Genomic DNA, 50,981 nt, shown 5'->3' with positions numbered 1-50,981 from the left:
ACACATGGAGCTGACTGTTACTAATCGGGTGAGGGCTTGACCAAGAATCGCAGGAAGAATGAATCTCAAGGAAATGTTAGCATGTATGTAGTTTTGAAGATACAATGAGAAACCAGCTAACTACTAGCTGGTTTTTTTGTATGTAAAAATATAAAAAATATTCCGAGTTTATAGATCCCCTTGTTGTTACGTTAATCGAAAAATTATTTAAGATTAATTTAGCGGTTAAAATAACAACAAGGGGATATTGTAATCGAAATTATTTATAAAATAATTCGATAATCTTTAATCCTACATCTACAGCAATATCCATTCCTTCAACAGTAATGTGTTCATAAGGTCCATGATAAGCATGCCCTCCTGTTCCGAGATTCGGGCATGGGAGTCCCATAAAGCTCAACTGGGCACCGTCTGTGCCTCCGCGGATCGGGGTGATAAGCGGCGGGATATTGCATTCTTTGCATGCTGCAGTTGCATGCTCGATCAGTTCCATGCAGGTGTCGATGATTTCTTTCATATTTCGGTACTGTTCTGTGATGGTAAGTGAGACAGTTCCTTTTCCCCATTTTTCATTTAAAATTTTAGTGATGTGTTTCATAGTTTTCTTACGGACATCAAAAGTAGTTGCATTGTGGTCACGAATGATATATTCGAGAGCAGTGTGTGAGACATCTCCCTTTATGGAATAGAGATGGAAAAATCCTTCATAGCCTTCCGTATCTCTTGGTGTGTCAGCGGAAGGGAGCATGGAATTGAACTCCATGGCAACAAGTGCTGCGTTGACCATTGTATTTTTAGAAGAACCCGGGTGTACGTTTACACCGGTAAATTCTACTACTGCTCTGGCAGCATTAAAGTTTTCATACTGGATTTCACCTTCTGTATCACCATCAAGTGTATAAGCAAAATCCGCTCCGAATTTTTTTACATTAAAATGGGCTGGTCCCATTCCTATTTCTTCGTCAGGGGTAAATGCAATGCAGAGAGGACCATGCGGAATAGTATTGTCATTGAGGTGTTCAATTATTGTCATGATCTCGGCAATTCCGGCTTTGTCATCTGCACCGAGGATGGTGGTTCCATCGGAAGTAATGAGAGTTCTGTCTTTTAATGTGGAGAGATGAGGGAACATTTTCGGGGAGAGAACTCTGCCGCTGGTTCCAAGTGCAAGGTCTTTGCCGTCATAATTCGGAGTGATAACCGGAGTAACCAGATGATCGCAGAAATCAGATACTGTATCCATGTGAGCAATAAAGCCCAGCTTTTGGCGGGATTCATAGCCCCTGGTTGCCGGAATATGTCCATAGACATAGCAATGTTCATCTACATCGGCATCTTTCACACCCAGTTCCTTTAATTCCTGAACCAGCAGTCTGGCAAGGTCAAACTGATACTGTGTGGATGGGGAAGTACCGGTTTCTTCACTGCTTGGAGTGAATACTTTTACATAAGATAATAGGCGTTCGTATGCTTTCATGAAAAACCTCCTGAGACCGAATTATTTGAAAAAGTTTCGGCTTTAATATAATAAGTATGTTACTGTTCACTCCATTCTCAGTAACGTAGCCCAAATTTATTCCAGATTGCCTGTGGCAATGGAATTTTGGTTTGTATGTCTCGGGATAGTGGTGTGTGAACAGTAACATAAGTATAACATGTGACTGAGATTACGTAAAAATATTTCTTGCATTTTGTAAATAGTTATGATATGATGCTGCTCAAAGAAAAGGGAGTAGCGGCCATCGTTATGAAGAACTGGACTTGTTTTTCCTATAAATGGTACATAAATGCGTCAGAACGGCAGATTAAGAATGCCCGCATTATGATATAATCGGCAAGACTTTTGTTTTAGACATTAAGAGAAGAGCTCATGTTATGTCTGAAATGAAAGTCTTTTTCTTTTCTTCAGAAATTTTTAGAAGCAAAAAATTTAATTATGTCAAATGGTGAAACGGAGGAGAAAAGTGAACGAAAAAGTAAATCCATTTAAAAAATTACAGAAATCGGGAAAACATGTGAAACGTATTGTAATAGGAGCTGCAGGGTTGGTGATTATTGCAGGGCTTGCAGGAGATGCTACCTATCAGATCCAGGAGCAGGAACAGGCAGTATTGACAACTTTCGGAGTGCCGAAGGCAGTGGCAGAAACAGGACTGCATTTTAAGATTCCTTTTATACAGAAAGTACAGAAAGTAAATACAACAATCCAGGGATTTCCTATTGGATATAGTATGGGAGATAATTCGGTGGTTGAGAATGAGGGCATTATGATTACCTCGGATTATAACTTTATTGATGTAGATTTCTTTGTTGAGTACAGAATTTTAGAACCGGTAAAATATCTTTATAATTCAGAGGAACCGGAAGATATTCTAAAAAATATTTCTCAAAGCTGTATCCGTACAGTAATCGCAAGTTATGATGTGGATGAAGTGCTTACCACCGGAAAAGGTGAGATCCAGAGTAAGATTAAAGAAATGATCCTGAAGCAGATGGAGGAACAGGATCTGGGGATTCAGCTTGTGAATATCACAATCCAGGATTCAGAACCGCCCACACAGGAGGTTATGAAAGCATTTAAAGCAGTAGAAACTGCCAAGCAGGGAAAAGAAACTGCTTTGAATAATGCCAATAAATACAGAAACGAAAAGCTTCCGGAGGCTGAGGCAGAAGCAGACCAGATCATTCAGGATGCTGAGGCGCAGAAACAGGTAAGGATTAATGAAGCAGAAGCTGAGGTTGCACGTTTTAATGCCATGTATGAGGAGTATGTTAAGAATCCGGAGATCACAAAGAAGCGTATGTTCTATGAGACAATGGAAGATGTGCTGCCGGGAATGAAGATTGTGATTGATAATGGAGATGGAGTGCAGAAGGTTCTGCCGCTAGATTCTTTTACAGGGAACAGTTCAGAGAATCCGGCAGAGACACTGAACACGGATCCTGCTCAGGACACACAAGATTTAAATGATTCTGAGAACGAATAAAGAAATGACAGAAAATATTTCATATAAAAAGTGTTTTGGTAAATGAAATACGAATGATAGAGATATAATTTTGGAGAGGACTAATTTATGAAAGGTAAGAAAATTGGAATATTAATTGGTGTGTCTGCAGTGGTTATAGCTGTTGGAGCGTCGGTAACAGTAACTCAGCAAAATGAATATAAGCTGATCCGTCAGTTTGGTAAGGTTGACAGGGTGATCAGCTCATCGGGAATCAGTTTTAAGATTCCGTTTATAGAGAGTACACAGTCATTGCCAAAGGAAACACTGCTGTATGATCTGGCAGCATCTGATGTAATTACAAAAGATAAGAAAACGATGATCAGCGACAGCTATGTTCTCTGGAAAATCAGCGACCCGCTTAAATTTGCACAGACATTAAACTCTTCTGTGGAAAGTGGTGAAAGCCGAATTAATACTGCTGTGTATAACGCCACTAAAAATGCGATCAGCAGTATGTCACAGGATCAGGTGATCACAAGCCGTGACGGAGAACTGTCTGATATGGTTATGGAGGCAATAGGAACAAACATGGATCAGTATGGAATTGAGCTTCTTAAATTCGAAACCAAGCAGCTGGATCTGCCGGATGATAATAAGGAAGCTGTGTATGAACGAATGATATCTGAACGAGATAATATTGCAGCGACTTACAAGGCAGAGGGAAACTCCGAAGCAAAGGTGATCCGAAATAAAACAGACAAAGAAGTAGCAATCCAGATTTCTGATGCAAAAAAACAGGCAGAGATCCTGGAGGCGGAGGGTGAACAGGAATATATGAAAATCCTTGCTCAGGCTTATGGAGAAGAGGACAGGAGTGAGTTTTATTCTTTTGTGAGAAGTCTGGATGCACTGAAGACATCTATGAAAGGTGAGGACAAAACAGTGATACTGTCTGCGGATTCGCCGATTGCACAGATCTTTGAAGGAAAATAAAAGAAAGTAACAATAATACACTCTAATTTTTCACCAGATAAATGGAAGATAGACATAGAAGATAAGGAATGTTATAATTTTTTTACAAAGAAATCCTGAAGCAGAAAATGTAAGCATAATCTGGAAATAATATACAGAGAAAACGGAGGAATAGAAAATGCTGACATGTATCAGATCAAAACGGCAGAGAGATGCAGCGGAGTATGCTTTACGAACTATTCAGTCATCATGCATAAGGCCTTATATTAAGACAATATATCTGTATGGCAGTTGTGCACGGGGAGAAGAGAAATATAGCAGTGATGTTGATTTGTTTCTGGAACTGTCAGAGTCATTCCGCTCCCGGCCGGAACTTAAAAAATATCTTTATCTTCTAAAATCAGAAGTATCCTCTGAGGAATTGGATGATGCAGAAACGGATCTGAAAATTGTAGTTGGCGATGACTGGAAAAGGAACAAAATGCTGTATTATACAAATGTGCGAAAGGAAGGAATTCAGATATGGCCTTGAACAGTTATTTTGATTTTGCAGAAAATGATTTTCAATATTTTAAAGCCTCTTATGATGCGGGGATAGTTGCAAATATGATGGGTGCCATGGCGCAGGGAATATGCGAAAAATATATGAAGCATCTGATCTCAGAATACTATAAACCGGATGATGCTATACAACAGAAAGATTTTGAAAATATTTTGCGTACACATAGTCTGAACAGATTGATGAAATTTCTAAAAGGAAATATGGGAGCAGAGTTTTCAAAAAATACGCAGACACATATGAGAATGATAGATGGTTTTTATTTTTCAACCAGATATCCTGGTGACGATAGCATAGAGATAGATGGTGATGATGTGGAAACCTGTAATGATGCGATAGAATTGTGCAGAAAAGAAGTTTTAGAGTTAGAACGAAAGTTAAAAAAGGATGAGGTATAAACAGAAATCACGTTACGTAATACAGAAAATCTACTATGAATATCGTTGATACTGTATTTGAAATGAAAGACGGCAAGATCTCATGAGCCTGATCTCAGAGAATAGAAAAGAGGCTGTTGCACTAATTGCTTATGCAGTGTGACAGCCTTGTGTATTGTGAACTGAAAATTTGTTACTGAAATGTAAGAAATAAATTTTTAACAACCGTAGCAAGAATTCCCTCACCTCTATAGGTGATGGGATGAATTGCACATTCGAGCATATCTGACTTAAGTTTCGAGCATATCTGCTCAAATTCATAAAAAATTTTAGAGATAAAATGAAACTTGACGAACGATATGAATGTGGATATAATAGGTTCAGAAATAAAAAAATTGGAATTTTTAACCGGATTTGACCGGCCCTGATATTGCTAAGGAGGAACATGTTATCATGAAAATCGGAAATGATATTTATTATGTAGGTGTAAATGATCATCAGATAGATCTGTTTGAAGGTCAGTATGTAGTGCCAAACGGTATGTCCTATAACTCATATGTGATCATGGATGAAAAGATCGCAGTTATGGATACTGTAGATGCTAATTTCAAAGATGAATGGCTTGAAAATGTAGCCAGAGTCCTGGACGGTGCGAAACCGGATTATCTGGTAGTACAGCATATGGAGCCGGATCATGCCGCAAATATCGAGAACTTCATGAAAGCATATCCTGACACAATCGTAGTTGCAAATACCAAGACCTTCACTATGATGGGAAATTTCTTCAGAAACCTGAATCTGGACGGAAAGAAACTGGTGGTTGCAAACGGTGACAGCCTGACACTTGGAAAACATGTGCTGACTTTCGTATTTGCACCAATGGTTCACTGGCCGGAGGTTATGGTTACATATGACAGTACTGATAAGGTTCTGTTCTCAGCAGACGGTTTCGGTAAATTCGGAGCACTTGACGTAGAAGAAGACTGGGACTGCGAAGCTCGCCGTTACTATATCGGAATCGTTGGAAAATACGGTGCACAGGTTCAGAAGCTTCTGAAAGCTGCCGCAACTCTGGATATCCAGACAATCTGTCCGCTTCATGGTCCAATCCTCACAGAGAACTTGGGACATTACCTTGAGAAATATGATATCTGGTCCTCCTACAAAGTAGAGAGCGAAGGTGTTGTGATCGCCTATACATCTGTTTACGGAAACACAAAGAAAGCAGTAGAACTTCTGGCACAGAAACTGGAAGAAAAAGGTTGCCCGAAAGTAACTGTATTTGACCTTGCAAGAGATGACATGGCAAAAGCAGTGGAAGATGCTTTCCGTTACGGCAAACTGGTACTTGCCACAATTACATACAACGGAGATATTTTCCCGTTTATGCGTACCTACATAGAGAACCTTACAGAACGCAGCTACCAGAACCGTACCATCGGTCTCATCGAAAACGGAAGCTGGGCACCTGCAGCAGCAAGAATCATGCAGGGAATGTTTGAAAAGAGTAAAAATATCACATGGCTTGAAAATAATGTAAAGATCACTTCTTCCTTAAGCGAAGCAAACGAAGCAGAGATTGAGGCCATGGCAGAGGAACTCTGCAAATAATTGATAATTGTAAACAGCAGGATCGAAAGATTCTGCTGTTTTTCAGAATAAGATAAACCCGGTTACTGAGAACGGAGTGCACAAGTAAATAAACCCGTAAGAGAAAGGCAGGAACAAAGCATGACAGTAGCAGAAGTTGTAAGGAAAATGGTAGAGTATTCCAAGGGAGATCTTCATGACATCAACCATTTCATGAAAGTATACGCATATGCAAAAACAATCGCAGAGGGCGAAAATCTGTCACCGGAGCAGCAGAAGCTGGTGGAGGTTACTGCGGTTGTCCATGATATTGCCTGCCCTCTCTGCAGAGTAAAATACGGAAATGCCAACGGTAAACATCAGGAGGAAGAAAGTGCGGCACTGATAGAGGAATTTTTTGTAGATTCAGATCTGCCGAAAGAATTTGTAGATCGTGTTTCTTATATTGTAAGTCATCATCATACAATAACCGGAATCGACGGTATTGATTATCAGATCATGATAGAGGCAGATTATCTGGTAAATGCAGATGAGAGTAATTTTTCCGGAAACAATGTGAGAAACATGCTGGAAAAAGTATTCAAAACAGAGACAGGAAAATTCCTGCTCCAGTCTATGTATCAGAAGAGATTGAATGCTGAAGAATAAAAGGAAAACATTAAGAAAGATTATGAGTGATAAAAACCGGTGCAGAAATGTGCCGGTTTTTTTTGTGGGAAAATCCAGGGATTATAATTTGTTTGTATTACAATTATATGCGGACGAGAAGTTATAATAACTATAAAAATTCGGTACCTGAAAATTTATTTAAAAGATATGAAACTTTTCTCTATAATTCCCCATCTAATAAGTGTAAAACAAAACAACAAAGCTTCATTCGAATGAAACATATTTGTAAAAACATAAGAGCTACTGGACATGAAGTAAACAGTAACATATAAAACTCTAAGCAAGGAGGATCAGCATTTGATACAGTTGGTAAAACGTTCCATTTCAGGAGATGCGGATGCATTTCTGGAACTGATGGAAAAGAATTCTCTGGCAATGTACAAGGTGGCGCGGGGAATCCTGGATAATGATGAGGATGCCGCAGATGCCATGCAGGATACCATACTTACCTGCTTTGAAAAAATACATACACTGAAGAATCCGGAATATTTTAAAACCTGGATGATTCGTATTCTGATCAATGAATGCAATAAAATCCACAGACATTATAAAAACTTCAGCAGAGCCGAAGAACTTCCGGAAGTTCCCGGACAGGATATGTCCATTGAGGAATTTGAGTTCAAGGAAATGCTTGGAATGCTGGACGAATCCTACAGGATCATACTGGTTCTGTATTATGTAGAGGGATTTCGGATCGCAGACATTGCTTCTATATTAAATATGAATGAAAACACCGTAAAAACCAGACTGGTCAGAGCCCGTATGCAGCTAAAGCAGGAATATACTTCAGCAGAAGATAATATTCAGAAGAAGAGACTGCAGCAGAAAAAAAAGAAAAACAGAGAATTCACAGGTATAGCAGAAGGTTTGCAGAATATCAGAATGAAAATCTGAGAACAGGATCAGTAACAGCAGGAAACATAACAGTAAGTTCAAGAAAGGAATGAAGTGATCATGGCGAAGAAGTTGGATTTTGATAAAGAAAAGAATAACAGAAATGACAATGCGATAGAGGAAATCATGCAGGCAGAGTTTCCATTGCCAAAGCAGGCAGAAGATGCAAAAAACGAAGCATTTTCCAGAATCAGAGAAATGGCAGCAGCTTCTGGACATACGGAAAATACAGAGAATATGGTGCAAAGATTACAGGAGAAATCAACAGAAAAATCAACAGGAAGTTCCGGAAAGAAATCCACAGGAACAGCAAAATCGCACAAGAAATTCAAAACAGTATACAAAACAGCTTTGGGACTGACTGCAGCTGCAGCTGTATTTTCAACAGTATGTATCACAAATCCGGCATTTGCAGAGAACATCCCTCTGGTTGGAAATGTATTTAAGCAGCTCGGTAATTCCATGGGATTTTATGGCGATTATTCGAAATATGCAAAGCAGTTGACAGATTCTGCAGAAGATGCAGAGTTGGCAGATACTGATGAAAGTCAGGAGGACGGAGGTAATCCTCAAAGTGCTCAGGCTGAGGATCAGAATACAACAGAAAATAACAATGCAGATAAAACGAAAGACAATGAATCATACAGTAAAACAGTAGATGGAACAACTGTCACGCTTTCAGAAGTATACTGTAATGAAATGGCTCTGTACCTGTCCATGACAATCCATACAGAGGATAAATTTCCGGATACATTCATTACACCTGATGGAAAACCCAATATTAAGCTCAGCGAGAATTCTACAGTGAAATATGATTACATGGATGAAAAAAGTAATCTGTTCAATGCTTATCTGGATGGAAAAATGCTGGATGATAACACCTATGCAGGAGTTTTGCGTATTCCTGTAGAAGATATGACAGTGGATGATGCAGGATGGACAAAATTTTATGAGGTGCGTAACGCATTTTTCAAAGAAAAAGGGATTGATGTAGATTCTGAGGACTTTAGTTTTGATAAGCTAGCCCAGGCACTGGGAATGGATGAATACAGTGATGAGAAGCTTCCTCAGGTGGGAGGTCCGGCAATCAGCGATTATGTCAAAGACATCAAAGTACCTGACAGGTTTACCATGGAGCTGGATCTGAAAGATATTGTGGGCGCTCTTCCGGAGAATCAGGATACCACCCCGGATATCCCTCAGGATCTGCGGGATGAATATAATCAGAAAATGGAAGAGCATGGAATCAGCACAGACGATGCAGATTATGAGAGCCTGACAGAAGAGCAGAAGAATCTGGAGCATCAGTTTTTCACTGAGATGTGGAATGAGTATTATGAACGATATCCTGAGGCAAACGAAGGTGATAACAGATATAACTCATGGACACTAAAAGGTGACTGGAAGTTCAACGTAGATGTAGAGAAAAATACTTCCGATACGGTTGAAAAGGATGTAAATGTGGTAGATGAAAATGGAGATGGTGTTCTCTCCATTACGAAAACACCATTTGAGATCACTATGAAAATGCAGGATCCGGAAACAAAATATGTTGCTGTTATGCTGGATGCCAATGGAGATATACTGCCAGATGGCGGAGTGGCAAACGGTAATGCGGACACCTATGCAATACAGGACAGGGATGTTTCCACAGTATATATCTATCTTTGCGACTACTATGAGTATATGGACGAGCTGAAAGGCTACTACTGGTCCGATGACTACGAAGAAAAAGCAAAGACCAAGACCTTCAAACAGCTCCTGGATGAGCGGGCAGTTGCCGGTACAGAAGTACATTTTGATACAGATAAATAATGATAATAAGTTTCTTTTGGAACCTGATATCAAATGATAAAGTACAATAACTGAAACTGCATCTTCCTAATTTTCTACAGGAAGATGCTGTTTTAGTTATTTTGATAAAAAAGGTCAGAAAAACAGTAGAATCTGAGCCAGGTTAATGTTACAATGTAGGCGTCTCAAAAAAAGAGTGCAGAAGGGAGCCAAAACAAAATGGACTACGCAAAAGAATCTTTAAAAATGCATTATGACTTAAAAGGTAAAATTGAGGTTGTATCAAGAGCCAAAGTAGATTCCAAAGATGCTTTAAGCCTTGCTTACACACCGGGTGTTGCTCAGCCTTGTCTGGAGATCCAGAAGGATGTAAACAAGAGTTATGATCTGACAAGACGCTGGAATACAGTTGCTGTTGTAACAGACGGAACCGCGGTACTTGGACTGGGAGATATCGGACCGGAAGCAGGTATGCCTGTTATGGAAGGCAAATGTGTACTCTTTAAAGAATTCGGCGGTGTAGATGCGATTCCGCTCTGCGTCCGCAGTAAAGATGTTGATGAGATCGTTAAGACAGTAAGTCTTCTGGCCGGATCCTTTGGAGGAATCAACCTTGAGGATATTTCCGCACCGAGATGTTTTGAAATCGAAAGGAAACTGAAAGAATGCTGTGATATTCCGATCTTCCACGATGACCAGCACGGAACAGCAGTTATCACACTTGCAGGTGTTATCAATGCGCTGAAACTGGTTGGCAAGAAGCTTGATGAAGTGAAGATCGTTACTTCCGGAGCAGGTGCTGCAGGTATCGCTATCATCAAACTGTTAATGTCCATGGGACTTAAAAACGTAATCATGACAGACAGAAAGGGTGCAATCTACGAAGGCAGAGAAGGATTAAACCCGATCAAAGAAGAGATGGCTAAGATCACAAACTTCAACAAAGAGAAAGGTACTCTTGCAGAAGTGATCAAAGGCGCAGACATCTTCATCGGTGTATCCGCACCTGGAACACTGACACAGGATATGGTCCGCTCAATGGCAAAAGATCCTATCATCTTTGCATGTGCAAACCCGGTACCTGAAATCTTCCCTGACGAAGCAAAAGCAGCAGGCGCAGCAGTGGTATCCACAGGACGTTCTGATTACCCGAACCAGGTAAACAACGTACTCTGCTTCCCGGGACTTTTCCGTGGTGTACTGGACGCAAGAGCATCAGATGTTAACGATGAAATGAAAGTTGCAGCAGCATATGCAATCGCAGGTCTGGTAAGTGACGAAGAATTAACAGCGGAATATATTCTTCCGGCAGCCTTTGACCCACGTGTAAAAGACGCTGTAGCTAAAGCTGTAGCAGAAGCAGCAAGAAAATCAGGCGTAGCAAGGATTTAAGCAAATAGAATAATGAAGCCCTCTGTTTTCATGTGAGCAGCATGCAGACGGAGGGCTTTTTTGTGTTATAGGAAATTACTCCGTAATGTTCCTATAACACAAAAAGGCCCTCCGGGCAGGATCGCACTGCGACGGAGAGGAATTATGTCGCTGAAGCGACCCGCCGCAGGCGGAGAATCCTGCAAGCAGGATTCTTTTACAGAATATCCAATCTGACCTCTAAAAAATTCAAAAAATTGGTCATTGAAATAATGACACATTTCGCGTATGATAACTTCAACATATTGATGCGTCAATATATAAAAATCTGATAGTGAGAATCAAACAGGCAATCTGGCTTATTGATATGAGCTTTCTATCAGATCATATGAGAGGGGACAGTTATTATGAATACTCAGAACAGCACAATTACAAAACTTGCAGAGACAGCTCTTATGGCTGCGTTATGCTATGTATCTTTTACATTCCTGCAGATTAAGATCCCTGTACCGGGCGGTGATGCAACATCCATCCATATCGGAAATGCATTCTGCGTACTGGCAGCACTTCTGATCGGCGGTGTATACGGCGGATTATCCGGTGCCATCGGAATGGGAATCGCAGACCTGATGGATCCTGTATATATCACAGGCGCACCAAAGACATTTATACTGAAATTCTGTATTGGCCTTATCACAGGTCTGGTAGCACATAAGATTGCAAAGATTAATGAAAGTACAGATAAGAAATACGTTTTCAAATGGAGTGTGATTGCCTCTGTAGCAGGTCTTGCGTTTAATGTTGTGGCAGATCCGATCGTAGGATATTTCTACAAACAGTATATTCTCGGACAGCCTCAGGAACTGGCACAGGCACTTGCAAAAATGAGTGCTGTAGCGACATTATTCAATGCAGTTGTTTCGGTGATTCTGGTAGCAGTGATCTACAATGCAGTACGTCCGGTACTGATCAAGAGCCATCTGCTTACAATCACCGGTAAGAAAAAAGAACAGGCAGCATAAACGGAAACAAAATGAATAAGACATAATAAAACAGCATTTCGGGTGCAGAACCTGAAATGCTGTTTTATTATGTTACAGGAAATTATTCCGTAATGTTCTGCGCAGAAGTTTTTACTTGTCTGACGAAGGAAAAACAGGCACAAGCCATAGGATACAATTCAAAGAGTATGCACTTTTTTGACCTCAAAGTAGCACTTTTTTGGACATAGTGTAATAAGATAGAAAAAAGAAATTGTGCATATTTAACAAATGACGAAAAAGAAAGATAAAAAAATTCAAACTTATGCGAAAAAGGTCTTGCTATTTCAGAAACAAAGTGGTATTATACAACTATCAAAAAACCTTATGCGCAAAAGGTAAAAAGAAACAGTTAAAAAAATGACGAGGTGACGAAAATGAAGAAAAAAGTATTTGCAACACTTTTAGCAGTATCTATGATCGCATCAATGGTTCCGGCAGCAGTATCCGTACAGGCAGCAGACGGTGACAGTATTCGTCTTGTAAACGGTAAGATCGAAGTTGACGCTCAGCTGAAGAAATTAGCTGAAATGTATGAGAAAGAAACAGGAACTAAAGTAGAAATCGAATCCATGGGCGGCGGAATCGATATCCAGGGTACTCTGAAAGGATACTACCAGTCAGATAACATGCCTGACATCTTCGTAAACGGTAGTGGAGCAGACTTTGCTAACTGGACAGATATGTTAGTAGATATGAGCGATCAGGAATGGGCTTCTGATACAGATGCAGCTTATGTTGATGAGAGCCAGGGTACAATCGGTTTCCCATATACAACAGAAGCAATCGGTCTTGCATATAACAAAGACATCCTTGATAAAGCGGGAATTGATCCTTCCACATTAACAAGTCCGGATGCAATCAAAGAAGCATTTGAGACAATTGATTCCAAGAAAGATGAACTTGGACTGACAGCAGTTGTAGGTTATGCAGCAGAACCAGTTAACCTTTACTGGTCAACAGGTAACCATTTATTTGGTACATATCTGGATGAAGGTCTTGACAGAGATGACACTACTTACATTGACATGCTCAATGATGGCGGTAAACTTGACGAAGGCCGTTTCACAGATTTCGCTAACTTTGTAGGTCTTCTGAACCAGTATTCAGATCCTGCGCTCCTTGTTTCCGGTACATATGATCAGCAGATTCTGAACTTCTCATCCGGTAAATATGCATTTGTTACACAGGGATCTTGGATCGGTGCAACAATGGTTGGTGATGACGCTGACGCTTACAAAGAAGCTGGTAACTTCGAAGTTGGTATGATCCCGTACGCATTCGAAGATGGACAGGATACAATCCTTACAAGCTCCCCATCCTGGTGGTCCGTATACAAAGATGGTAATGTAGAAGCAGCAGAAGCATTCCTTCAGTGGCTGACAACAGACGAAGCTCAGGAAGTCCTCGTAAAAGAAGCTGGATTCGTAAGTCCATTCAAATCCTGCACAATCGTAGGCGACGATCCGTTTGCTCAGACAATTACTGATTATCAGAAAGCAGAAAAGACATCCGCATGGCACTGGTCAATTCCAGGTTTCAAAGAAGGTATCGCACAGAACTATACAGGTCAGGTATTTGCTGACTATGCATCTGGAAGCCTTGATGAAGCTGGATTTGTAAAGACAATGCAGCAGGTTCTTGAAAGTGCATATGCAAACTAATAATTGAAACTTATGGGCGGCGCTTATGTTGCCGCCCACTTTTATTTGCGCTGCATACCTGAGTAAAGGTCCGGCAGACCTTTACCCAGGTACGCAAAAAGTTTAAGACGCATTGATTTTTGCTTTGAAATAAGAAATAGGAAGGATGAAGGCAAAATGAATACAAACAGTGCTAGTAAAAAAGCAATTTCCATGGTATGCCTGATAGCCGGTATTATTTTACTGGCAGCAGCATTGATTCAGGATATTTCCGGAAGCGGAGCTGGCTGGAGAGGTCCGGCGCTGATCATCGGTGCAATTGGCATCTTACTGGGAATGTATTTATTCCCAACATTAAAACATCACAGAAGCATCGTTAACTTTATATTTGTATTTCCGTTGTTATTTACATTTGTAGTAACAGTTATTATTCCATTATGCCTTGGTGTATTCTATTCCTTTACAGACTGGAATGGAATCAAGATGACAGGATTTATAGGATTTGCAAACTATAAGGCAATGTTCAGTGAACCAAGTTTCCTCTGGTCACTGATCATCACAATTCTGTTTGTAGTTCTGAATATGGTTCTGGTAAATGTAGTAGCGTTTATGCTTGCATTACTCTGTACCTCTAAGATTAAGGGACTCTCATTCTTCAGAGCTTCCTATTTCCTGCCAAACCTGATCGGCGGTATCGTACTTGGTTATGTATGGCAGTTCGTATTTAACAACGTACTGATCAAGATGACAAATAATATTTCACTTCTGTCAAAGACAAACACAGCTATGATGGCTATCATCGTTGTTTATATCTGGCAGTATGCAGGTTATATCATGCTGATCTATGTAACAGGTCTGACACAGGTACCTAAAGATGTACTGGAAGCATCTCAGATCGATGGCGCAAATGCTGTTACAACATTATTTAAGATTAAGATTCCGATGATCGCAGCTACAATTACAATCTGTACATTCCTTACCTTAACATCAGCATTCAAACAGTTCGATGTTAACATGGCTTTGACAAATGGTACAGGTTCTGTCGCAAGTTTCTTCGGAAACTATCTGACAAACGGTACTCAGATGCTGGCTCTGAATATTTACAATACAGCAATCTCCAAGAACAATTATGCACTTGGTCAGGCGAAAGCTATTCTGTTCTTCATTATCCTGGCTGCTGTATCTATTATTCAGGTTAGAATTTCCAATAAGAAGGAGGTTGAAATGTAATGGTTACGAAGAAAACTCCAAAGGTAGTGCTTACAGCTGTTGCGATTGTTATCGCAGCGTACATATTATCTCCTTTCTATCTGGTACTTATTAATACATTTAAGAATGCAAACGGTATTGTTGCAAATCCTGTAAGCTTTGCAGGTGCAAGCTTTGCACAGTTTAAGACAAATATTTCAAACGTTGTCAACAACTCCAACTTCAGTTTCTGGAGTGCATTCGGAACATCTGCGATCATTACAGTTGTTTCCCTTGTATTACTTGCTTTATTCGGTGGTATGGCTGCATGGGTTATCTGCCGTAACAAGACAAAATGGTCCACAGCTATTTACATGACATTCATCGCATCCATGACAATTCCTTTCCAGGTAGTTATGCTTCCTCTGGTTTCTACATTCCGTGATGTAGGTAAATTCCTTGGAATCAACATGCTTCAGTCTGTTCCTGGTATTGTATTTGCATACTGTGGATTCGGTGGTGCTATGACAGTATTTATCTTAACTGGTTTTATTAAAGGTATTCCATATGAACTGGAAGAAGCAGCAGCGATTGACGGATGTTCTCCTGAGGGAACTTTCTTCCGCATTATCCTTCCGCTTCTGAAACCGGTTATTGTTACTGTTACTATTCTGAATGGTATGTGGATCTGGAACGATTACCTTCTTCCTTCTCTGATGTTAGGACAGAATGGTAAGGTTAAGACTCTTCCGGTTGCTGTACAGGCGTTTGTTGGTTCTTATGTTAAGCAGTGGGATCTGATCCTTACTGCAGCACTCCTGGCAATGATTCCGATGATCATCGTATTCCTGCTTGCTCAGAAGCAGATTATGAATGGTATGGTTGAGGGTGCTATTAAATAGGCTTGCAAATACTTTTTGAATAGCTGTCGTTTCCTCATTTATTGGGGACGACAGCTTTTTTATGGTTTCAAAGGGGACGCGAAGAAAAATAAATGTTTTGAACCACGGCTGCGGGGGCAGGAACTCTAAGCCTTTGGAAATTTGCTAAAACCATGCCAGAAAAATTCAAACTCGCTTCGCTCAGACAGTGAATTTTTCTGACATAACGCAAATTCCCAAAGACTAAGAGTTGCTACACCCCCTGTAGATGTGGTTAAAAACATTTATTTTTCTTCGCTGTGAACTGGCTGGGACTGTGAATGATAGTATGGAAGTGTGTTATCAGATATGGAGTGGAGAAAAAACGGAACAGAAACGGAATAGAAAATGGTAGTATAAATTTATTGATATGGGGTTGAAATGTTGGGGGTTTTATAGTAATGTAGGTGATACAACGCTTAAGGCGAGGGCTGTCTCGGGACAGTCTGTTTTTGTGAAGAAGGATGAGGAAAAGTTTTATGGAGAGGACGAAAGAAAGGTCATCGTTTCGTAAGAAGTTTATCGGTGACAGGAAGTTTTATATGATGGTTCTGGCTGTGGCTGTTCCGATCATGATTCAGAATGGAATTACGAATTTCGTGAGTCTGCTGGATAATATTATGATCGGGCGGATCGGTACGGAGCAGATGTCGGGGGCTTCCATTGTGAATCAGTTGATTTTTGTCTATAATCTGTGCATTTTCGGAGGGGTATCCGGAGCGGGTATTTTCACGGCACAGTATTTTGGACAGAAGGATCACGAGGGTGTGAGGCAGACATTCAGGTATAAGTTCTGGATGGCTGTGATTCTGACGATTGGAACGATTTTGCTGTTTTTTACTGTTGGAGAGAATCTGATCAGTATGTATCTTCAGGGAGAGGGTACTGCGCAGCAGATCGCAGATACGCTTAAGTATGGAAAGCAGTATCTGGATATTATGCTGTTGGGATTGCCGCCGTTTATGATGGTGCAGATTTATTCCAGTACTCTGAGAGAGTGCGGAGAGACTGTTCTGCCAATGAAAGCCGGGGTTGTGGCAATCTGTGTGAATCTGTTGTTTAATTATCTGTTGATCTATGGTGTATTTTTCTTCCCTAGACTGGGTGTGAGAGGTGCGGCAATCGCAACTGTGCTGTCACGTTATGTGGAGGCGGCAATTGTAATAGGCTGGACACACAGGCATACGGAGAAGAATGCATTTGCAAAGGGGCTGTACAGCACGCTTAAGGTTCCTGCGAATCTGACAAAGAAGATTCTGGTCAAGGGTACACCGCTGTTGTTTAATGAGACTTTATGGGCTTCTGCCATGGCGATGCTGACTCAGTGTTATTCGATTCGAGGGCTGAATGTGGTTGCTTCGCTGAATATTTCCAATACCATCAACAATGTGTTTAATATTGTGTTTATTGCGCTGGGAGATTCTGTTGCGATTATTGTGGGACAGCTTCTGGGTGCGGGAGATATGAAGAAAGCGAGAGATACAGATAACAAGATGATCGCGTTCTCAGTGATGTGTTGTACCTGTGTGGCAATGGTGATGTTTGTTATGGCGCCGCTGTTTCCAATGCTTTATAATACCAATGATGAGGCAAGGGAGCTGGCGAAGTATCTGATTATGATCACTGCATTCTTTATGCCGCAGAATGCGTTTTTGCATGCAACCTATTTTACTCTGCGTTCCGGTGGGAAGACGATTATTACGTTCCTGTTTGACAGTGTGTTTATCTGGTGCGTCAGTGTGCCAATCGCGTTTGTGCTGAGTCGTTATACAGGGATTCATGTGCTTGTGATTTATGCATGTGTGCAGCTGGCGGATTTGATTAAGTGTGTGATTGGATTTGTGCTGGTTAAGAAGGGTGTGTGGCTGCAGAATATTGTTTCATCATGATAAAAATTTTCAATAACATTTGGCTTGACTAACCGATATACTATAGTGTATTATCAGAAAAAATATTTATATTCTCTTTGCACTGCATTACATTCAACAGAATGCGAGATCAACAGTACAAACTGAGCAGGCGATGCCCGAGATGCTCGAGGGCGTGGGGCCGGGCCGCGCGAAGCGGCAGCAGATATGAAAATTTTCAGACATATCTGTGGGACAGTGTATGTTCCGCAGGTGTGTCTTTTTGTTTTCTGAAAAGTATGTTTTGGAAAGATTTTCTTTTAGAGGGATTTTTTTAGGAGGATTTTCTGAGACAGGTGCAGTTCCGAAATACAAAAAGACCCCTGTAAGACCGCACTTTGATAAGTCACAGAAAGGAAATATGTTTTCTGACTGTGGCGCAATGTATGTGACATAAGAAGAACCTGTAAACTCAAATATAGGAAAGTACAAAAGCTTATATATTTGAAAAGAAAATTTAGGAGGTCCTGGTTATGGAACAGACAAAAAAATTAAACATGACAGCAATGTCAGACAAGACAAACAGTAACACGACAGCTAAGAAGGAAGAGCCTGCATGGGAACATAAGGTGGCAATGAAGGTATCAGGTGTGAGTATTGCAGTAAACCTGTTACTTTCCTTATTTAAATTACTTGCCGGAATTCTGGCACATTCAGGTGCCATGATCTCAGATGCGATTCATTCAGCATCTGATGTGGGAAGTACTTTCGTAGTAATAGTCGGTGTGAATTTATCCAGCAAAAAATCCGATAAGGAGCATCAGTATGGACATGAGCGGATGGAATGTGTATCTTCCATTATTTTGTCCGGGTTACTTCTGGCAACCGGTATCGGAATCGGCATGAGTGGAATTGAGAACATTATTAAGAGTACTTCAGGAGCAAGCATTGCAATTCCCGGAACATTGGCACTGATTGCGGCAGTTGTTTCTATTGTAGTGAAGGAGTGGATGTTCTGGTATACCAGAAGTGCTGCGAAGAAAATAAATTCCGGTGCACTGATGGCGGATGCATGGCACCATCGTTCAGATGCAATGTCTTCTGTTGGTGCATTTATCGGTATCTTGGGTGCAAGACTTGGCTTCCCGATCCTGGATCCGATTGCCAGTGTTGCAATCTGTGTACTGATCGTGAAAGCATCTGTGGATATTTTCAGAGATGCAATTGATAAGATGGTTGACCATTCCTGCGATGAGGCAACAGAAGAGAGCATGAGAGAAGTGATCATGGGAGTGAAAGGAGTGAAGGGAATCGACCTTCTCCAGACACGATTATTTGGTTCTAAGATGTATGTGGATATTGAAATCTCAGCAGATGGTGAGATTCCACTGAATGAGGCACATGACATTGCGGAAAATGTTCATCATAGTATAGAGAAGAATTTTAAAAATGTAAAACACTGTATGGTTCATGTGAATCCGGTGAATGAGTAAATAAAAAGCGAGACTGTCCGAAGTATAATCTGGGCAGTCTTGTTTTTTATTGGATAATCATCTATGCTATAAGCAAAACTCGTATTATCTGTTCTTTGTATGGCAGTAAGTCTGGGAAGCGTACAGAAAATACAGGTAGCGAAAGGACTGCTATAGAATAGCAGAAATCACTTTTTTATTGAGAAACAGATAAATTTATTTGTTTGACTGGAAATTTTACGTAAATATAACATGGACATTCCATGGAATTGATATTCAAAGTTTATAATTCTAAACGTTATGGGATGTCAGAGTCAAAAGGTTTGATAAATTTTGCCACTGATATCACGAATAAAAAGAGTGAGGAATTATCCGAATGAAAAAACAACAGAAAAAGACAAAAGAAATTACGGTACCTGTATATATGATGAACAGAGAACTGTCCTGGCTGAAGTTTAATGAGAGAGTTTTAAATGAGGCGGGAAATCCAAGAGTTCCGCTTGCAGAGAGACTGACATTTGCCGCTATTTATCAGTCAAATCTGGATGAATTTTACAGAGTCAGAGTCGGAACTCTGATGGATCAGATGGAAGCATCTGAAGTAATACGTGAGAATAAAACAAACATGACCAGTGAAGAACAGGTAACTGCAATCATTCAGGCCACCAGAGATCTGGATCAGAAAAAGGCAGCTATCTATGAACAGCTGATGGGAGAACTGGAGCCTTACGGAGTGCGTCTGATCAATTTTAACAGATTATCGGCAGAGGAAGGCAAGCTTCTGGAAACATATTTTGATCAGGAGATCGCACCGTATCTGTCTGCAAATATTGTGAGCAAACAGCAGCCATTTCCATTCCTGAAAAATAAAAATATTTATGCAGTGGCATCACTGATGAGCAAGGGTGGAAAAACAAAAACAGCTATTATCCCTTGCAGTAATACTGTATTCAGACGTTTGATCGATATTCCTACAAGAAAAGGGACTTTCATGCTTTCAGAGGAACTGATTCTTCATTTTCTGCCGAAAATGTTTAAGAGTTATGAGATCAGGGAGAAAGCGCTGCTCCGTATTACCAGAAATGCAGATATTGATACAGAAACCATTTATGATGAGGATCTGGATTACAGGGATGCAATGGAGAATCTGATCAAGCAGAGAAGACGAATGAATCCTGTAAGAATGGAATTATCCAGAGAATTAAATAAAAAGATGATAAGTTCACTCTGTAAGGAGCTTCATGTGGATAAAGAACACGTATTTTTGACCAGGGTTCCGCTTGATATGTCCTTTGTATTCGGACTTCAGGGATATCTGAGGAATACTGCCCAGGACAAACTTTTCTATCAGAGAAGAACTCCCAGAATGACACCGGAGCTAGATGACAAGAGTGCCCTGATTCCACAGATCATGAAGAAAGATGTACTGTTATCCTATCCATTTGAAAATATCAGATCTTTTATTAATCTTCTGAATGAGGCTGCAAAGGATGATTCTGTTGTATCCATCAAGATGACATTATATCGTCTGGCGGACAAGAGCCAGATTGTAGATGCTCTGGTGGAAGCAGCAGAAAACGGAAAAGAAGTTGTTGTACTTGTAGAGCTGAGAGCCAGATTTGATGAGGAAAGCAATATTGAATATTCCAGAAAACTGGAAGAAGCTGGCTGCAGAGTAATCTATGGACTGAATGGATATAAAGTACATTCCAAGCTGTGCCTGATCTCCAGAAAAACAGATAAGGGTGTGTCCTATATTACACAGATCGGTACAGGTAATTATAATGAAAAAACATCTGCACTTTATACAGACCTGTCGCTGATCACAGCAAACCAGGAAATCGGAAAAGAAGCAGCAGAAGTGTTTGCGGCACTTCTGAAAGGGGAAGTTGTTGAGAAATCCAATCTTCTTCTGGTTGCACCGAAATGTCTGCAGAACAGAGTTCTGGATATGATACAGGAAGAAATCGACCAGGTGAAACAGGGAAAGGAAGGCTATATTGGAATCAAGATCAATTCCCTGACAGATAAGGTGATCATCAATAAACTGGTGGAAGCATCTCAGGCAGGAGTAAAGATAGAGATGGTCGTCAGAGGTATCTGCTGTCTGATTCCGGAGATTAAGGGATATACAGAGAATATCAAGGTTGTAAGTATTGTAGGCCGTTATCTGGAGCATTCCAGAATCTACCGTTTCGGTACAAAAGAAAGAGAAAAAATATATATTGCATCTGCTGACTTTATGACAAGAAATACAGTCCGTCGTGTGGAGGTGGCTGCTCCGGTTCTTAATGAGAAATTAAAGGAACGTCTGGACTGGATGTTCGAGACCATGATGAATGATGATGAAAAAGGAAAGAGACTGACAGAAACAGGAAATTATGCAGACAGAAGCCTGAATGATGTCAAACTCAATTCCCAGGAAATCTTTTATGCCATGGCATACAGCAATGCGGAGAAGACCCAGAAAAAAAGAGAAGATTGAAAAGTAGAAGATTAAGAAGAAATATTTGTTGACAATATTGTAGATTGCCTGAAAAAGATACTATGTGGATCAGTATAATAGATTCATATAGTATCTTTTTGATTACTTCTATGATTACTTTTGATCATCCGAGATAAAACGAAAACGCCCGAAACCCAGTAAATACAAGGCTTTCGAGCGTTTTTAAGAGCAGGGGATGAGAGAATCGAACTCCCACCAAAGGTTTTGGAGACCCCTATCATACCATTTGACCAATCCCCTATCAAAACCAACTTGTAAAATTTCTTTTACTGTTGCAATTATACATATAAAAGCAACGATTGTCAAGCTTATTGTGCATTTTTATTATAAAGAATTTTACAAAGAAAGAGCGGAGATGGAGGGATTTGAACCCTCGCACCGGTTGCCCGGCCTGCCGCATTTCGAGTGCGGTCCCTTCAGCCTCTTGGGTACATCTCCATATTAAGATTAGAAACAGTTCTGAAGTGTAACTGGAACTGTTTTTTATTATATAAGGAATCTACGGAAAGGTCAATTCTTTTTTTATTGACGAATTGGTTTTGCTGTAATAAGATAATAACAAAATGCGGTTGTGTACCCTCTGGATTGCTATTGTCTGGGGATAATAAGCAGCTGCGAGGAAAGCAGATAGGTGACGATTATGACAGATAAGAAGAAAACAATTCTGGAGGCTGTGGAGAAGCTGACAGATACTTACCGTAAAGAAGAACTCTTTCTGGGAAAGGACAGAGAACGTCTTCCAAATAAGAAAGAGATTATTAACTTCATTAAAGATATGAGGTCTATTATTTTTCCCGGATATTTCAGTGTGGATTCCAGTGCCAGCGTGTTTCCGGAGCATTATGTGGCATATCGCCTGAATGATCTGTATGACTGCTTGCAGGAGCAGATTGAGATTGCATTTTTATATCAGGGTGAAGAAGAACAGAAGGCCAAAGAACATGCAGAGCAGATTACAGAGCGATTTTTTGCAAATGTTCCGGAAATTCAGCGTATGCTGCTGACTGACCTGCAGGCAGGTTTTGACGGTGACCCGGCTGCCAAGAGTAAAGAGGAGATCATTTTCTCTTATCCTGGATTTTATGCAATTTATGTATACAGACTTGCACATGTTCTGTATCTGGAAAATGTGCCGTTTATTCCAAGAATTATGTCTGAATATGCACATGGTTATACAGGTATCGATATCAATCCGGGTGCTACGATTGGAGAATATTTCTTCATTGACCATGGAACCGGTGTTGTAATCGGTGAGACTACAGAGATTGGAAAGAATGTGAAGTTATATCAGGGCGTGACTCTTGGCGCACTTTCCACCCGTCAGGGACAGCTGCTTGCCAATGTGAAGAGACATCCGACGATCAGAGATAATGTGACGATTTATTCTAACTCTTCTGTGCTGGGCGGTGAGACTGTGATAGGAGAGAATACGATCATCGGAGGTAATACCTTTATTACAGCATCTATTCCGGCAAACACCAAGGTCAGTGCGAAGAGTCCTGAGCTTGTGATCAAGAAACCAAGAAGTTCAGTGGAAGCTACGAATGTATGGGATTGGGAGAACTGATCTCTGGTTAACACTGTAAAATTTTGTTTTCCTGACAGGTTCCATCATATACAGTGAGTCCAGGCTTTCATCGTGGAAAGTAATAAGCAGCAGGTGGAAATTTGCTTATATCAGGAGGAGTGAAAGCTCCTTCTGATAAACTGCGTAGCAGTTATTCGGTATAGAGCTGAGTAGCGAAACGGATAATTTTATCCGCCTGACAAAATTGTCTGCCAGATGATAATTTGTATGTGTTGTTAAAAAAACAGAAAAAAATTTAAATTTAGTGTTGACAAATACAGTTTCATCATATATACTAATCTTCGTTGATGCGACAGAGATGCACAGACAACAAGCTGTGCGGGTGTAGTTCAATGGTAGAACACCAGCCTTCCAAGCTGGATACGTGGGTTCGATTCCCATCACCCGCTTATGCGATAGTGGCGTAGTTGGTAACGCGCGACCTTGCCAAGGTCGAGACCGCGGGTTCGAGCCCCGTCTATCGCTCTTTTAACTGAATATCTGCGGGTGTAGTTCAATGGTAGAACACCAGCCTTCCAAGCTGGATACGTGGGTTCGATTCCCATCACCCGCTTGTGCGATAGTGGCGTAGTTGGTAACGCGCGACCTTGCCAAGGTCGAGACCGCGGGTTCGAGCCCCGTCTATCGCTCTTGGGACTTCGGAGAATCCGAAGTCCTTTTTTTATTCTGATTCAGAATCTGAATCGCTGTAGAAGCTCAGAAGACAGAGACCGCAAATTCCTACCAGACCATATATGATTCTGGAAATCCAGCTCATGCTTCCGAAAAGGAGAGCAACCAGATTCAGATTGAAAAAACCGATCAGTCCCCAGTTAACAGCTCCGATGATGGAAATCGTCAGTGCCGTATATCTTAAACATTTACTTCCCATAAGTCACCATCCTTTCGTCTCCCTGTGGCTGCAGACAGCTCTGACAGGAATCATAAAGCTATTACATTTCATATTGTTCCATGGAAGACAAAAAATATGCACAGCAGGTTCAAATTAATTTTGAATCGCTGTGCATATTTTAACAGAATCAAATAAGTTCCCTGCCTCAATTGAGGAACTCTGTCTGACAATCGGATTATTTTACTTTAAGTATCTGTCTGGCAGTTGCATCCTCATCAAAGGAAAATGCCTCCTGTGCCTGAACCGTTACATCACTCTCATCTGTCAGTGTAAATGCCTGGCATACATTAACGGTCTGTCCGGGCTGAATCTCAGCTGTAAAATGATCAATCGCATCGTCATTATTCTCGGGAATCGCTGCCTCGCAGGATTCTCCATGCTGGTAGGCTTTTAGGCTGACATCAACCATTGCGCTGGATGCAGAGGAAGAATTATTGGTGTAATCGTAATAAACCATAATACATGGATTTCCGGCAAAGTCTTTGGTAATCGTATGTTTGGTATATTTGATCGTAAATTTTTCTGTTGTGAGATTAAGCGTATCATCTGCAGATGCTTCCGATGCATTGGAAGAAGAACCTGAGGAATCTTCACTGTCCATATTGTTGAGGGAATTGTTTATTTCTTCTTCAACACTCTTGAAGTTTGCTGACATGATTTTTACTGTCTCATCATCCAGAGAAACAATTTTCCATCCGGAATCTGTTTTGATCACCGGATAGGTGATATCTGTTTCGGAGAATACATCTTTTTCCACTTTTTTTGCCTGTTCACTCAGAATAGAAGCAAGTTTTGCCTGTGTCTCTTCTTCTGTAAGCTTGTTTCCGGCATAAGCGTTGGAAACGATCTGACGGAGAAATTCAGTGATAGTTGCTTTATAAATATTAGTTCCGTCAATGTAAGTGATATGTGCTGTGACAGAAGCTGTACCATTCTGAATATCAAATCTGTTTTTCGTGATTTTATAAGTCATTTTTTTGTTGATCTCTGAGAAGAAATCTGTGTATGCGGCATCTCGGATATCAGCATTGTCCAGTGCGGTGAGATCACTGCTCTGAATCAGGGATTCCATCGTGTCGAAGTCCATTTTCTTCATGCTGTCAAGAAAATGTTCCACTGCTTTTCGTGGCTGCTGTCGCTGATAGAAATAGAAGCCGGTACCTCCTCCAATGGCGAGAATCAGGATCAGAATGAAAATGATCAGCCCGGCATGTCCTTTTTTATTACTTTTTGTCATATTGCCTCCTGTCTTAGAGTATGCTTGAAAAATGCTTTACGCAAGATGTGCGTCACAATTTGTGGGAATGATTTTTCAAACACACTTTAGAGCGTGTCTGAAAAATCATTCCCGCAATCTGCACGCCCCACTTTGCGGGATATTTCACCCGAATTCAGTTGCCGTAGCCCGCTACGGCGCCCTCATCCGGGCAAAATATCCCACAAATTGTGACGCACATCTTGCAGAAAGCCTTTTTCAGACACACTCTAGAGCATAACTGCTCTGAAACGTATTATGTTAAAAAGTTTCAATTTTATATCTGCGTTACTGAGAAAAAGAGTGAACAGTAACGATATAATTGATTATATCAGAATGCGTTGACAATGGCAATTGTCTTACTTATAATCAAAATTATAGTAATCAGAGTGTAACATCAGAGCGGATAACATAAACAATAATATGCGAAAATACAGAAAGAAGGCGTGGATCTATGAAGTATGAGAGTTCTTTTAAATCAGAAGCAGACGGGCTTGAGATTTCGGTCATGGCACTGATACCGGATAAGAAACCCTATCGTGCAATTGTACAGCTGGTTCATGGAATGAGTGAGCATAAAGATAGATATATCCCGTTTATGCAGTATCTGGCAAAGCTTGGATATGTGGTGGTGATCCATGATCACAGAGGACATGGAAAAAGTGTAAAACATCAGGATGATCTCGGCTTTACATACGGTGGGGGAGCACAGGCGATGCTTCAGGATATCCGGACAGTGAACAGGAAAATCCATGCATACTATCCGGAACTTCCGCTGATCCTGATGGGGCACAGTATGGGCTCGCTGGCAGTGAGGGCATTTGTGGCAGAACATGACAGCTGCGTAGATATGCTGATCGTGTGCGGTTCTCCAAGCTACAATACTGCCATGCCTCTGGGAGTTGCCATTGCAAAGACAGAGAAAGCAGTCTTTGGACCGAGACACAGAAGTAAACTTATCGAAACAATGTCATTTGGTGCAGGGGCAATGAAATTCCGAAAGGATAAGAGATGTACAGCCTGGATCTGTTCTGATCCTGATGTGGCGAAAGAATATGAGGAATCCGAATTGTGTGGTTTCACTTTTACGGACGATGCGTATCTGGCATTATTTGAACTGATGAAGCGTGCCTATGATGTGGAGCATTTTTCCTGTACAAATCCAGATATGCCGGTATTGTTTGTAAGCGGGGCTGAGGATCCCTGTCTGATCAATGTGCGCCATTTTGCAAAGACAGTGCGGGCTATGCGACGGGCCGGTTATAAAGATGTAAAGGGGAAACTGTATCCGGGAATGCGTCATGAAATTCTTAATGAGATCGGCAAGGAGCAGGTTTATCGTGATATTGCTGTCTATATGAGAAAAAAAGGTTTCTGAGTGGATGTATAAAATGGAGAGATATCCGGTTAAACTATAACGATCTGTAACTATTTGTTGTTTGATGGCTGCGAATTGCTATAGAACCATTAAAATCCATTTTAAGAGAGGAGAACCGGATATTGGGAAAAAACAAAATGATATTGTTGCTGATACTTGTTTTCAGCATTGGCTGTGCAGGCTGTACGGAGAAAAATCCGGCGGCAGAACAGGGAGAACTTGTAAAAAATGAGAGACTGTCGGAGCAATTCGGCAGTCTTTCTCGCTGTTAAGGTATAAGACTTTACGTTTGAATAATTGTGCGTCGCATTCTCGTTACTTTAGTGATGAGTTAGACGCGCAAATTTTTTACCAAAAGAAAGAACGGATGTTTACTTCTGGCACTATATGTGCTAAAATATAGCCATAGGTAGTAGAAAAAACAACAGAATCTGAGAAAAGAGTTATCAGGGAGAAATAAAAATGCAGATAATATCCAGTTATGGTGTAGAATTACGAAAACAGAATATCCCGGTCCGCCAGACACTGGAGATCTACCGTTCTGCTGTCAGTTATCTGATTGGGATTTATGTGCAGGTATGGGAAAAATTAGCAGAAATCCCGGATGCAAAGAGGCGTTTTAATGCTGCAGAACATCTGGTACATACTACGAAGAAAAACCATGCCTGTTTTGATTTTGATATCCGGTTCCCAAAGATGCCTTCCTATCTGCGCAGATCTGCCATCCAGCATGCACTGGGGACAGTATCCTCTTATAAAACACGGTTGGATCTATGGGAAAAGACAGACGGAAAGAGTGGGAAACCAAAGCTTGTATATGAAAACCACGCCATGCCGGTCTTCTACCGTGATGTCATGTACCGTGAGGGAGCGGAAAGGAAAGACGAAGCATACCTGAAAATCTATGACGGCCATGACTGGAAATGGTTCTGTGTACGTCTGGAGCATACGGATATGGAATATCTGAGAAAATACTGGTCAGGAAAAAAAGCATCTGCCCCGACACTGGAGAAAAGACACCATAAATATTTCCTGCGTTTTACCTATACAGAAGAAGTAACACTTACCAAAACACCTGTGAAAGAACAGGTCATCTGCAGCGTGGACCTGGGGATCAATACCGATGCAGTCTGTACCATCATGCGGGCAGACGGAACTGTCCTGGGAAGAAAATTCATAGATCATCCCAGTGAAAAAGACCGGATGTACCGCGCACTGGGACGGATCCGCAGATTCCAGAGGGAACATGGTTCTGCGCAGACACAGGGAAGATGGACGTATACGAAACGTCTGAACACAGAACTGGGTAAAAAGATTGCAGGTGCGATCGTAAGATATGCGGAAGAAAACCATGCAGATGTGATCGTGTTCGAGTATCTGGAGATGCAGGGGAAGATACCGGGAAAGAAAAAGCAGAAACTGCACCTGTGGAGAAAGCGGGATATCCAAAGACGCTGTGAACATCAGGCACACAGGAAAAGGATGCGGGTATCCCGGATCTGTGCATGGAACACCAGCAGACTGGCTTATGATGGTTCCGGGGCGGTAACACGTGACTGGGAAGATTACAGCCTCTGTACTTTCCAGACAGGAAAACGATATAATTGTGACCTGTCAGCATCCTATAATATAGGAGCCAGATATTTTATAAGAGAACTTTTAAAACCCCTTCCGGTAACGGAAAGGTCTTTGCTGGAGGCAAAAGTCCCTCCTGTAAAGCGTAGAACCTCATGCGTCTATGCAGATCTGAGAAAACTCCATTCAGAAATGGAATTCTTAAAAGCAGCATAGATACAGGCAGATATACAGCGGACTACCTGTAATGTGGGAACCAGCCATATCTGGCATGGGAAATGCGCATAACTGCGCACCTAAGTTACAGGCGTATCCGCCGATATTCAGTCTGACGCCTAAAGCGTCTGGAAGCACGTGACTTCAGTCATGTGAGGTTCACAGAAAAAATGATAAGATAGTTTCATCTGTTAAGGTGTTGAACAGTTATAAATATGAGGAGGTTTTTATGGAGAAAAACGAAAACGAAGAACTGCTGGAACAAAGCCCGGCAGAGATTCAGCAGGAAGATACGCAGAAAATTGCAAAGAGCGGGGAAGAAGAGCCGGATACAGAAGAACAGAAAGTCTCCAATGGAAGATTTATACTCTGGAGTCTGGCGGGAGTGTATCTGTTGTATACAAGTTACAGTCTCTGTAAGGGATATGTAACAGGCGAAGAAGGAACCAGTATGGGATTTATGCTTGCCGGAATTGCATTTGCAGCTATTGGTGCTGGTCTGCTGTTTTTCGGCATTAAAAATATGCTCTCAGAAGAGAAGATCAAGAAAGCAAAAGCAGCGAAGAATGCGGCAATGGAAGCTGCCGCAGGCGGAGAACTGAAGAAAGAGGATGCATCCGGGCAGAACAGATCAATGAGCATTGCTGAAAGGGCTAATATGGTTAAGAATCTGGAAGACGAAGAGGAAGACGGGGAAAACGAGAAAGAATGAAAATATTGATCACATTGCTGAAACCGTTGTCTTTTTTACCGGCACTGCTGATGATGTATATCATCTTTTCGTTCTCAGCCCAGCCGGGTGAAGTTTCAGGTAATCTGAGCTATAAAATAAGTTATGAGATCATAGAAACGAAGAGCGAGCTTTTGTCAGAGAATCTGAGCAGTGAAGAGATTGCCTATAAGGCAGATGGAATTCACTACTATGTGAGAAAAGCGGCACATATGACAGAGTATTTTCTGCTGGCTATCGCTATTTCTTTTCCTTTATATGTCTATGGTGTGAGAGGAATCTGGCTGATGCTTCTTGCGGGAATTGTCTGTGTGGGATTTGCAGGGCTGGATGAGTATCATCAGTCTTTTGTGGATGCCCGTACACCTGCGGTAAAGGATGTGGGAATCGACAGTATAGGGGCGTTTATCGGAATACTTCTTGTTCAGGCATTCTGCTGGTCTGTACTGAATAATCCTAATAAAAAGAAGAAAAAAAGAAGTCATTAAATAATCAGGAAAAATACATATTCAAAAAAGGAAAGACAAAAAGGAGCTGCCACATTAATAAGAACTTAATGTGGTATGCTCCTTTTGACATTGGTTCACTGGTAATATCCTGCGAAGCGTGTTGTTGTGAACAGTAATTTTTGACTTGAATGTACACTTGATTTCCTGCTGCGTTTAAGCCTGGATTTCTGAAAGTCTGTCCAGTCCGGCTTTGGTATGGCGGATAAAAATATCTCTGACCGCCTGGATCTCGCCAAGACCTTTCAGAGTACATTTGACAGAATATCCCTCTTTTTCCAGAATACTTTTCCAGGAATCATCGTCCTCTCCGGACATATCATTGGTAGCATGATCACCTGCGACGATCATAAAAGGTGCCAGATGAACATGAGCCGGATGCAGATTTTTTAATTTATCCAGAAAGCTTTCAATGGAGAAATCCCCTTCAACCGTTCCCATATGCATATTGGAATAGCCGAAATGCTTAAACAGTTCGTCCATCTCAGGATAAAGTTCATTGGCAACATGCTCTGTTCCATGTCCCATAAATAAGAGAATTTCATCAGAATCAGGGTGATATTCCTGTGCCATAGCCTGACAGACCTCTTCTTTGTCCTGTTTTGTAACCATCAGAGAATCACAGATAATGACAGAATCGAAATCCTTTTTATGTGCAAGAACTTTTTCTTTCATAGCATCACTCTCAAATCCGGTGATCACATAGGTTGGCTGTACAACGACATTTCGAATTCCGTCCGCTTTCAGCTGGGTCATTGCCTCATCAATATCCATAATGTGGATCCCGTCCCGCTTCCGGAGTTTGGCGCGGATACGGGGACTTGTCCATGCGCAGTATAACGGATATTCCGGAAATGCATGATGCAGGTCAGATTCAATCTGTTCAATTGTTTTTTTTCGTGTTTCTTCATAACTTGTACCGAAGCTGATAACAAGAATTGCTGTTTTTTCAGTTACCCCCATTTTAAATCTCCTTATAATAAGTATATTGGCATTTACCACAACTGCCACTGACAGGTTTTCCGCAAAACAGATGTAGTGGCGGTAAAAGGTAATTGACTGCGCACTCATATAAAAAAGATGTCATGATAATAGACATTGTTTTTTATTATACAGGGAGTTATAGGGAAACACAAGTAAAAGCTAAGATTTTGACGTCTGAGTATCTCTGTATGCAGATGGAGTGACATTCATTTTTTTCTTGAAGCTTGTGCTGAAATAATATTGATTGGCGTAACCGCATTTCATACTGATTTCCTTCAGAGTCATGTTTGTGGCTGTAAGATAACGGCAGGCGGCGTTGATTCGCTGAGTAGTGATATAGTCACTGATACTCACGCCCTGTTTCTTTTTAAAGAGGGCACTCAGATAAGCCGGGCTGACATTGGCTTCGCTGGCGATATCGTTCAGGCACAGAGTATTGCTGGCATAGTTTTCGTCAATATATGAAGTTACAGATTCGCATAATTTCTGGTGATAATCATTCAGAGAAGAATCCAGTTTCCGGCAGAGAAGGCGGCAGAGTTCGTTGAGCCAGCCGCATAGTTCTTCTGTGGTATGAAATTCTTCCAGATGATTGTATACATACAGGATCTTTGCTTCCAGATCATGGGTATCCAGGTTTAGTTCATAGAAAAACTTCAGAATCCTTCCAAGCAGAGAGTAGATCTGGATAAATGCGAAACTTTTGGTGCGGAAGTTCTCAGTAAGCCATCTGGAGAAATCCTGAAACCAGGAGTCAATTGCAGAAACATCCTTTTTACACAGAAGGCGGATTAATTCCTCCTCTCTGGAATCGGAGAAATCAGTGGCAGATAAGTCATGTCCAAGAGCCTCACGTCCGTCAAATACGTTCTGGTGTGGGAAAAAGAAACGATAATCCAGTGCATGAACTGCACTTTCATAAGAACGGTTCAGATCCCACAGATCCTGTACAATGGCACCGATTCCGGCATTCAGAACCAGTCCCTGTGAATTGCAGTTATCTACAAGTGCAGAAATGATTTTATAGGTAAGCTGGCGAAAATTTCCGGACTGGCAGCCGCTTTGTCCGATCACACACAGATAACCATCAATATCCTGCAGGGGATAAATATAATTTAATTCTGAGGTTTGTTCTGTGATCAGATCACGAAGATTCAGCAGTTCCATCTGAAATTTCTCAATGCCATAGGAATCCCTGAGAGACTGTGCATTTTCCAGTTCAAGAATCACTACGTTATAAAAATCATAATCCAGTTTAAGGTTCAGGTAGTTCAGATAAGGTTTGAGACGATAGGAAGCCTCCTGCCTGGAACGGTGAGTGATATCACGGAAAAATTTTTCGATAAGCAAAGGCCTGCTCTGTTTAAGCAACTGCAGATTTTTCTGCTCACGTTCCATCAGGGCAAAAGCATTTTTTACTTTCTGGATCAGATATGCGTAATCCAGAGGTTTTTCAATATAATCCAATGCACCAAGAAGCAGAGCGCGTCTTGCATATTCAAATTTATCATAGGCACTGATCAGTATGATTTTTACCATTGGATTAATATCCAGTGCTTGCCTGCTCATTGAAATTCCGTCCAGATCCGGCATTTCAATATCTGAGATGATCAAATCTACAGGTTCTTTTTTCATAGCGTCTATCGCAGAGGTTCCGTTGTAGCAGATATGTACGATTTCTGCGTTCAGAACTTCCCAGTCTATGTTCTTTTCAATTCCTTCTGCTGACAGATAATTGTCATCTACAATCATTATTTTCCTCATCTGTATCCTCCATTTGTTGAAATTCAATTGTGACATAGGTACCGTTTCCGGGATGGCTGTCAATACGCACAGAGCCGTTACCGTACAAAGGATTGGAAATGCGGGCGCTTACATTTGAAATTCCAAAATGTTTTTCGTAATTTATGACTTTGTTGTCTATGGCATATCGGAGCTGTTCCAGTGTCTCCGGAGACATTCCGGCTCCATTGTCTTCAATGGATATCACTACGGTATCATCACCGTAGAGTACCTGAATGGAAATAAAAACTTCAGGTGTATCGGCTGAAAGACCGTGCAGGATAGAATTCTCCAGGAATGGCTGTAATGTAAATTTGCAGATCGTGAAATTTTCTATTCCGTCTTCGGCATTGATCTCCCAGTTAAGATTATCTTTATGGCAGAGTTTCTCCATTTCCAGATACAGGCGGGCAATTTCCAGTTCGTCTTTGATCGGTATCAGTTCTTTTGATTTTCTCAGCGTCAGTCGGTAAAAGGCAGTCAGATTTGTCAGCATCTGATCTGCAATATCCAATTTGCCAAGTGCCTGGCAGGTTCGGATGGTTCCAAGGATATTGTAGAGAAAATGTGGATTGATCTGTGATTGTAATAACTGATATTTCAGCCGTTCTTCATTAATGGAGAGACTGACAATTGATTTCAGATTCTGGGCAATTGTGTGCTGCATATCTTCAAAGGTAATCCCCAGATTGTCTATTTCATCATAATTGGAAGCATCGGCCGGATGCGGGAGTGTGATGATGGAAAGGTGCTCCGGATCATGTCCGAGATGAAAGGATTCCATGGCATAGGACAGTGCGGCAATTCTGCTTGTCAGTTTCCTGGAAAAAAGGATTACAATAAAAATAGTCAGCGGCAGAGAAATAATTACAGTGATCAACAGTGTTTTGATCAGTACCTGTGTATTGCTTTTGATATAGTTTTCCGGGATTTCCGTAATATGCAGCCAACCGTTATCCAGAGTGCGGCAGTTATAGTAGATGTCATTGTCTTTAAAGAAGGAATTGGTATTTTCCAGAAACATCTGTTTTATTGAATCTGAAATCCAGGTCTGATTACGGGAAGAATCACTGTGAGCTGCAATTTGTCCCTGTGGTGTCAGAATGTAACTGGAAATTGCGGTATCAGAAGCAGAAGTCTGAAGATACCGGGAAAATTCATCGCAGTCAAGTGCAATACAATAAGCATATTCGAGAACATTGCTGGATTTGTCCTGAAGAGCACGAAAACACAGCAGTGTATTTGCGCTTCTTTTGGAAGCAGATATAACTCTGGGTAAGGTGGTATTTTTCTTTAACAGCCACAGGGAAGAAGAACCTATGGAATGTAATTCAGATTCGCTGATTCCATAATTGAAAAGTTTATCTGTGGAAAAGAAATATATACCCTCATCAGCTCCGGTTTGTTCCGGTTTTAAAAAAACATATATATGAAAGAAATCAAATGTAGATTTATATAATGAAATATTGCTTCTCATGGATGTTAATGCCTGCATGGTGCCAACCTGATCTGGGGAAGAGTGTTCAAAAGCGTACATCTGATACTGGATGGTGTCAGCAACGTTTTCGGTCTGGTTCAGACGGCTGTTAAGCTGAAAAATAAGCTGTTCATCAGACATCAATGCAGAGTTTGTGATTCGGTCTCTGGCAAGATTATAGGAAACATGGTAACTGACCAGTGCAACAAGTGTCAGAGGAAGCAGGGTTGCAACCAGAAAGGCAATCAGGAGTTTTGCCTGAAATGAGGAAAATCTGGAAGGAATCCATTTATGATAATTTATTTTTTTCAAGTTGAGTTTCATTACACATAATACTCCTTATATGAATAGGTTTGATTTTATCAGGTATCTTTTTGAAGATTGCCATATTATACAGCAATTCTGTAAAGATGCAACACAGTGTTCATCTGCTATCTGTATTATAAAAAATCAGAATGAAAAAAACAATAGAACGAAAAATAATATAAATCAATCAAAAGAAATTGTATTTAGTAAAAAGAGTGTTTTTGTTATTCTTTAATTACCAAATAACACAGAACAGTTGATGCGAGAGAACTGTTCGGAAAAGGAGAGAATATGAGGAAAAAAGTGTTAAGTGCAGTTTTAGCTGCAACAATGGTAGCAGGAATGATGGGAAATGTTGTAAGTGTATCCGCAGAAGAGAAGTATGATCTTACTTTATATAGTGTCAATACTACAGACCCGGATTTTGATGACTGGCTTGCAAATGTAGAAGAGGCAACAGGATTAAATATCAATGTTGTTGCAGCACCCACCGATTCAGACACACGTCAGCAGAAGATCACAACAATTCTTTCTACGGGAGATTCTTCCGTGGATGTTATTGAGATTAACGATGAAATGAGTGCTGCATTCAAGAACTCCGGATGGTTGGATGGACTCAACGATACAGTTATGACAGATGATATCGTTGATCAGTTTGCTCAGGGTTATATTGCGGACATGATTACAGATAAAGACGGAAACATCGTAGGTGTTCCTGGATATTCCGGATATCTTGCCTTTTGGGTAAATCAGGAAATTATGGATGAAGTAGGAATTGAATCGATTGATACAAAAGAAGACTTTATGAAGTACATGGAAGCGGTTTCTAAAGATGGACGTTACGGATATGGTGGTTCTTGGGAAAAAACTTATTCATTTAATGAAATTGCACAGTTTGTAAATATGTTTGGTGGAGATTACTTTGACTGGACGAAAGAGGAAAATAAGGAAGCAATTCAGTTTCTGCATGACTTGGTAGCAAACAATGAAACACCAATTGATGAGATTGCAGACAAATATGACCAGATGAATCCAAAAATAAACGATGGTAAATACGGATGTTGGTTTATGTGGGGTCTGGGCACTGATTATGCAAAGGCAGATATGCTTGGTGAAGACAAGATTCATATGGCAATGGTACCTGATTTCAGTGGAAACGGAGAAAGAGCAATCTTTACAGATTCCTGGAACTATGTACTTAACAGTGCCTCAAAGAATAAAGATGCAGCAATTAAATTCCTGCAGTATATGGCAGATGAAGGTGGAATGGAAGCATCCTATAAAGCATTTGACAGATATCCTGCAAGAAAGGATGTTGCAGAAAAAGTTGTTCCGGATACTGATCCTGCAAAAGAAATGTACAGCCAGTATGCAGAAGAGTGCAATGTACAGGGACGTCCGATGGTAGCGCAGACAATGGAATTCATCAGTGATATGGGAACAATCTTCCAGTCCTGCATGAAAGATGAGATCACAGTAGATGAGTTCTGTGAGAAAGCTCAGGAATTAGTTGAGACATATCAGTAAAAAACAATTACTCGTTTAAAGAATTTGGAAATACTGATACATAAAAACTGACATAATAAATGAAGGTATAAAGCAGAACAATCTGCTTTATACCTGTGCTTAAAGATATGAGGGAGGGAGTTCCTGTGACAATCAGTAAAAAATCGATGAAATGGATTCCATGGCTGCTGGTTTTGCCTGTAGTTATCATCCGTGGATTCACAACATTATATCCTATTTTAATGACTGTTAAAAATAGTTTTTGTGACATCAGAATTCTGGCAGGAGTGGACGAATTCTGCGGATTCAAAAATTATCTGAAAGTTTTTTCAGATCCAAAAGTGCTTACATCCATACGATTTACAGTAGTATTTGTAGTGGTATCTATGATATTACATGTAATATTAGGCGTGTGTCTTGCTCTGATATTAAATATGAAGTTTAAGGGACGCCGCTTTCTTCGTACGATTGTACTGATTCCCTGGGCAATGCCGGCAGTTGTTGTAGGTATGGCTGCAAAATGGGCATTCAATAATGATTATGGTCTGATCAATGACTTTATCAGATGGTTTGTCCATGGATACCAGAATAGCTGGCTCATCAATACAGGATCTGCAAGAGCTGCTGTAATTGCCATGGATCTGTGGAAAGATCTTCCGTTCTTTGCGATTCTTGTATTATCCGGTCTGCAGTTTATTTCGGGTGATATCTATGAAGCCGCAAAAGTAGACGGGGCAAATGGAATCCAGTGTTTCTTCAAGATTACATTACCGTTGATACTGAAAAATGTGTTGACTTTAACTATTCCATTTACTTTATGGAGACTGACAACCTTTGATATTGTATATTCTATGACTTCAGGTGGTCCTGGAGAAGATACGGCACTGATCGCATACAGAATCACGACAGAAGCGTTTACCAATCTGAATGTCGGTTATGCATCTGCACTGGCAATGTTACTGTTTGTTGTGATGGCAGTATTCAGCTGGCTGAATATACATGTTATGAACAAGATTGATAACTAGAGGAGGAAATACCATGAAAAAAGATTCAAAGAAATATAACATATATCATGGTGTAGTGGCTGGTGGAAGATGGGTACTGTTTGCAATTGTCTCATTTATTATCCTGTTCCCGGTATACTGGATTTTTATTTCCTCTATTACACCTTCCGGAGAATTATTTAAAACACCGATTGATTATCTGCCGGATCATCCGACACTGGAAAGCTACAAGTTCCTGCTCGAGAATGTAGGACTTTTGTCAAAAGTGGGAAATACAGTATTGATCGTAGGTCTTACACTGGTTATCAGTACTGTATTCTGTGCAATGGCTGCATACGGATTCTCACGTTTCACTACAAAAGGAATCAATATTGCTTTTGCATTTATTATTGCAACTATGTTAATTCCTGAGGTTGTTACAGCAAGACCATTGTATGAGTTCATGCAGAAAGTAAAATTATATGATACATATCCAGGATTGATTCTGCTGTATATCAGTACTGTTATCCCGTTTACGGTTCTGATCCTGAGAAACTTTGTGGGGGAAATCCCTATTTCACTGGAAGAGGCAGCAGCGATTGACGGTGCAACTTTTTCACAGAGACTTTTTACAATCGTATTGCCACTTATGAAACCTGCAATTGCAACTGTGTGTATTATCAACTTTATTACCTGCTTGAATAACTTCTTCACACCGTTATTTTATTCAAATGGCATTCAGGTTCTTTCCGTTGCCATTGTACAGCTTCCGCTGCGTGACAACATGTATGGAGTTCCGTGGGATCTGGTAAGTGCAATGGGATGGATTATTCTTTTACCGATTATTATTTTTGTTGCAGTCTTTGAAAAACAAATTATGGATGGTATAATGGCAGGAGGAGTAAAAGCCTGATTATCTGAATGCTAAGATATTGGAGGAAAACATTATGTATCAGTCATTTAAAGGTGGACTTGGTGGAATTGCTCTGGCAAAGCATGGAAGAAGCCGTGCAATCAATGCAGAGAATCCACACGGAGAAAAAGGTAAAGGCGGAATGGCAGCGAGCCATCTGGGACCGTCCAGAAAAGGAAGTCCCTGCCTGAAGGATATTGAGCCAGGTGCAACTGTAACTCTTGCAGAGATGGAAGGTCCTGGTGAGATCAATCATATCTGGATCACTGTGGATAATAAGACAACCGATGCAGATTGCTTTGTATTGAGAGATCTGGTCATCCGTATGTACTGGGATGATGAGGAAACGCCATCTGTGGAAAGTCCTCTCGGAGATTTCTTCTGCTGTGGTTTTGGAAGAGAGTGTATTGTAAATTCTGTCCCAATGGCAGTGGTGCCAAGCAGAGGATTTAACTGTTACTTCCCGATGCCGTTTAAGAAAAAAGCAAAAATCACTCTGGAAAATCAGCATGCAAATAAAATTCCGGCATTCTTCTATCAGGTAGATTACTGTCTGTATGATGAGCTTCCGGATGATATCACTTATTTCCATGCACAGTGGAGGCGAGAGCGACTGACAGAGAAGCAGAAAGATTATACAATCCTTGACGGAGTAAAAGGAAAAGGTCATTATGTAGGAACTTATATTGCACTTACCACACTGGAACGTTACTGGTGGGGCGAAGGTGAAATGAAATTCTATATTGACGGTGATGATGAATATCCCACAATCTGCGGAACCGGAACAGAAGATTATTTTGGAGGCTCCTGGAGTTTTGCAAAGCAGGTGGATGGAAAGACTGTGGAGCAGAATTATAATACACCATATCTGGGCTACCCATACTATTCTGCTCATGATGAGCTGATCCATAATTTCTATCATAATGATGACTGTCCGCCGATGAGAGGCTTCTATCGCTGGCATATTCAGGATCCGATTTGTTTTGATGAGGATCTGCGTGTGACCATTCAGCAGATTGGAGTAGGTTACAGAGGATTATTTGAACGTCAGGATGATGTGGCAAGCGTGGCTTACTGGTATCAGACACACCCACATGCACCGTTTGCACCATTGATGTCAAAAGAGGACAGATGGCCAAGATAAAAAACAGAGGTGAAATGCTTGAAAAAAAGTGTTGTAATTTTCATAACTGCAGTATGTTTGCTTATTACAGGATGTGGAAGTACGGGGAGCTTATCTAAGCTCCCCTCATCGTCGTTTCACGAAGATAAACAAAAGTTGACGATCATGCATATTGATGCAGATAATAAAAGATTTCAGGATTTTATCGCGGAAACAGAAAAAAAACTTGATATGGAAATCACTGTGGAAAAATGTCCATCCAATGCGGATAATCGTCAGGCAAAAATATCCACGATCCTGGCTTCTGGGGACCAAAATATTGATTTGATTTCCGTGAATGATGAGATGATTTCTGAGTTTAAACATAAGGGATATCTGGAACCACTGGAAAAAAACGTTATGACAGAAGAAGTAAGGGACAGCTTTCCACAGGAGTATCTGGAAAGCATCTGTGAAGAGAATGGACATATATATTCTGTCCCTTTTCAGATGGACATTATGATGTTCTGGGTAAATCAGGAACTGCTGAAACAGGCAGGACTCGATGAGATAAAGGATACCGGTGATTTTGATATTCTACAGAAGAGTTTGAAAAATTCAGATCAGTACGCTTATGGAGATGCATGGGAAAATACACATGTTTATAACAGTCTTGCACAATTTGTTAATTTCTGGGGTGGCGATTATTTCGACTGGACTGATTCGAAAACCCAAGATGCAGCCAGATATATGAAGAGTATGCTGGATGAGAAAATTACATCTCCTGCACAGTTTGTGGATCAGTATGAGCAGATGGAAGAGAAATTTATCAGGGGAAAATATGGATGTGTTTTTATGTATACGGGGGCTCTGGGTACATTTCTTGATGCTGATGTATATGGGAAAAATAAAATACATATGGCACCGCTTCCCATGTTTCATGAGAAAAAATCCACTAATATTGCAACCTGGCAGTATGTTCTGAACAATGCTTCAGAAAATAAAGATGCAGCTTTCAGATTTCTTCAGTATACAGCCAGTTATGAAGGTAGTACTGAATATGCAAAAATAATGAAAAGTTATCCTGCCAGAGTGGATGTGATCGAAAATGAAGATATTGATCTGGAAGGAATAGATATGGTACGGAAATATCTCCGGGAATATACACTGAATGCACGTCCGTTATGTGAAAATTCCATGGGAGCTGTCTCAGATATGGGAAAACTGTTTCAGGGATATGTTCTTGGACAATGTGAAGAGGACAGTTTCTTTGAGCAGGCACAAAATTGTATAAATACTTACTATTAAAAAGGCATCTTCGGATGTCCTTTTTAGTTGCGGATTTTTGATGCCGGATTTATAATAACAATAACAATGACAACAGGAGGCAGCTTCATGCAGAATCAACAACCATCAACTTTAAAGGAAATACGTGTCCATGGTACGCAGGACTTTCCCTGTGCATTTTACCAGACAGGAACAAGGATAAAAGGGAATATGGTGAAACACCACTGGCATGAAGAAGTAGAACTGCTTTATTTTTCGGGTGGAGAGTTCTGTCTGGAAGTAAATATGGAACGTTTCAACATTTCAGAGGAATGTTTTTATTTTATTAATCCCGGGGAACTTCACAGTATTTCTGTTGAAAAAAACGGCGGCTGTGTGGAAAATGCGGTGGTTTTTCATATGGATATGCTAAGCTCTGCATATGCTTTGGATCAGATTCAGACGAATCTGATCCAGCCGGTACAAAATGGCAGTATCCAGTTTCCGAGATGTCTGCGAAAGAATGAACCGGCATTTGAACTGGTAAGAAAATTTTATGAAGAAATCCGTAATGTATTTGGCGGAGATTCTTTTCGGGAGAATTATTATGACGGCGAGGCGGTTACGGATGATATCACCCGACAGTTGTTTATCAAATCAGCGCTGCTTCGGATTCTGGCAGTTCTGTCTGCGAATAATCTGTTTGAGGTAACGGAGAAGAATCATGACCGTCGGATTGAGACGATCAAGACCACTCTGACTTATATTCAGGAGAACTATAAAGAGAAGATATATATTCGTGATCTGGCGGATCTGATTGGAATGAATGAACAGTATTTTTGCAGATTCTTTAAGAAAGTTATCGGACGTTCGCCTATGGAATATGTGAACGAGTACAGGATTAAGAAAGCAATCCATTATCTGAAAGAATCAGATCTGACAGTTACGGAAATCTGTCTGGAATGTGGATATAATAATCTGGGAAACTTTCTCAGGGAGTTCAGGAAATATACATCAACAACACCACTGCAGTACCGCAGACATTTACTAAAAGAAACACAGTAAATAACGATTAGATAAGTAAGCTTATGGTAATGAGAATAAAAGTTTACTTATCTGATTTTTGTATTACAGAGAATGCTGGTAATATAAAAAGTCAAAATTATGTATTTTTTTATCAAAAAAATATAAGACAGAAGGAGTGGATGTTGATATAATTATTTTTAAATAGAACAGAGAACTTAGGCGCTAAAGGTAAGAGGTATAATACTGGGAACAAAGCAGACAATAGCGCCGGTTAATAAAAAACACAGGAGGATTTTTACAATGGTAAAGAAATGGTGGAATGAAAAGGTTGCTTATCAGATTTACCCGAAGAGTTTTTATGATACCAATGGAGATGGAATTGGAGATCTGAGAGGTGTTATTGAGAAGCTTGACTATCTGAAAGATCTGGGAGTTGATATTATCTGGCTTTCCCCCTGCTACCGCTCTCCGTTAGCTGATCAGGGATATGATATTTCAGATTATTATGATATTGATCCTCGCTTCGGAACCATGGCAGATATGGATGAACTGATTGCTGAGGCTAAGAAGAGAGATATGTACATTCTGATGGATCTTGTTGTAAACCACTGTTCTGATGAACATGAATGGTTTAAAAAAGCATGTGAGGATCCGGATGGTAAATATGGTAATTTCTTCTATCTGCGTGACAAGAAAGAAGGAGAACTTCCAACTAACTGGCGTTCTTATTTCGGCGGACCTGTATGGGAAGATCTTCCAGGAACAAATAAACAGTATCTGCATGTTTTCCATAAGAAACAGCCCGATCTGAACTGGGAGAACCCGGAAGTAAGGGAAGAAGTTTATAAGAATATCAACTGGTGGCTGGATAAAGGTCTTGGTGGATTCCGTATTGATGCGATTATCAATATCAAGAAAGCACTTCCGATGCATGACTATGAGCCGGATCGTGAAGACGGTCTTTGCAGTATCAGGAAGATGCTGAAAGAAGCAAAGGGAATCGGTGACTTCCTTGGCGAGATGAGAGACCGCACCTTTAAGAAATACGATGCATTCTCTGTCGGTGAAGTTTTCGATGAGAAGGATGAAGAGATTCCGGATTTCATCGGCGATAATGGATATTTCTCCAGTATGTTTGACTTCGAAGAGACTATCTGGGGGGCATCTGACAAGGGATGGTATGACTGCAAACAGATTACTCCGGATGCCTACAAGAAATGTTGCTTTACAACACAGAGAAAAATTGGCGATATCGGATTTGTTTCCAATATTATTGAAAATCATGACGAGCCTCGTGGTGTCAGCAGATATATCCCGGAAGGTGACTGCTGTGACGCAAGTAAGAAAATGCTTGGCGGTCTGAACTTTATGCTTCGCGGACTTCCGTTTATCTACCAGGGACAGGAACTTGGTATGGAGAATGTGAAGTTTGAATCTATCGATCAGGTAGATGATATTTCCAGTCTGGATGAGTACAAGGTAGCTCTGGAAGCAGGATGTACACCTGAGGAAGCGCTGAAAGCTGTTTCCAGATTCAGCCGCGATAATGCCAGAACACCGATGCAGTGGACAGATGGTGAGAATGCAGGATTTACGACAGGTAAACCATGGCTGAAGGTCAATGCGAATTATACAAAGATCAATGCAGAGAGCCAGATGAATGATCCGGAATCTGTGAGAAGTTTCTATAAGAAACTTATCGCACTGCGTAAGGATCCGGAATACAAAGAGACTGTTGTTTACGGAGAACTGGAACCTGTATGGGAAGATGTACATAATCTGATGGCATACTATCGTAAAGGGGATAAGACTCTTCTTGTAGTTGGTAATTACCAGAAAGAGCCACAGACCATTGAACTTGCAGGAGAGTGCAGGAAGGTTCTGATCAATAACTATGACAATGTAGCTATGGATGGAAATAAGATTGAACTGCAGGGTTATCAGTTCCTTGTTATTGAGATGTAACAGAAGAAAAAAGGTTACTGAGAACGGAGTGAACAGTAACGAAAAAAGAACGGAAATCCAGGTATGATATGTACCTGGATTTCCGTTCTTTTTGTATCTATGAATTATAGCAATCTTCTCATAGCAATCCTCGTAAATAATGCATATTGCTCCCGGCTCATCAGAGCGTGAAATCCCGCGACAGATATCCCTGAGTGCCTTATAAAGCTGAACCGTCATCGGAGGAATCATCTTCAGGGGGATTCAGGAGCTTTACGCTGTCACGTACTACAAGTCTGACCGGAAGAGAAAGGTTCGTTGTTTTTGGATTCCAGCCATCGATCATTTTGAACAGATATTCTGCGGCAATGGTTCCGCGCGTAAAGATATCCTGGTGAATAGTGGTAAGTGAAGGACAAGCAAGCTGCGCATACAGATTGTCGTCAAATCCGGTGATGGAGAGATCTTCCGGAAAGCGGATCCCTTTGGCTTTGAGATATTTCATCAGGGTAACTGCGTAATAATCGGAACAACACATAAAGGCAGTGAACTTGTGTGCGACTGCATAAATCTCCTCCATACTTCCCTGTCGTTCATATTTGGAAGGGCGGATCACGATCAGATTATCCAGATCAATATCCAGTCCGTATTCCTGAAGTGCCCGCTGATGCCCGGTGTATCGGATATAGTCTACACCTTCCATATTGTCGGCAAGAAATGCGATTTTTCTGTGACCGCAGTCAAGAAGATACTTTGTCATCAGGTATCCGCCTTCTTCATCGTCAAGACCGATATTAACGTATCTGGCAATATTCTTTGGAGTGTAACTGTCGATAAGGACAGCAGGTTTTTTGTACTTACTTCTGATTTTGAGATAATCGTCGTGGAGCATACCGATGAGAATCAGTCCTTCAGTGTTCCAGCCTACTATATTGCGCACAATTTCTTCAATATCTTCAGAAATATAAATCATCATATAATACCCCTGCTCACGAATAGCAGATTCCAGAGCTCCCAGCAGTTCGCCGTGAAATGGATCTGTGAAGATATTCTCGTATTTATCCTTTCGCCTTTTTAATACAATTCCGATGAGTCTGGAATGGTTCTGTGCGAGATTTTTTGCATTCATATTTGGGACGTAATCATATTCGTCCAGAAGTTTCTGAACTTTCTCAGCAGTTTTCTGGGAAACTTCGCTGGTTTTTCCATTAATGACATTTGATACTGTGGTGGTACTGATTCCAAGCATCTCTGCCATTTCTTTAATTGTTATCATGTGAGATTCACCTCAATACAAAAATATATAAATATATTATCACATTGGGACATGAAAATGCAAGTGTTGCACAAAAAAGTTTGAATAAAATAAAAGAAAATTGTAACTGTTGCTCATAAGTCGTTTGGGAGAGAGTGATAATAATTAAAAAATGCAAAATATAAGGCTGTCGTCAAAAAATATCTGACAACAGCCCTGCACGGAATATTATTTCTGGATTACGATTGCTTCGTAAGGTCTGAGAGTGATTTTTTGGTTTGCTTTTGCATCACTGTAATTAGAGATAAGAACTTTTTTGTTTACAAATTCTTCAGGAAGCTCTACTTCACGTGTATTCTCGCTGAAATTGCAGTATACGATCAGTTTTTCATCGCCAAGTGTACGGATATAAGCGTAGATATCCTTGTCATCATCAAGGATCAGATCATAGGTACCGTATACGATCAGTTCACTTTCATGGCGGAGCTTGATCAGTTTCTGATAATATTTGAATACGGAATCTTCGCGGTTAACCTGATCTTTGGCATTGATCTTAGTGTAGTTCGGGTTTACCATAATCCAGGGGTTAGTTGTGGAGAAACCTGCGTAAGCACTGTCGTCCCACTGCATAGGGGTTCTTGCATTGTCACGTCCCTTATAACCGATTGCTGCCATCATGTCCTCTTCGGTCATCTTACCCTGTTCGGTTAATTCGTGGAAAGCATTGATACTTTCAAGGTCGCGGAAGTTGTCAAGAGTGTTAAACGGGCAGTTTGTCATACCCAGTTCCTCACCCTGATATACATAAGGTGTACCCTGCATCATATGGATACATGTTGCAAGCATTTTTGCAGAGATTTCTCTGTATTCGTCACTGTCATTGCCGAAACGGGAAACGCTTCTTGGCTGGTCATGATTTTCCCAGTAGAGACTGTTCCATGCAATATCCTGAAGACCTTTCTGCCAGCGTGTAAGGATTTTTTTCAGGTTGCGCAGATCCATCTTTCTGGTTGTCCATTTGCCGGCTTTTTCATCACTGTCAACATCCATATGCTCAAACTGGAATACCATGTTCAGCTCTTTTTCATCGCTTCTTGCATATTTCTTTGCCTCTTCCAGAGTAACACCTGAGCATTCACCTACAGTGATCGTGTCAGCATTATTCAGTGCTTTCTGACGCATTTCCTGAAGATATTCATGTACATGAGGGCCATTTGCGGATACATTAAAGGTTGCGTAACCGTTAATTCCAGTTTCTTTGTCAGGAAGCCCCGGCTCTTTGGAGATGAGACTGATAACGTCCATACGGAATCCGTCAACTCCCTTTTTCAGCCACCAGTTCATCATATCGAAAACATCCTGACGTACAGCTGGATTGTCCCAGTTCAGATCAGGCTGTTTCTTGGAGAACAGGTGCAGGAAATACATATCTGTTGTCTTGTCGTATTCCCATGCAGGACCGGAGAAGCAGGAACCCCAGTTGTTCGGAAGGCTTCCGTCTTCTTTTGCAGGACGCCAGATGTAGTAATCTCTGTAAGGATTGTCTGTGGATTTGCGGCTCTCGATGAACCATTTGTGTTCATCAGAGGTATGGTTTACAACCAGGTCCATCATGATTTTGATGCCTTTTTCGTGAGCTGTGGCAAGCATACGGTCGAAGTCTTCCATGGTTCCGAATTCGTCCATGATCGCCTGATAATCACTGATATCATATCCGTTGTCATCATTTGGTGATTTGTAAACCGGAGAGAGCCAGATTACGTCAATTCCAAGCTCTTTTAAATAGTCAAGTTTGCCGGTGATACCGTTAAGATCACCGATTCCGTCTCCGTTGCTGTCGCAGAAACTGCGAGGATAGATCTGATATACGACGCTTTCTTTCCACCATCTTTTTTCCATTGTAAAGACCTCCTGATAATATTATATTTTAGTACGTTTGATTTGAATAAGAATTATGTGAGCTGACTATAGCAATCCTCTCAATATGCGTTATTTACAAGGATTGCTGTAAATATCTTTTGCCCCTGATAATTTAGAATTTGTGTATAGTTGTATTGCATAAATATATAATAAATACTTTATAGAGAAAATACTTTCGATATTTTGACGGATTTATGTATTATTTTGACTTTTTGACAAAATTATAGAATTGCTGTAAGTAAATCCAATGCTTCAATCGCGAATATCCGATCACAAATCCTGTAAGACATGCCGCGAAGAGTGTTGCTGAGAACGGAGTGAATCAATGTCATTAACTTAAACAATTTGCCAATGGAAAAGAATGATAAACCGAACAATTTAAGGGGATTCTGCACGATCACGCTGGAGGATGTCTTCTGTCTGAAAAACATTGCCCATTCTATCAATGCAGCATTTAAAGAAGACTGGGAGAGGGCTGTCATGGATGAGTATCAGAAAAAGCTGAATTATATCCGTGATCGGAAACAACAGCAGAGAACCGGAAGATAACAGGGATATTGTTTAAAATAAAGGGAGAGTGCCATTATGGGTGGTAGACCTGGGACTGCTATAATAAGAATTTTTTTAGAAAAATCATAAGATAAAATATAAAAAATCTCAATAAACTTTGTTTTTTTGTCTAAGATAATCGTTATACATTATATAGAGATAAATGGTTGATGCATTTTAGGAGAAAATTTGTGTTTGAAAATAAAAAAATTCAAAATTTATTTTTGAATGAAGAAAAAGTAGAAGATTTGATACGGAGATATTATTCTGATATATACAAATATTGTTTTTTTCATCTTGGGAATAGGGAAACAGCAGAGGATATTACTCAAGAGGTTTTTTTGAAATTTTTAAAAAGCCTTGATAGTTATCGTGAATATGGGAAATTAAAAAATTATTTATATGTAGTGGCAAAAAATACAATAAGAGATTTTCAGCGAAAAAAATACGAAATAACAGAGGAACCAGGAGTGGAAGCTTCTTGCGATGGAGCATTAGATAATATTCCATTACAGATAGATATATGGCGAGAAATACAGATGTTAGATCCATTAGATAAGGAATTGATTATATTGCGATATTATCAGAATTTTAAAGTAAAAGATATTGCTCAAATTGTAAATATTCCGCCTTCAACTGTGGGGTATAAAATTAAAAAGATAGAAAAAATATTAAAAAACAGATTAGGAGATATAGGATATGAGCGATAAAGCGTTGAAGAAAAAATTGCAACAATTACATATACCACAATATGATGAATATAAATTGGAAAAAGTTATTGTTGAAGCAAAAAAAATAGATTTGTTTTCAGGAAATCAAAGAATGACAAATACTGAATTTTTTTTGAACCAGCTGGGGTTTATTAGTAAAAAAGTATGGAGTTTAAAGGCGGTTTTTTCAATTTTTATATTATATTTGATTTTAGCAAAGGATGTTTACAGTAATAACTGGGTGTGGACGTTAATAGCAATAACAGGTCCTATTTTATGTTTGTTTAATGCTAAAGAAATATGTAATGTATTTCAACCTGGAATGTTTGAAATACAAATGGCTACAAAACATTCATTTAGTAAAGTTTTAATGATCCGTTTAATCGTTTTCGGCATTTTTGACCTGCTTTTTCTGATTTGTAGTACTATAATACTATCGCTTGTAAAGAAAACGGTAATATGGCAGATTATTTTATACGGAATAGTTCCTTATGAAATAATGTGTTTTGGCTGTATGTACATTTTAAATAAATGTCATGAAGAAAACATTCTACTATATTCAACGACGTGGGGAATATGTTTAAGTAGTAGTATTATTATATTGAAAATATCGGGAGTGGACTTATTTGCAACATGTTATTTTGCCATTTGGTTAGTGTTTGGACTAATTGCAGTTAGCGGTATTGGAGTGGAAATAAAACAGTTATTAAAAAAAGCAGGAGGGAATTTGAATGAGATTAGTAATGGAACATTTATCTAAGCAATTCAAAAATAGAATTGCTGTTGAAAGTATTGATACAGAACTTAGAGAAGGCGTTTATGGCTTTTTAGGAGCCAACGGTGCAGGAAAAACAACCCTAATGCAAATGATTTGTGGAATTATTGAGCCGACTGCAGGTGAAGTGAAAATTAACGGTGAAAATAATATACAGATGGGGGAACGATTTAGAGATATGTTGGGTTATTTGCCACAAGAATTTGGGTATACACCAGGTTTCACCGCTAATGATTTTATGTTATACATTGCTTCAATTAAAGGATTACCTCCTAGATTCGCAAAAAGAAAAACAAAAGAATTATTAAAACTTGTGAATTTAGAAAAAGATGCAGGTAGAAAAATTAGGACTTTTTCAGGAGGAATGAAAAGACGGCTTGGTATTGCGCAAGCACTATTGAATGATCCTAAAATATTGATTTTAGATGAACCGACAGCAGGACTGGATCCTAAAGAACGTGCTTATTTTAGAAATATTATTGCGGAAATGTCAAAGGACAAAATTATTATTATATCTACACATATTGTGTCAGATATAGAATATATTTCAGATCAAGTATTGATCATGAAAAAGGGAAAATTTATTTTACAAGGTCCAGCCGACGAATTGTTGAAAGAGGTAAAAAATGAGGTATGGTCGTGTAGAGTGCCTAATAATCAATGGAGTAATTTTGAAAGAACACATTGTATTGCTAATTCGCATGTAATGAAAGAAGTTATAGAAGCAAGAGTTATTTCTACGTCATCCCCAATAGAGGGTGCGATAATTGTAGAACCAACTTTGGAGGATTTGTATTTGAAGCTTTTTTCTGATGAGTTACAAGAAGGGTAGTAAATCTAATGAGTGAGATGATTAAATATGAATGGAAAAAAATATGGAAAAGTAGATTAGCTCAACTAGTTATAATTGGTTGTGGATTGTTTTTAGTGTTTTGTGTTTGGGCCAGTATTATGCAAATAAGTGCGACAAATGAAAAAGGTGAAAATTTTTCGGGAATGAGTGCTGTAGAAGTGATGAAGAATACGCAGAAGAAAATAGAATTAACACAGGAAAACGTTAATGATATAGTAGGACGGTATTTAAAATACATTTCAGATCCTGGTACAAATTCAGAAAGCGAAACATATCATTACTTGTCAGAAGAAGTATATAGAACGTTTTATCTTCCGAACAGAGAGTTATTGAGTTTAGTTACTAATGTATATAGAGAACCGGGAAGCGGTAGTAGTATAAAAGAAGTTTTGGAAGAAAATGTTGGGAAAGATTTTCGGAAAGCACAAATAAAAAGAGACATTGCATATATAAATTTGCAAAAAGAACAAGGACGATTGACATCTGGTGAAGCCGATTACTGGAAAGAAAAGATAGGAAATTTGCAGGAATATCAATATGGTTATCACAAGGGATGGAGTATGATTTTAGATACATTAACATGGCCTGTGTTAATTATGATGCTGATTTGTATAGGAATTGCACCAATATTTGCTGGTGAATATCAGTCTAAATGTGATTCATTAATTTTATGCATGAAATATGGAAGAAGTAAGTTGATTTTGGCAAAGATTATTTCTGGATGGTTATATGCAACAGGTGTTTACTGGGGAATAACATTGATCTATTCAAGTATCTATATGATTTTTTTAGGAACACAAGGTGCAGATTTACCTATTCAATTAAAGTATCCAGCTATGTCTGTCGGATATAATCTTACAATGGGAGAAGCGGTAGGAATAACATTATTATTGGGATATTTCTTTACATTAGGAATTATGGGAATAACACTTTTTATGTCTGCTTTATTGAAAAACACTTATGCGGTTATTATTGTCGCATTTCTGTTGATTATAATCCCAACATTTTTATCACTGGATACGGGGGGATATGTGTGGAGCCATGTACTATCTTTACTACCACCTAAAATAGCAGATTTTTCCTTTCAGTCGTATACGGCATATAGTATAGGAAATATTGTGTTGAGTTGGCCGGTTATGGCAATTTTGGTAAATGCAATAGTAGCAGTACTCTGTTCAGTTTTGGGATATATTATTTTCCGGAAACATCAAGTAAATAAATAGCAAAGGTTTCAGTGGAGAGGCCTCTCCACTGTGTCTAGGGAATATTCCCTAGACACAGTGATATAAGGATGTGAGGGATTGAGAAAAGAAAAAAGTCGTATGATAAATAACACTATATACTGCATAAAATATATTTGGAAAATTGACCGTAAATATATTTTATTGATGATAGTAATTTCTATACTTACTAGAGCGTGTATGTGCCGTAATGGTATCGCATTTTCCAGTGCGTTAGGCGACAGTGATAACTGCAGCAACTGCGGTTGCAACTGCTTGCCTTGGAATCATGGCTCTAATGCTTCTACAGCAAGTAATGCAGACAGAGCAAGCGCGTAAATTTGTATGAATAATACGGGAGAAAGGCTGCTTTCATCATTGGGTGAAAGTAGCCTTTCTCCTATTTGTTAGGGCAAAGCCCTGTTTGCCATTGTGGAGTTTTTCGCTGATCCGAAAAACGGAGCTTTGGAAAACAAATAA

The 50,981-nt window shown here is 40.1% G+C and carries 42 protein-coding genes, 6 tRNA genes, 2 pseudogenes and 1 riboswitch; of the genes and pseudogenes, 39 read left to right on the top strand and 11 right to left on the bottom strand.

The window, feature by feature from the left end:
* Nucleotides 1-259 precede the first annotated feature (259 nt).
* Nucleotides 260-1,477, bottom strand: a complete 1,218-nt coding sequence (gene pepT, locus ACESZG_RS17455; protein WP_373218834.1) for a peptidase T — start codon at nt 1,475-1,477, stop codon at nt 260-262.
* A 487-nt stretch (nt 1,478-1,964) separates the two neighbouring features.
* On the opposite strand from pepT, the gene hflK reads away from it, so the two are divergent.
* The 16 genes from hflK (at nt 1,965) to ppk1 (ending at nt 21,769) form a co-directional block, all read left to right on the top strand.
* Nucleotides 1,965-2,987 (top strand): FtsH protease activity modulator HflK, encoded by a 1,023-nt coding sequence (gene hflK, locus ACESZG_RS17450; RefSeq protein WP_373218832.1) that lies wholly within the window; start codon nt 1,965-1,967, stop codon nt 2,985-2,987.
* A gap of 87 nt (nt 2,988-3,074) precedes the next feature.
* A complete protein-coding gene (gene hflC, locus ACESZG_RS17445; RefSeq protein WP_008705809.1) occupies nt 3,075-3,941 on the top strand; it encodes a protease modulator HflC in 867 nt (288 codons plus the stop codon).
* Nucleotides 3,942-4,098: 157 nt separating this feature from the next.
* On the top strand, nt 4,099-4,452 hold the full coding sequence (locus ACESZG_RS17440) for a nucleotidyltransferase domain-containing protein (protein ID WP_008705807.1): 354 nt from the start codon (nt 4,099-4,101) through the stop codon (nt 4,450-4,452).
* Nucleotides 4,443-4,877: a HEPN domain-containing protein gene (locus tag ACESZG_RS17435; RefSeq protein ID WP_055153900.1), complete on the top strand. Its 435-nt coding sequence runs from the start codon at nt 4,443-4,445 to the stop codon at nt 4,875-4,877. The genes ACESZG_RS17440 and ACESZG_RS17435 overlap by 10 nt, the downstream gene beginning before the upstream one ends.
* Nucleotides 4,878-5,309: 432 nt before the next feature.
* Entirely contained in the window at nt 5,310-6,467 is a 1,158-nt protein-coding gene (locus ACESZG_RS17430; RefSeq protein ID WP_373218829.1) for an FprA family A-type flavoprotein, read from the top strand.
* A gap of 120 nt (nt 6,468-6,587) precedes the next feature.
* Nucleotides 6,588-7,094: an HD domain-containing protein gene (locus ACESZG_RS17425; RefSeq protein ID WP_118408820.1), complete on the top strand. Its 507-nt coding sequence runs from the start codon at nt 6,588-6,590 to the stop codon at nt 7,092-7,094.
* A 318-nt stretch (nt 7,095-7,412) separates the two neighbouring features.
* Nucleotides 7,413-8,009, top strand: a complete 597-nt coding sequence (locus ACESZG_RS17420) for an RNA polymerase sigma factor (RefSeq protein WP_022380865.1) — start codon at nt 7,413-7,415, stop codon at nt 8,007-8,009.
* A 60-nt stretch (nt 8,010-8,069) separates the two neighbouring features.
* The gene (locus ACESZG_RS17415) at nt 8,070-9,824 is read left to right on the top strand and encodes a DUF4179 domain-containing protein (protein WP_373218826.1); all 1,755 of its coding nucleotides are present in this window, start codon (nt 8,070-8,072) and stop codon (nt 9,822-9,824) included.
* Nucleotides 9,825-10,022: 198 nt separating this feature from the next.
* Nucleotides 10,023-11,195 carry an NADP-dependent malic enzyme gene (locus ACESZG_RS17410; RefSeq protein WP_118566138.1) on the top strand — a complete coding sequence of 391 codons (1,173 nt, stop codon included), beginning with the start codon at nt 10,023-10,025 and terminating at the stop codon, nt 11,193-11,195.
* A 386-nt stretch (nt 11,196-11,581) separates the two neighbouring features.
* On the top strand, nt 11,582-12,196 hold the full coding sequence (locus ACESZG_RS17405; protein WP_118759570.1) for an ECF transporter S component: 615 nt from the start codon (nt 11,582-11,584) through the stop codon (nt 12,194-12,196).
* 434 nt (nt 12,197-12,630) lie between these two features.
* Nucleotides 12,631-13,878 carry an ABC transporter substrate-binding protein gene (locus ACESZG_RS17400; protein ID WP_373218838.1) on the top strand — a complete coding sequence of 416 codons (1,248 nt, stop codon included), beginning with the start codon at nt 12,631-12,633 and terminating at the stop codon, nt 13,876-13,878.
* Between the two features lie 156 nt (nt 13,879-14,034).
* Nucleotides 14,035-15,087: a carbohydrate ABC transporter permease gene (locus ACESZG_RS17395; protein ID WP_055058735.1), complete on the top strand. Its 1,053-nt coding sequence runs from the start codon at nt 14,035-14,037 to the stop codon at nt 15,085-15,087.
* A complete protein-coding gene (locus ACESZG_RS17390) occupies nt 15,087-15,947 on the top strand; it encodes a carbohydrate ABC transporter permease (RefSeq protein ID WP_008705790.1) in 861 nt (286 codons plus the stop codon). The genes ACESZG_RS17395 and ACESZG_RS17390 overlap by 1 nt, the downstream gene beginning before the upstream one ends.
* A 497-nt stretch (nt 15,948-16,444) precedes the next feature.
* Nucleotides 16,445-17,854, top strand: a complete 1,410-nt coding sequence (locus tag ACESZG_RS17385; RefSeq protein ID WP_022380860.1) for an MATE family efflux transporter — start codon at nt 16,445-16,447, stop codon at nt 17,852-17,854.
* Nucleotides 17,855-17,966: 112 nt separating this feature from the next.
* Nucleotides 17,967-18,073, top strand: a riboswitch (NiCo riboswitch).
* Between the two features lie 305 nt (nt 18,074-18,378).
* Nucleotides 18,379-19,305, top strand: a complete 927-nt coding sequence (locus ACESZG_RS17380) for a cation diffusion facilitator family transporter (RefSeq protein ID WP_373218836.1) — start codon at nt 18,379-18,381, stop codon at nt 19,303-19,305.
* 355 nt (nt 19,306-19,660) lie between these two features.
* Nucleotides 19,661-21,769, top strand: coding sequence for a polyphosphate kinase 1 (gene ppk1, locus ACESZG_RS17375; protein WP_020993411.1), 2,109 nt, complete (start codon nt 19,661-19,663; stop codon nt 21,767-21,769).
* 190 nt (nt 21,770-21,959) lie between these two features.
* Here ppk1 and ACESZG_RS17370 read toward each other — a convergent pair.
* Together ACESZG_RS17370 and ACESZG_RS17365 are read right to left on the bottom strand one after the other, a co-directional pair.
* Nucleotides 21,960-22,030: transfer RNA gene (locus ACESZG_RS17370), tRNA-Trp, on the bottom strand.
* Between the two features lie 110 nt (nt 22,031-22,140).
* Nucleotides 22,141-22,228, bottom strand: a tRNA-Ser gene (locus tag ACESZG_RS17365).
* A gap of 202 nt (nt 22,229-22,430) precedes the next feature.
* Between ACESZG_RS17365 and epsC the strand changes: the two genes are divergently transcribed.
* The 5 genes from epsC (at nt 22,431) to ACESZG_RS17340 (ending at nt 24,007) form a co-directional block, all read left to right on the top strand.
* Complete coding sequence (gene epsC / locus ACESZG_RS17360; protein WP_008705761.1) at nt 22,431-23,357, top strand: serine O-acetyltransferase EpsC; 927 nt, start codon at nt 22,431-22,433, stop codon at nt 23,355-23,357.
* A 339-nt stretch (nt 23,358-23,696) separates the two neighbouring features.
* Nucleotides 23,697-23,767, top strand: a tRNA-Gly gene (locus ACESZG_RS17355).
* Nucleotides 23,768-23,770: 3 nt separating this feature from the next.
* A tRNA-Gly gene (locus tag ACESZG_RS17350) sits at nt 23,771-23,843 on the top strand.
* 17 nt (nt 23,844-23,860) lie between these two features.
* Nucleotides 23,861-23,931, top strand: a tRNA-Gly gene (locus ACESZG_RS17345).
* Between the two features lie 3 nt (nt 23,932-23,934).
* Nucleotides 23,935-24,007 (top strand) — tRNA-Gly (locus ACESZG_RS17340).
* A gap of 32 nt (nt 24,008-24,039) precedes the next feature.
* On the opposite strand, the gene ACESZG_RS17335 is transcribed toward ACESZG_RS17340, so the two are convergent.
* From ACESZG_RS17335 to ACESZG_RS17325, 3 genes and pseudogenes are all read right to left on the bottom strand, one after another.
* Complete coding sequence (locus ACESZG_RS17335) at nt 24,040-24,249, bottom strand: DUF378 domain-containing protein (RefSeq protein ID WP_373218823.1); 210 nt, start codon at nt 24,247-24,249, stop codon at nt 24,040-24,042.
* A gap of 196 nt (nt 24,250-24,445) precedes the next feature.
* Nucleotides 24,446-25,507, bottom strand: a complete 1,062-nt coding sequence (locus tag ACESZG_RS17330) for a DUF5067 domain-containing protein (protein WP_118587179.1) — start codon at nt 25,505-25,507, stop codon at nt 24,446-24,448.
* Between the two features lie 52 nt (nt 25,508-25,559).
* Nucleotides 25,560-25,706 (bottom strand): annotated as a pseudogene (locus tag ACESZG_RS17325) (DUF6783 domain-containing protein).
* On the opposite strand from ACESZG_RS17325, the pseudogene ACESZG_RS17320 reads away from it, so the two are divergent.
* The 6 genes and pseudogenes from ACESZG_RS17320 to ACESZG_RS17295 all read left to right on the top strand — a co-directional run.
* Nucleotides 25,665-25,766, top strand: a pseudogene (locus tag ACESZG_RS17320) (DUF6783 domain-containing protein); the annotation flags it as partial. The pseudogenes ACESZG_RS17325 and ACESZG_RS17320 sit on opposite strands and share 42 nt — an antisense overlap.
* Before the next feature lie 213 nt (nt 25,767-25,979).
* Nucleotides 25,980-26,903, top strand: coding sequence for an alpha/beta fold hydrolase (locus ACESZG_RS17315; RefSeq protein ID WP_227311583.1), 924 nt, complete (start codon nt 25,980-25,982; stop codon nt 26,901-26,903).
* A 122-nt stretch (nt 26,904-27,025) separates the two neighbouring features.
* On the top strand, nt 27,026-27,175 hold the full coding sequence (locus ACESZG_RS17310; RefSeq protein ID WP_155513426.1) for a hypothetical protein: 150 nt from the start codon (nt 27,026-27,028) through the stop codon (nt 27,173-27,175).
* Between the two features lie 190 nt (nt 27,176-27,365).
* Entirely contained in the window at nt 27,366-28,694 is a 1,329-nt protein-coding gene (locus tag ACESZG_RS17305) for an IS200/IS605 family element transposase accessory protein TnpB (RefSeq protein ID WP_020993408.1), read from the top strand.
* 229 nt (nt 28,695-28,923) lie between these two features.
* Complete coding sequence (locus tag ACESZG_RS17300; protein ID WP_025581247.1) at nt 28,924-29,406, top strand: hypothetical protein; 483 nt, start codon at nt 28,924-28,926, stop codon at nt 29,404-29,406.
* Nucleotides 29,403-29,912 (top strand): VanZ family protein, encoded by a 510-nt coding sequence (locus ACESZG_RS17295; protein WP_025581246.1) that lies wholly within the window; start codon nt 29,403-29,405, stop codon nt 29,910-29,912. Before ACESZG_RS17300 ends, ACESZG_RS17295 begins: the two co-directional genes overlap by 4 nt.
* Nucleotides 29,913-30,086: 174 nt before the next feature.
* On the opposite strand, the gene ACESZG_RS17290 is transcribed toward ACESZG_RS17295, so the two are convergent.
* The 3 genes from ACESZG_RS17290 to ACESZG_RS17280 form a co-directional block, all read right to left on the bottom strand.
* On the bottom strand, nt 30,087-30,893 hold the full coding sequence (locus tag ACESZG_RS17290; protein ID WP_025581245.1) for a sirohydrochlorin cobaltochelatase: 807 nt from the start codon (nt 30,891-30,893) through the stop codon (nt 30,087-30,089).
* 180 nt (nt 30,894-31,073) lie between these two features.
* On the bottom strand, nt 31,074-32,678 hold the full coding sequence (locus ACESZG_RS17285; protein WP_025581244.1) for an AraC family transcriptional regulator: 1,605 nt from the start codon (nt 32,676-32,678) through the stop codon (nt 31,074-31,076).
* Complete coding sequence (locus tag ACESZG_RS17280; RefSeq protein ID WP_020993405.1) at nt 32,653-34,497, bottom strand: sensor histidine kinase; 1,845 nt, start codon at nt 34,495-34,497, stop codon at nt 32,653-32,655. Before ACESZG_RS17280 ends, ACESZG_RS17285 begins: the two co-directional genes overlap by 26 nt.
* A gap of 273 nt (nt 34,498-34,770) precedes the next feature.
* Between ACESZG_RS17280 and ACESZG_RS17275 the strand changes: the two genes are divergently transcribed.
* The 7 genes from ACESZG_RS17275 (at nt 34,771) to ACESZG_RS17245 (ending at nt 43,240) form a co-directional block, all read left to right on the top strand.
* Nucleotides 34,771-36,006, top strand: a complete 1,236-nt coding sequence (locus ACESZG_RS17275; RefSeq protein WP_025580566.1) for an ABC transporter substrate-binding protein — start codon at nt 34,771-34,773, stop codon at nt 36,004-36,006.
* A 107-nt stretch (nt 36,007-36,113) separates the two neighbouring features.
* The gene (locus ACESZG_RS17270; protein ID WP_044996795.1) at nt 36,114-37,010 is read left to right on the top strand and encodes a carbohydrate ABC transporter permease; all 897 of its coding nucleotides are present in this window, start codon (nt 36,114-36,116) and stop codon (nt 37,008-37,010) included.
* 13 nt (nt 37,011-37,023) lie between these two features.
* Entirely contained in the window at nt 37,024-37,881 is an 858-nt protein-coding gene (locus tag ACESZG_RS17265) for a carbohydrate ABC transporter permease (RefSeq protein WP_025580568.1), read from the top strand.
* A gap of 34 nt (nt 37,882-37,915) precedes the next feature.
* A complete protein-coding gene (locus tag ACESZG_RS17260; protein ID WP_025580569.1) occupies nt 37,916-39,025 on the top strand; it encodes a glycoside hydrolase family 172 protein in 1,110 nt (369 codons plus the stop codon).
* A gap of 18 nt (nt 39,026-39,043) precedes the next feature.
* Nucleotides 39,044-40,291 (top strand): ABC transporter substrate-binding protein, encoded by a 1,248-nt coding sequence (locus ACESZG_RS17255; RefSeq protein ID WP_025580571.1) that lies wholly within the window; start codon nt 39,044-39,046, stop codon nt 40,289-40,291.
* An 87-nt stretch (nt 40,292-40,378) separates the two neighbouring features.
* Nucleotides 40,379-41,314 (top strand): AraC family transcriptional regulator, encoded by a 936-nt coding sequence (locus ACESZG_RS17250; RefSeq protein WP_373218818.1) that lies wholly within the window; start codon nt 40,379-40,381, stop codon nt 41,312-41,314.
* 261 nt (nt 41,315-41,575) lie between these two features.
* On the top strand, nt 41,576-43,240 hold the full coding sequence (locus tag ACESZG_RS17245) for an alpha-glucosidase (RefSeq protein ID WP_118566126.1): 1,665 nt from the start codon (nt 41,576-41,578) through the stop codon (nt 43,238-43,240).
* Nucleotides 43,241-43,439: 199 nt separating this feature from the next.
* Here ACESZG_RS17245 and ACESZG_RS17240 read toward each other — a convergent pair whose 3' ends face one another.
* Together ACESZG_RS17240 and ACESZG_RS17235 are read right to left on the bottom strand one after the other, a co-directional pair.
* Nucleotides 43,440-44,495: a LacI family DNA-binding transcriptional regulator gene (locus ACESZG_RS17240; protein WP_022381100.1), complete on the bottom strand. Its 1,056-nt coding sequence runs from the start codon at nt 44,493-44,495 to the stop codon at nt 43,440-43,442.
* A gap of 207 nt (nt 44,496-44,702) precedes the next feature.
* Nucleotides 44,703-46,373 carry an alpha-glucosidase gene (locus ACESZG_RS17235; RefSeq protein WP_118592773.1) on the bottom strand — a complete coding sequence of 557 codons (1,671 nt, stop codon included), beginning with the start codon at nt 46,371-46,373 and terminating at the stop codon, nt 44,703-44,705.
* A 372-nt stretch (nt 46,374-46,745) separates the two neighbouring features.
* Between ACESZG_RS17235 and ACESZG_RS17230 the strand changes: the two genes are divergently transcribed.
* The 5 genes from ACESZG_RS17230 to ACESZG_RS17210 all read left to right on the top strand — a co-directional run bounded on the left by ACESZG_RS17230 (nt 46,746) and on the right by ACESZG_RS17210 (nt 50,504).
* Nucleotides 46,746-46,943: a hypothetical protein gene (locus tag ACESZG_RS17230; protein ID WP_118587193.1), complete on the top strand. Its 198-nt coding sequence runs from the start codon at nt 46,746-46,748 to the stop codon at nt 46,941-46,943.
* 191 nt (nt 46,944-47,134) lie between these two features.
* A complete protein-coding gene (locus ACESZG_RS17225) occupies nt 47,135-47,653 on the top strand; it encodes an RNA polymerase sigma factor (RefSeq protein ID WP_161276635.1) in 519 nt (172 codons plus the stop codon).
* Nucleotides 47,643-48,413, top strand: coding sequence for a hypothetical protein (locus ACESZG_RS17220; RefSeq protein WP_008705736.1), 771 nt, complete (start codon nt 47,643-47,645; stop codon nt 48,411-48,413). Before ACESZG_RS17225 ends, ACESZG_RS17220 begins: the two co-directional genes overlap by 11 nt.
* A complete protein-coding gene (locus ACESZG_RS17215) occupies nt 48,385-49,260 on the top strand; it encodes an ABC transporter ATP-binding protein (protein WP_008705734.1) in 876 nt (291 codons plus the stop codon). The genes ACESZG_RS17220 and ACESZG_RS17215 overlap by 29 nt, the downstream gene beginning before the upstream one ends.
* A gap of 8 nt (nt 49,261-49,268) precedes the next feature.
* Nucleotides 49,269-50,504 (top strand): ABC transporter permease, encoded by a 1,236-nt coding sequence (locus ACESZG_RS17210; RefSeq protein ID WP_008705732.1) that lies wholly within the window; start codon nt 49,269-49,271, stop codon nt 50,502-50,504.
* Nucleotides 50,505-50,981: the final 477 nt, after the last annotated feature.

It is taken from the genome of Blautia sp. Marseille-P2398 (assembly GCF_964240315.1).
Lineage (GTDB): Bacteria > Bacillota > Clostridia > Lachnospirales > Lachnospiraceae > Blautia_A > Blautia_A wexlerae.
This window is presented reverse-complemented; position numbering and strand designations above follow the sequence as displayed.

Excerpts from the sequence above, each read along its gene's own strand:
- pepT (WP_373218834.1), bottom strand. The coding sequence starts at position 1,477 with ATGAAAGCATACGAACGCCTATTATCTTATGTAAAAGTATTCACTCCA.
- hflC (WP_008705809.1), top strand. The coding sequence starts at position 3,075 with ATGAAAGGTAAGAAAATTGGAATATTAATTGGTGTGTCTGCAGTGGTT.
- ACESZG_RS17440 (WP_008705807.1), top strand. The coding sequence starts at position 4,099 with ATGCTGACATGTATCAGATCAAAACGGCAGAGAGATGCAGCGGAGTAT.
- ACESZG_RS17435 (WP_055153900.1), top strand. The coding sequence starts at position 4,443 with ATGGCCTTGAACAGTTATTTTGATTTTGCAGAAAATGATTTTCAATAT.
- ACESZG_RS17430 (WP_373218829.1), top strand. The coding sequence starts at position 5,310 with ATGAAAATCGGAAATGATATTTATTATGTAGGTGTAAATGATCATCAG.
- ACESZG_RS17425 (WP_118408820.1), top strand. The coding sequence starts at position 6,588 with ATGACAGTAGCAGAAGTTGTAAGGAAAATGGTAGAGTATTCCAAGGGA.
- ACESZG_RS17415 (WP_373218826.1), top strand. The coding sequence starts at position 8,070 with ATGGCGAAGAAGTTGGATTTTGATAAAGAAAAGAATAACAGAAATGAC.
- ACESZG_RS17410 (WP_118566138.1), top strand. The coding sequence starts at position 10,023 with ATGGACTACGCAAAAGAATCTTTAAAAATGCATTATGACTTAAAAGGT.
- ACESZG_RS17405 (WP_118759570.1), top strand. The coding sequence starts at position 11,582 with ATGAATACTCAGAACAGCACAATTACAAAACTTGCAGAGACAGCTCTT.
- ACESZG_RS17400 (WP_373218838.1), top strand. The coding sequence starts at position 12,631 with ATGATCGCATCAATGGTTCCGGCAGCAGTATCCGTACAGGCAGCAGAC.
- ACESZG_RS17395 (WP_055058735.1), top strand. The coding sequence starts at position 14,035 with ATGAATACAAACAGTGCTAGTAAAAAAGCAATTTCCATGGTATGCCTG.
- ACESZG_RS17390 (WP_008705790.1), top strand. The coding sequence starts at position 15,087 with ATGGTTACGAAGAAAACTCCAAAGGTAGTGCTTACAGCTGTTGCGATT.
- ACESZG_RS17385 (WP_022380860.1), top strand. The coding sequence starts at position 16,445 with ATGGAGAGGACGAAAGAAAGGTCATCGTTTCGTAAGAAGTTTATCGGT.
- ACESZG_RS17380 (WP_373218836.1), top strand. The coding sequence starts at position 18,379 with ATGTCAGACAAGACAAACAGTAACACGACAGCTAAGAAGGAAGAGCCT.
- ppk1 (WP_020993411.1), top strand. The coding sequence starts at position 19,661 with ATGAAAAAACAACAGAAAAAGACAAAAGAAATTACGGTACCTGTATAT.
- epsC (WP_008705761.1), top strand. The coding sequence starts at position 22,431 with ATGACAGATAAGAAGAAAACAATTCTGGAGGCTGTGGAGAAGCTGACA.
- ACESZG_RS17335 (WP_373218823.1), bottom strand. The coding sequence starts at position 24,249 with ATGGGAAGTAAATGTTTAAGATATACGGCACTGACGATTTCCATCATC.
- ACESZG_RS17330 (WP_118587179.1), bottom strand. The coding sequence starts at position 25,507 with ATGACAAAAAGTAATAAAAAAGGACATGCCGGGCTGATCATTTTCATT.
- ACESZG_RS17315 (WP_227311583.1), top strand. The coding sequence starts at position 25,980 with ATGAAGTATGAGAGTTCTTTTAAATCAGAAGCAGACGGGCTTGAGATT.
- ACESZG_RS17305 (WP_020993408.1), top strand. The coding sequence starts at position 27,366 with ATGCAGATAATATCCAGTTATGGTGTAGAATTACGAAAACAGAATATC.
- ACESZG_RS17300 (WP_025581247.1), top strand. The coding sequence starts at position 28,924 with ATGGAGAAAAACGAAAACGAAGAACTGCTGGAACAAAGCCCGGCAGAG.
- ACESZG_RS17295 (WP_025581246.1), top strand. The coding sequence starts at position 29,403 with ATGAAAATATTGATCACATTGCTGAAACCGTTGTCTTTTTTACCGGCA.
- ACESZG_RS17290 (WP_025581245.1), bottom strand. The coding sequence starts at position 30,893 with ATGGGGGTAACTGAAAAAACAGCAATTCTTGTTATCAGCTTCGGTACA.
- ACESZG_RS17285 (WP_025581244.1), bottom strand. The coding sequence starts at position 32,678 with ATGAGGAAAATAATGATTGTAGATGACAATTATCTGTCAGCAGAAGGA.
- ACESZG_RS17280 (WP_020993405.1), bottom strand. The coding sequence starts at position 34,497 with ATGAAACTCAACTTGAAAAAAATAAATTATCATAAATGGATTCCTTCC.
- ACESZG_RS17275 (WP_025580566.1), top strand. The coding sequence starts at position 34,771 with ATGAGGAAAAAAGTGTTAAGTGCAGTTTTAGCTGCAACAATGGTAGCA.
- ACESZG_RS17270 (WP_044996795.1), top strand. The coding sequence starts at position 36,114 with ATGAGGGAGGGAGTTCCTGTGACAATCAGTAAAAAATCGATGAAATGG.
- ACESZG_RS17265 (WP_025580568.1), top strand. The coding sequence starts at position 37,024 with ATGAAAAAAGATTCAAAGAAATATAACATATATCATGGTGTAGTGGCT.
- ACESZG_RS17260 (WP_025580569.1), top strand. The coding sequence starts at position 37,916 with ATGTATCAGTCATTTAAAGGTGGACTTGGTGGAATTGCTCTGGCAAAG.
- ACESZG_RS17250 (WP_373218818.1), top strand. The coding sequence starts at position 40,379 with ATGCAGAATCAACAACCATCAACTTTAAAGGAAATACGTGTCCATGGT.
- ACESZG_RS17245 (WP_118566126.1), top strand. The coding sequence starts at position 41,576 with ATGGTAAAGAAATGGTGGAATGAAAAGGTTGCTTATCAGATTTACCCG.
- ACESZG_RS17240 (WP_022381100.1), bottom strand. The coding sequence starts at position 44,495 with ATGATAACAATTAAAGAAATGGCAGAGATGCTTGGAATCAGTACCACC.
- ACESZG_RS17235 (WP_118592773.1), bottom strand. The coding sequence starts at position 46,373 with ATGGAAAAAAGATGGTGGAAAGAAAGCGTCGTATATCAGATCTATCCT.
- ACESZG_RS17230 (WP_118587193.1), top strand. The coding sequence starts at position 46,746 with ATGGAAAAGAATGATAAACCGAACAATTTAAGGGGATTCTGCACGATC.
- ACESZG_RS17220 (WP_008705736.1), top strand. The coding sequence starts at position 47,643 with ATGAGCGATAAAGCGTTGAAGAAAAAATTGCAACAATTACATATACCA.
- ACESZG_RS17215 (WP_008705734.1), top strand. The coding sequence starts at position 48,385 with ATGAGATTAGTAATGGAACATTTATCTAAGCAATTCAAAAATAGAATT.
- ACESZG_RS17210 (WP_008705732.1), top strand. The coding sequence starts at position 49,269 with ATGAGTGAGATGATTAAATATGAATGGAAAAAAATATGGAAAAGTAGA.